Source organism: Pseudomonas sp. MWU16-30317, assembly GCF_020515695.1.
Classification (GTDB): domain Bacteria; phylum Pseudomonadota; class Gammaproteobacteria; order Pseudomonadales; family Pseudomonadaceae; genus Aquipseudomonas.
Window position 1 is genome coordinate 1 of record NZ_JAIWJA010000011.1, and the last position, 55,577, is coordinate 55,577.

General features: G+C 61.8%; 54 protein-coding genes, 2 tRNA genes, 1 rRNA gene and 3 pseudogenes (1 of these 60 running past the window's edge). 25 read left to right on the forward strand and 35 right to left on the reverse strand.

Features of this window, described 5'->3' with window-relative positions; all coding sequences use genetic code 11:
- The first annotated feature begins 9 nt into the window (after positions 1-9).
- Positions 10-125: ribosomal RNA gene (gene rrf / locus LIX93_RS24755) — 5S ribosomal RNA — on the forward strand.
- 286 nt (positions 126-411) lie between these two features.
- Positions 412-1,020, forward strand: coding sequence for a hypothetical protein (locus LIX93_RS24760; RefSeq protein WP_226506711.1), 609 nt, complete (start codon positions 412-414; stop codon positions 1,018-1,020).
- 253 nt (positions 1,021-1,273) lie between these two features.
- Here the strand turns inward: LIX93_RS24760 and mksF are convergent, their stop codons facing one another.
- From mksF to mksB, 3 genes are read right to left on the reverse strand one after another with little or no spacing between them, the layout of a single operon-like run.
- Positions 1,274-4,099 (reverse strand): Mks condensin complex protein MksF, encoded by a 2,826-nt coding sequence (gene mksF, locus LIX93_RS24765; protein WP_226506712.1) that lies wholly within the window; start codon positions 4,097-4,099, stop codon positions 1,274-1,276.
- Positions 4,096-4,809: an Mks condensin complex protein MksE gene (gene mksE, locus LIX93_RS24770; RefSeq protein ID WP_226506713.1), complete on the reverse strand. Its 714-nt coding sequence runs from the start codon at positions 4,807-4,809 to the stop codon at positions 4,096-4,098. The genes mksF and mksE overlap by 4 nt, the downstream gene beginning before the upstream one ends.
- Entirely contained in the window at positions 4,799-6,103 is a 1,305-nt protein-coding gene (gene mksB / locus LIX93_RS24775) for an Mks condensin complex protein MksB (RefSeq protein ID WP_226506714.1), read from the reverse strand. Before mksB ends, mksE begins: the two co-directional genes overlap by 11 nt.
- Before the next feature lie 178 nt (positions 6,104-6,281).
- Here mksB and LIX93_RS24780 point away from each other — a divergent pair, with 178 nt between their 5' ends.
- Both LIX93_RS24780 and rimI read left to right on the forward strand, forming a co-directional pair.
- Entirely contained in the window at positions 6,282-7,067 is a 786-nt protein-coding gene (locus LIX93_RS24780; protein WP_226506715.1) for an energy transducer TonB, read from the forward strand.
- Positions 7,060-7,512, forward strand: coding sequence for a ribosomal protein S18-alanine N-acetyltransferase (gene rimI / locus LIX93_RS24785; protein WP_226506716.1), 453 nt, complete (start codon positions 7,060-7,062; stop codon positions 7,510-7,512). Before LIX93_RS24780 ends, rimI begins: the two co-directional genes overlap by 8 nt.
- A gap of 111 nt (positions 7,513-7,623) precedes the next feature.
- Here the strand turns inward: rimI and LIX93_RS24790 are convergent, their stop codons facing one another.
- Positions 7,624-8,028: a serine kinase/phosphatase gene (locus tag LIX93_RS24790; protein WP_226506717.1), complete on the reverse strand. Its 405-nt coding sequence runs from the start codon at positions 8,026-8,028 to the stop codon at positions 7,624-7,626.
- 141 nt (positions 8,029-8,169) lie between these two features.
- On the opposite strand from LIX93_RS24790, the gene can reads away from it, so the two are divergent.
- On the forward strand, positions 8,170-8,808 hold the full coding sequence (gene can, locus LIX93_RS24795; protein ID WP_226506718.1) for a carbonate dehydratase: 639 nt from the start codon (positions 8,170-8,172) through the stop codon (positions 8,806-8,808).
- A 192-nt stretch (positions 8,809-9,000) separates the two neighbouring features.
- The gene (sodC, locus tag LIX93_RS24800) at positions 9,001-9,522 is read left to right on the forward strand and encodes a superoxide dismutase family protein (protein WP_226506719.1); all 522 of its coding nucleotides are present in this window, start codon (positions 9,001-9,003) and stop codon (positions 9,520-9,522) included.
- 62 nt (positions 9,523-9,584) lie between these two features.
- Here the strand turns inward: sodC and LIX93_RS24805 are convergent, their stop codons facing one another.
- Positions 9,585-10,523, reverse strand: a complete 939-nt coding sequence (locus LIX93_RS24805; protein ID WP_226506720.1) for a 2-hydroxyacid dehydrogenase — start codon at positions 10,521-10,523, stop codon at positions 9,585-9,587.
- A 163-nt stretch (positions 10,524-10,686) separates the two neighbouring features.
- Between LIX93_RS24805 and LIX93_RS24810 the strand changes: the two genes are divergently transcribed.
- Positions 10,687-11,388 carry a TerC family protein gene (locus tag LIX93_RS24810; RefSeq protein ID WP_226506721.1) on the forward strand — a complete coding sequence of 234 codons (702 nt, stop codon included), beginning with the start codon at positions 10,687-10,689 and terminating at the stop codon, positions 11,386-11,388.
- Between the two features lie 206 nt (positions 11,389-11,594).
- Here the strand turns inward: LIX93_RS24810 and acpA are convergent, their stop codons facing one another.
- Both acpA and LIX93_RS24820 read right to left on the reverse strand, forming a co-directional pair.
- Positions 11,595-13,304 (reverse strand): acid phosphatase, encoded by a 1,710-nt coding sequence (gene acpA, locus LIX93_RS24815; protein WP_226506722.1) that lies wholly within the window; start codon positions 13,302-13,304, stop codon positions 11,595-11,597.
- Between the two features lie 102 nt (positions 13,305-13,406).
- On the reverse strand, positions 13,407-13,736 hold the full coding sequence (locus tag LIX93_RS24820) for a helix-turn-helix transcriptional regulator (protein WP_226506723.1): 330 nt from the start codon (positions 13,734-13,736) through the stop codon (positions 13,407-13,409).
- 37 nt (positions 13,737-13,773) lie between these two features.
- On the opposite strand from LIX93_RS24820, the gene LIX93_RS24825 reads away from it, so the two are divergent.
- From LIX93_RS24825 to LIX93_RS24835, 3 genes and pseudogenes are all read left to right on the forward strand, one after another.
- A complete protein-coding gene (locus LIX93_RS24825; protein WP_260524910.1) occupies positions 13,774-13,992 on the forward strand; it encodes a hypothetical protein in 219 nt (72 codons plus the stop codon).
- Positions 13,993-13,998: 6 nt separating this feature from the next.
- Positions 13,999-14,102 (forward strand): annotated as a pseudogene (locus LIX93_RS24830) (type II toxin-antitoxin system RelE/ParE family toxin); the annotation flags it as partial.
- Positions 14,103-14,327 (forward strand): annotated as a pseudogene (locus tag LIX93_RS24835) (addiction module antidote protein); the annotation flags it as partial.
- Between the two features lie 86 nt (positions 14,328-14,413).
- On the opposite strand, the gene LIX93_RS24840 reads toward LIX93_RS24835, so the two are convergent.
- Positions 14,414-14,490 (reverse strand) — tRNA-Met (locus tag LIX93_RS24840).
- A gap of 112 nt (positions 14,491-14,602) precedes the next feature.
- Complete coding sequence (locus LIX93_RS24845; RefSeq protein WP_226506724.1) at positions 14,603-15,898, reverse strand: NCS2 family permease; 1,296 nt, start codon at positions 15,896-15,898, stop codon at positions 14,603-14,605.
- A gap of 349 nt (positions 15,899-16,247) precedes the next feature.
- Here LIX93_RS24845 and LIX93_RS24850 point away from each other — a divergent pair, with 349 nt between their 5' ends.
- The 5 genes and pseudogenes from LIX93_RS24850 to LIX93_RS24870 all read left to right on the forward strand — a co-directional run.
- Positions 16,248-16,424: a hypothetical protein gene (locus tag LIX93_RS24850; protein WP_226506725.1), complete on the forward strand. Its 177-nt coding sequence runs from the start codon at positions 16,248-16,250 to the stop codon at positions 16,422-16,424.
- A 167-nt stretch (positions 16,425-16,591) separates the two neighbouring features.
- Positions 16,592-18,649 carry a methyl-accepting chemotaxis protein gene (locus LIX93_RS24855; RefSeq protein WP_226506726.1) on the forward strand — a complete coding sequence of 686 codons (2,058 nt, stop codon included), beginning with the start codon at positions 16,592-16,594 and terminating at the stop codon, positions 18,647-18,649.
- 217 nt (positions 18,650-18,866) lie between these two features.
- Positions 18,867-20,084 (forward strand): MFS transporter, encoded by a 1,218-nt coding sequence (locus LIX93_RS24860; protein WP_275948759.1) that lies wholly within the window; start codon positions 18,867-18,869, stop codon positions 20,082-20,084.
- Positions 20,085-20,088: 4 nt separating this feature from the next.
- The gene (locus LIX93_RS24865) at positions 20,089-20,433 is read left to right on the forward strand and encodes a DUF2845 domain-containing protein (protein ID WP_226506727.1); all 345 of its coding nucleotides are present in this window, start codon (positions 20,089-20,091) and stop codon (positions 20,431-20,433) included.
- 51 nt (positions 20,434-20,484) lie between these two features.
- A pseudogene (locus LIX93_RS24870) lies at positions 20,485-20,593 on the forward strand (Fic family protein); the annotation flags it as partial.
- A 28-nt stretch (positions 20,594-20,621) separates the two neighbouring features.
- Here LIX93_RS24870 and LIX93_RS24875 read toward each other — a convergent pair.
- From LIX93_RS24875 to LIX93_RS24900, 6 genes are all read right to left on the reverse strand, one after another.
- Positions 20,622-21,044 carry an NUDIX hydrolase gene (locus tag LIX93_RS24875; RefSeq protein ID WP_226506728.1) on the reverse strand — a complete coding sequence of 141 codons (423 nt, stop codon included), beginning with the start codon at positions 21,042-21,044 and terminating at the stop codon, positions 20,622-20,624.
- 91 nt (positions 21,045-21,135) lie between these two features.
- Complete coding sequence (locus tag LIX93_RS24880) at positions 21,136-23,598, reverse strand: TonB-dependent siderophore receptor (protein WP_226506729.1); 2,463 nt, start codon at positions 23,596-23,598, stop codon at positions 21,136-21,138.
- A 98-nt stretch (positions 23,599-23,696) separates the two neighbouring features.
- A complete protein-coding gene (locus tag LIX93_RS24885) occupies positions 23,697-24,677 on the reverse strand; it encodes a FecR domain-containing protein (RefSeq protein ID WP_226506730.1) in 981 nt (326 codons plus the stop codon).
- Positions 24,658-25,188 carry a sigma-70 family RNA polymerase sigma factor gene (locus LIX93_RS24890; RefSeq protein WP_226506731.1) on the reverse strand — a complete coding sequence of 177 codons (531 nt, stop codon included), beginning with the start codon at positions 25,186-25,188 and terminating at the stop codon, positions 24,658-24,660. Before LIX93_RS24890 ends, LIX93_RS24885 begins: the two co-directional genes overlap by 20 nt.
- 369 nt (positions 25,189-25,557) lie before the next feature.
- Entirely contained in the window at positions 25,558-25,920 is a 363-nt protein-coding gene (locus LIX93_RS24895; RefSeq protein WP_346015242.1) for an acyl carrier protein, read from the reverse strand.
- Entirely contained in the window at positions 25,895-26,476 is a 582-nt protein-coding gene (locus tag LIX93_RS24900) for a hypothetical protein (RefSeq protein ID WP_226506732.1), read from the reverse strand. Before LIX93_RS24900 ends, LIX93_RS24895 begins: the two co-directional genes overlap by 26 nt.
- 195 nt (positions 26,477-26,671) lie before the next feature.
- Here LIX93_RS24900 and LIX93_RS24905 point away from each other — a divergent pair, with 195 nt between their 5' ends.
- On the forward strand, positions 26,672-28,300 hold the full coding sequence (locus LIX93_RS24905) for a 5-guanidino-2-oxopentanoate decarboxylase (protein WP_226506733.1): 1,629 nt from the start codon (positions 26,672-26,674) through the stop codon (positions 28,298-28,300).
- Between the two features lie 66 nt (positions 28,301-28,366).
- Here LIX93_RS24905 and LIX93_RS24910 read toward each other — a convergent pair whose 3' ends face one another.
- The 9 genes from LIX93_RS24910 to LIX93_RS24950 all read right to left on the reverse strand — a co-directional run bounded on the left by LIX93_RS24910 (position 28,367) and on the right by LIX93_RS24950 (position 37,005).
- Positions 28,367-29,749 carry a sodium:solute symporter gene (locus LIX93_RS24910; protein ID WP_226506734.1) on the reverse strand — a complete coding sequence of 461 codons (1,383 nt, stop codon included), beginning with the start codon at positions 29,747-29,749 and terminating at the stop codon, positions 28,367-28,369.
- 330 nt (positions 29,750-30,079) lie between these two features.
- Complete coding sequence (ychF, locus tag LIX93_RS24915) at positions 30,080-31,180, reverse strand: redox-regulated ATPase YchF (protein WP_226506735.1); 1,101 nt, start codon at positions 31,178-31,180, stop codon at positions 30,080-30,082.
- A 21-nt stretch (positions 31,181-31,201) separates the two neighbouring features.
- A complete protein-coding gene (gene pth / locus LIX93_RS24920; RefSeq protein ID WP_226506736.1) occupies positions 31,202-31,786 on the reverse strand; it encodes an aminoacyl-tRNA hydrolase in 585 nt (194 codons plus the stop codon).
- A gap of 160 nt (positions 31,787-31,946) precedes the next feature.
- Entirely contained in the window at positions 31,947-32,552 is a 606-nt protein-coding gene (locus LIX93_RS24925) for a 50S ribosomal protein L25/general stress protein Ctc (RefSeq protein WP_226506737.1), read from the reverse strand.
- 139 nt (positions 32,553-32,691) lie between these two features.
- Positions 32,692-33,633 carry a ribose-phosphate pyrophosphokinase gene (locus LIX93_RS24930; RefSeq protein WP_226506738.1) on the reverse strand — a complete coding sequence of 314 codons (942 nt, stop codon included), beginning with the start codon at positions 33,631-33,633 and terminating at the stop codon, positions 32,692-32,694.
- 47 nt (positions 33,634-33,680) lie between these two features.
- Positions 33,681-33,755: transfer RNA gene (locus tag LIX93_RS24935), tRNA-Gln, on the reverse strand.
- Between the two features lie 36 nt (positions 33,756-33,791).
- Positions 33,792-34,643 carry a 4-(cytidine 5'-diphospho)-2-C-methyl-D-erythritol kinase gene (gene ispE, locus LIX93_RS24940; RefSeq protein ID WP_226506739.1) on the reverse strand — a complete coding sequence of 284 codons (852 nt, stop codon included), beginning with the start codon at positions 34,641-34,643 and terminating at the stop codon, positions 33,792-33,794.
- Between the two features lie 3 nt (positions 34,644-34,646).
- The gene (lolB, locus tag LIX93_RS24945) at positions 34,647-35,267 is read right to left on the reverse strand and encodes a lipoprotein insertase outer membrane protein LolB (RefSeq protein WP_226506740.1); all 621 of its coding nucleotides are present in this window, start codon (positions 35,265-35,267) and stop codon (positions 34,647-34,649) included.
- Positions 35,268-35,271: 4 nt separating this feature from the next.
- The gene (locus LIX93_RS24950; protein ID WP_226506741.1) at positions 35,272-37,005 is read right to left on the reverse strand and encodes a tetratricopeptide repeat protein; all 1,734 of its coding nucleotides are present in this window, start codon (positions 37,003-37,005) and stop codon (positions 35,272-35,274) included.
- A 188-nt stretch (positions 37,006-37,193) separates the two neighbouring features.
- Here LIX93_RS24950 and hemA point away from each other — a divergent pair, with 188 nt between their 5' ends.
- From hemA to murI, 5 genes are read left to right on the forward strand one after another with little or no spacing between them, the layout of a single operon-like run.
- Complete coding sequence (gene hemA, locus LIX93_RS24955) at positions 37,194-38,471, forward strand: glutamyl-tRNA reductase (protein WP_226506742.1); 1,278 nt, start codon at positions 37,194-37,196, stop codon at positions 38,469-38,471.
- Entirely contained in the window at positions 38,468-39,550 is a 1,083-nt protein-coding gene (prfA, locus tag LIX93_RS24960) for a peptide chain release factor 1 (protein WP_226506743.1), read from the forward strand. The genes hemA and prfA overlap by 4 nt, the downstream gene beginning before the upstream one ends.
- On the forward strand, positions 39,551-40,384 hold the full coding sequence (gene prmC, locus LIX93_RS24965) for a peptide chain release factor N(5)-glutamine methyltransferase (protein WP_226506744.1): 834 nt from the start codon (positions 39,551-39,553) through the stop codon (positions 40,382-40,384). It abuts the gene before it with no gap.
- Positions 40,374-41,129 (forward strand): molybdopterin-synthase adenylyltransferase MoeB, encoded by a 756-nt coding sequence (locus tag LIX93_RS24970; RefSeq protein WP_226506886.1) that lies wholly within the window; start codon positions 40,374-40,376, stop codon positions 41,127-41,129. The genes prmC and LIX93_RS24970 overlap by 11 nt, the downstream gene beginning before the upstream one ends.
- Positions 41,122-41,925: a glutamate racemase gene (murI, locus tag LIX93_RS24975; protein WP_226506745.1), complete on the forward strand. Its 804-nt coding sequence runs from the start codon at positions 41,122-41,124 to the stop codon at positions 41,923-41,925. Before LIX93_RS24970 ends, murI begins: the two co-directional genes overlap by 8 nt.
- 613 nt (positions 41,926-42,538) lie before the next feature.
- Here murI and LIX93_RS24980 read toward each other — a convergent pair.
- From LIX93_RS24980 to LIX93_RS25030, 11 genes are all read right to left on the reverse strand, one after another.
- Positions 42,539-43,021 carry a DUF2878 domain-containing protein gene (locus LIX93_RS24980; RefSeq protein WP_226506746.1) on the reverse strand — a complete coding sequence of 161 codons (483 nt, stop codon included), beginning with the start codon at positions 43,019-43,021 and terminating at the stop codon, positions 42,539-42,541.
- Between the two features lie 2 nt (positions 43,022-43,023).
- The gene (locus LIX93_RS24985) at positions 43,024-44,286 is read right to left on the reverse strand and encodes a cyclopropane-fatty-acyl-phospholipid synthase family protein (RefSeq protein WP_226506747.1); all 1,263 of its coding nucleotides are present in this window, start codon (positions 44,284-44,286) and stop codon (positions 43,024-43,026) included.
- Entirely contained in the window at positions 44,279-45,097 is an 819-nt protein-coding gene (locus LIX93_RS24990) for a DUF1365 domain-containing protein (protein WP_226506748.1), read from the reverse strand. Before LIX93_RS24990 ends, LIX93_RS24985 begins: the two co-directional genes overlap by 8 nt.
- The gene (locus LIX93_RS24995) at positions 45,094-46,335 is read right to left on the reverse strand and encodes an FAD-dependent oxidoreductase (protein ID WP_226506749.1); all 1,242 of its coding nucleotides are present in this window, start codon (positions 46,333-46,335) and stop codon (positions 45,094-45,096) included. The genes LIX93_RS24990 and LIX93_RS24995 overlap by 4 nt, the downstream gene beginning before the upstream one ends.
- Positions 46,332-47,108: an SDR family NAD(P)-dependent oxidoreductase gene (locus LIX93_RS25000; protein WP_226506750.1), complete on the reverse strand. Its 777-nt coding sequence runs from the start codon at positions 47,106-47,108 to the stop codon at positions 46,332-46,334. Before LIX93_RS25000 ends, LIX93_RS24995 begins: the two co-directional genes overlap by 4 nt.
- A complete protein-coding gene (locus LIX93_RS25005; RefSeq protein WP_226506751.1) occupies positions 47,105-47,542 on the reverse strand; it encodes a nuclear transport factor 2 family protein in 438 nt (145 codons plus the stop codon). Before LIX93_RS25005 ends, LIX93_RS25000 begins: the two co-directional genes overlap by 4 nt.
- Positions 47,535-48,983, reverse strand: coding sequence for a deoxyribodipyrimidine photo-lyase (gene phrB / locus LIX93_RS25010; RefSeq protein ID WP_226506887.1), 1,449 nt, complete (start codon positions 48,981-48,983; stop codon positions 47,535-47,537). The genes LIX93_RS25005 and phrB overlap by 8 nt, the downstream gene beginning before the upstream one ends.
- Positions 48,984-49,006: 23 nt before the next feature.
- Positions 49,007-49,966 (reverse strand): MerR family transcriptional regulator, encoded by a 960-nt coding sequence (locus LIX93_RS25015; protein WP_226506752.1) that lies wholly within the window; start codon positions 49,964-49,966, stop codon positions 49,007-49,009.
- 3 nt (positions 49,967-49,969) lie between these two features.
- Entirely contained in the window at positions 49,970-50,932 is a 963-nt protein-coding gene (locus LIX93_RS25020) for a DUF523 and DUF1722 domain-containing protein (protein WP_226506753.1), read from the reverse strand.
- A gap of 240 nt (positions 50,933-51,172) precedes the next feature.
- Positions 51,173-51,412 carry a TIGR02450 family Trp-rich protein gene (locus LIX93_RS25025; RefSeq protein ID WP_226506754.1) on the reverse strand — a complete coding sequence of 80 codons (240 nt, stop codon included), beginning with the start codon at positions 51,410-51,412 and terminating at the stop codon, positions 51,173-51,175.
- Positions 51,405-52,394 (reverse strand): NAD(P)/FAD-dependent oxidoreductase, encoded by a 990-nt coding sequence (locus tag LIX93_RS25030; protein WP_226506755.1) that lies wholly within the window; start codon positions 52,392-52,394, stop codon positions 51,405-51,407. The genes LIX93_RS25025 and LIX93_RS25030 overlap by 8 nt, the downstream gene beginning before the upstream one ends.
- Positions 52,395-52,594: 200 nt before the next feature.
- On the opposite strand from LIX93_RS25030, the gene LIX93_RS25035 reads away from it, so the two are divergent.
- The 4 genes from LIX93_RS25035 to LIX93_RS25050 all read left to right on the forward strand — a co-directional run.
- The gene (locus LIX93_RS25035; protein WP_226506756.1) at positions 52,595-53,497 is read left to right on the forward strand and encodes a TIGR01777 family oxidoreductase; all 903 of its coding nucleotides are present in this window, start codon (positions 52,595-52,597) and stop codon (positions 53,495-53,497) included.
- Between the two features lie 13 nt (positions 53,498-53,510).
- Positions 53,511-54,530, forward strand: a complete 1,020-nt coding sequence (gene hemH / locus LIX93_RS25040) for a ferrochelatase (protein WP_226506757.1) — start codon at positions 53,511-53,513, stop codon at positions 54,528-54,530.
- A 577-nt stretch (positions 54,531-55,107) separates the two neighbouring features.
- Positions 55,108-55,473 (forward strand): hypothetical protein, encoded by a 366-nt coding sequence (locus tag LIX93_RS25045; protein ID WP_226506758.1) that lies wholly within the window; start codon positions 55,108-55,110, stop codon positions 55,471-55,473.
- Between the two features lie 64 nt (positions 55,474-55,537).
- Positions 55,538-55,577: the 5' end (the start) of a hypothetical protein gene (locus tag LIX93_RS25050; RefSeq protein WP_226506759.1), read on the forward strand. The gene runs 221 nt beyond the window's last position; the window shows 40 of its 261 coding nt (coding positions 1-40); it begins with the start codon at positions 55,538-55,540; its stop codon lies off the right edge, out of view.

The window sequence follows — 55,577 nt, forward strand, 5'->3', positions numbered from 1 at the left end:
ACAGAATTTCTTGACGACCATAGAGCATTGGAACCACCTGATCCCATCCCGAACTCAGTAGTGAAACGATGCATCGCCGATGGTAGTGTGGGGTTTCCCCATGTGAGAGTAGGTCATCGTCAAGATTGAATTCCGAAACCCCCATCTGCGAAGGCAGGTGGGGGTTTTGTCTTTCTGGGGCTTGGCAAAGTCAAAGTCAAAGTCAAAGTCAAGATCAACAGCTTCGCGGGCAAGCCTTGCTCCCACCGTATGCACAGCACCTGCGTCATAACCCCTGTTGGAGTAAGGCTTGTCCACGAAGGAGCCAGGCCTGCTAAACATCTCAGTGCAGGGTGAAGCATTTCTGGCTGTGTTGGATCTCTCATTAATATTAATCTCTCTGGCTCAAATAGAACGAACAGGGAGAGTTCAATGTTCATCGCCTACAAACCCGAATTGAGTTTCCATGGGACACTGCATTGGGAAATGCAGGATGGGAAACCCGCCGTTCATGGGCTAAGTGCTACGTATATCGAGAAAGCACCCACCGCCATAGACGATGGGTGGATATATGCGAGCGTCGGGGATACCTATTCAGGGCCAAAGCCTGTCGGCCTTGGGGTGGATATGGTGTCCGGCCGCCTGATAGGGCTGAGGTTCTGGTTCGCATGCTATTACTGCGAAGGTCATGACAGTTACCGCTACCGCTACAAGCTCACCGTGTTCGACGATCTACAGGTCGATAATCCCTTCCAGTTCTATACGCTGGACACGAGCCGCAACGGTTATCTGGCGGTCTACAAAGACAGTGCCCCACAATTGGCCAATGCAGATGGGCCTCTCTGGGAACTGAAGAATGTGGATCCTTGGGATGATATCAAGCACGGGGCTTCCCTCTCGAACGTCACGCTTATCAGCCCCGCTGGAAAGCCTGTACGCAGGAAAATGGAAGAGTACTTCCCTTACCTGAATGATCAGGCAGGTCATGACACCCGGTTCACGATCAATATCACGGACGATGCCGGCCTGTGTCCTTGGTGATCTCGTTTGCCGGCTGAACGCCCGGTGACGACAGCGTCTCGCTCATCTGGATGGGGGCTTGCATGCGGGGCCCGACACCTGCACCAATAGAAAACGTTATCTGGCGGATGTCTTTACGGAAATGTCGCTGTGGGGAGGCGAGACCTCGCATAGCGGCAAGGGATCGACGACCCCGACTAATCTACTTCGGTTATCACATCCTGCCGATAGCCACCCATTGCGAGTGGCTATCGGCGTCGCTATCTCAGTGACGTCAGACTGGCTCTTCGTCTCGCACAGGCTTCCTGGCGACTTCGTCATGACGACGAATGTACTTCCAGTCCGACTCGTCGATATAGATGCCGTTCGGCCCGCTACCGCCCTCGAGATCGATCGCCACCCGCGCCGACACCTGTGGCTTCACCGATGCGAGGATAGGGACGAAGCCCAGCTGCAAGCTGGTCTCCAGCAGCGCGGCCTGGTTGCGCTCATCGATATCCGCCGCTTCATCCAGGTAATACGGCAGGCGAATCTTGCCGGCCTGTTCGCGGTCCATCAGGTGCAGCAACAGATACATGTTGGTCAGCGCCTTGATGGTCATGGTCGTGCCGTTGGAGGCTGCACCGTCGATATCGGTATGAATCACCGGCTGGCCGTTGACCTTGGTGATCTCGAACGCCAGCTCGAACAGATCTTTCAGGCCCAGCTGGTTGTGGTTCGCCGCTACCAGGCGGGCCAGATACTCCTTGGCCTCTTCGTTCTTGTTGTCCTGCTCGGCACTCTGGCTCAGATCGAACACCGACAGGGTTTCGCCTTCCTCGTACTGACCGGCGCTGTGGATAATCTGATCGATATGTTTAAGCGCCTCTTTGTTCGGCGCGAGCACGATGCGGAAACTCTGCAGGTTGGAGACCTGACGCTTGTTGATCTCGCGGTTGAACAGCGCCAGTTGATGTTCGAGGCTGTCATAGTCGCTACGGATATTGCGCAAGGTGCGTGCGATGTCGGTGACCGCCGCGCGACGCGCCTTGCCCAGCGTCAAGGCTTCTTCAGTGCGATGACCATAGGCGTTGATGAGCAATTGCAGGCGCCGCTCCATGTCGTCTTCGCTGTCGAACTTGGCGACACCCTTGAGCCGTACCTGAGCGTACAACGCCTCGATCTGACCATCGACCCGCAGCAAGCCTTGCCAGCTGTCCTGATAGTCGTTGAGCAGCGGCAGCAGGTTGTCCATGGAGTCGTCGACCGGATCCATGAATGGTGTGCCGAACGGCAGATCCGCCGGTAGCAGCTGACGGCGTCGCAGTGCATCGTCGAGGGTGCGCTGTTTGGCTTCCATATCGGCGATCTGCCGGCCGATCAGTTGCAGCTTGGCGGAGAGTTGCTGGACGCGCTCGGTGAATGCGTCGCTGGAGCGTTTGAGCTCATCCTGCGCTGCCTCCATCTGTGCCAGCTGTTCGAGCTTGTCGTCTTCCTCGGCGCTCAAGGTCTGCGAGCGGCGGTAGTCTTCAAGGGCCTTTTGCGCATCCAGCACTTGTTGATACAGGGCTTCGGTCTGGGTTTTGCTCGCGGCACGGTCGGCGGCCACGGCCTGCTGGGTCTTGAGCTGTTTGAGCTCCTTGTCCAAGCGCTCCTTCTGGTCGCGCAGTGCGGCGCGGTCGGCCAGCGCCTGCAGGGCCGGAGGCTCGATGTGCGACAGGTCGATGGAGATCCCCGGCACCTCGAAGCGCTCACCCTTGAAGCCATCGAGGATGGCCTCCAGCGATTTGACCCAGGCGTCGTTGTCGTCCAGCGCAATGCCTTGCTCGCCCAACGGCAAGCTGAACAGCGCGCTGTTGAACAGGCGCATCAGGCGCTCGACATCCGGCTGCGAGAACTCTTCGCGCAGGCGCGCATAGCTGTTGTTGTCGGCATGATCGAGCTGCTGCTTCACCGACTTCAGGCGTTTCTCCAGATCACGCAGACGCTCTTCGAGGTCTTCGGCGCTGAACTGGCGAGACTGCGCCAAGGCGCCGGCGAGTTCGTCGTGGGCGTCCTTGGCGGCGAGCAATTGCTGCTCCAGCACTTTCACGTCGGTGACCAAGGCGAAGCGATGCTTGAGCACCGACAGTTCGCCCAGCCAGCGTTGCACGCCAGTGATTTCGCGTTCGAGGCGCATCAGCTCCTGAGTGCCGCTGCGTTGATCGTTTTGCAGCGAATCCTGTTCGCTGCGGTAATGCTCGGCCTGGATGACCAGCTCCTCCTTGCGCACGCCGGCGTAGTCCTGCCAGGTGCCGAGGAGATTGTCGAGCAGCGGCGACAAGCGATGCAGCTTACCGCGCAACAGATCGCGCTGATTCACGCCATTGGCCAGCGCCTCGACCAGCGGGCCGGCCGCGACCAGGGAGTTGTAGTCCTGCTCCATGCGGCGCACATCGCGGAAGGCTTCTTCGCAGGCCGCGATGTAATCGACGCTGCCCGAGCGCAGGCTGTGCTCGAAGGCATCGAGGAACAGCTGCTTGAGTTTGGCGGCAGTGATCTCGCGCATGTGCAGCAGGTTGATGAACAGCGCGCGGAAGGTCTTCAGACTCTGCTCGCTGGTGGAGCGCAGCGGGATCAGGGTCAAGTCCAGCGGAATCGACGTATGCCCGCCTACCAGCAGCCGGCGCAGTTCATCGGGCTTGAGCTCATAAGCCTTGAGGCCCTGCTGCTCAAGATTGGTGAACAGTTCTTTCTGCCGCAGGCAGGTGTCGTTCTTCTGGTAGTGGGCCAGATCGAGCTCGCCGGCATAGGCGAAAAACTGGTGACCGAAGCCGCCGCCGGGGCCACGCCCGACCACGCCGATCACATGCGGGCCGTGGGGCAGCGAGACTTCGCAGAGGATGTAGCTGGTATCGGTGGCGAAATAAAAGCGTCGCGATTGTTCGAGGCTGTATTTGCCGAAACTCATGTCCGACATGCGCGCCAGGATCGGAAACTGCAGCGCATTGATTGAGGCACTCTTGCCCAGGTTGTTGGCACCGTACACCGACAGCGGGTGTTCCAGCGGGAACAGGCCGAGGCTGTAGCCGGCGGTGTTGAGCAGTGCGAAGCGGCGAATGCCGTAGCGTTCCTGGCTCATGCGTCCATCTCCTTTTGCTCTTGAGCAATGGCACGGGCGAGTGCCGCTTCCTCGGATTCTTCTTCATCTTCGACGAAGGGGGCGAGGTCCAGTGGATCGTCGGTCTGCAGCAGCTTCTCGTCGCTGTCTTCGTCGATCAGCACCGGCGTCGGCAAGGGCAGATGACTGTGCAGGCTGGCCGCCAGATCGCGGTCTTGCTGCACCGACAGGCAGACGTCGAGGAAGCGATGCATCGGCGGCAGGAAGCGGTAGATACCGTTGTCTTCACTGGCGAAGCCGAGCTGTGTCATGCGGCGCATGATCTTTTCTTCAAGCTCGTCCTGGGTCTGCACCTCGGCCTGGATGAACAGGTCGCGGTACTTGTCCAGCAAGGACGGCAGTTCGTCGCGGCCAAGGCTGCCTCCGTCGAGCACGGCGATCGGATCGCGGCCCTGATCGGCCAGGTGCTCGACCAGGATGAAGGTAAACAACGACAGGCGCTGGGCGGTCTTGTTGACCTGCGCCGCGGCCTGATCGGGGACAAAGTAATAGAAGCCGCGGGTGTCGCATACCAGTTCGAAACCCAGCGCCTTGAACAGAGCGCGGTAAGCGTCCTGGTGGTTGGACAGTTGGGTATACAGCTCCGGGTCGCGGCGGCTGATGTGGAAGCCTTTGAACAGCTCGCGAAAAATCGGCGCCAGCTGGGACAGTTCAGAGAGATCAAGATGCATGTGGGGTACTCGCAGAGGGTTGCTCTGAGGGTTCGGATACGGTGCCAGGTGTCGCATCGGCACTGTTCAGCAAAGCGAAGGATTGCAGGCTGACCCGATGCTCGCGGGTCGAGTAGTCCTGGCGCTCGAGGCGCTGACGGGAAAAGCGCTTGTCACGCGACAGACGCGAGAACCAGTAGAGCAATTCGTCGGTGGCGCCGGTGGGCTCCTGCTCCAGCAGCCAGACCATCAGGTCGGGCAAGGGCAGGGCGTCTTCGCAGCGATCGAGCATCTCCTTGACCGTGCGCGGTGCCCGCGTTGGCTCGCCGCTTTTGGCCACCTTGTGCGCCCGGGGGAATTGCGCCGGCTTGGGCTCGAAGCGGGCCAACGCGTACACATAGGCCTCGACCTGACTGGCACTGCCCAGAAAGGTGCTTTGCGGGCGAGTGAACATCGGCATGGCGGCCTGCGGCACGGCGTCGATGCCTTTACGGCGGATCGCGGCCAACGCCAGCGCGGCGCCACGAGTCACGGCATTGTGCCGGCGAGCTTCTTCGCGCAACGGCAGGAGCAGCTCGCGCGCGTGGCGCAGGGTCAACTGGGCGCTGGTCTGCATCTCGAGAATGCGCGCGTGGGTACGCAGGAGCATGTCGTCGTCGACCAGATGGCCGAGGCGCTGCTGCTCGCCGAGCAAGCGCAGGAGGACGTTCTCGACCTTGCGCACGCCTTGCTCGAAGGCGCCATCAGCGTTGACCAGATTGATCATCGGCTCGACATATTCGTCCCAGGTCGCCAGTACTTCGGCGTAGCGCTGGCGCAGGGGGATCTGGCGGTCGCTGGTCTTGGCGCGTTCGGCCACCGATACCAGTGCCTGTTCGTCGTTGGCGAGTTTTTTCAGGACGTCGCGCACGCGCATGTCGAGCAGCCGCAGCTGGCGGGCCAGGTCGTTGCCGTCGCGGATATCGAAGGCCTGCTGGATATGCTCGGCCAGGCGCTCGAGGTGGCGCAGGTAGGCTTCGATTTCGAGGCACAGCCCCAGCCGGTGCTCGCGGCGCAGGTAGGCGAGAAAGTCATGGATCTGGGCATTCAGTTCGAAGCGATTGGGGCTCTTGGCCACCGGCACCAGAATATCCAGGCGGATCCATACGTCCAGCAGGGCGGTAATGTCCTGCGCGGTGCTGTCGATTTGCTGGGCGCCGAGCTGCTGGCGCAGTTCGCTCAGGCTCAGGGTGCCTTGGTCGAAGTGTTCGCACAGCGGCTCGAGCAAGGCCCAGTGTTCGGCGAGGGCGCGCAGGACGCGCTTGGGTTCGATCATGGGATGGCCGACTCGTTGCCAGATAAAAAGGGGGGGATTGTACTGCATCGAGAGGACCGCGTTTGAGCCCCTGATCGAGCAACATGGGCATATGTCGGGTTTTTCTCGCTCGACTGCGGCAGTGATCAGCGAACAGCGGTAGAATTGCCGCCTTTAACCCTTCACTGATGGTCGGCCCTTGCTAAACGAGTCCCGTCGCCGCGCTTATCTGGACGCCATGCAGGTGGTGCACTGGCTGCCGCGCACCGAATTGCCGTTCGCCGCGCCCTCCAGGCTGGAGCTGCTCGAGGTGCCGGCTGCGCTCATCGAGGCGCCCGTGGCGGTAATCGCCAGGCCAGTGGCCGCACCTGCCGTCGAGCAGCCCCGAGTCGTCGAACGGCCGAAAATCGAGGTGCCACGACCCTCGCCGACTCCGCGCCCAGGCAGCAAGCCCTTGGACGAGCCGGCTGAGGCCCCCGTGTTGGCCAAGTCCATCGCCGTGCCGCCGCCGCGCTTTGCCCTGCAGTTGCTGCGTTCCGGCCCTTGCCTGTTGCTGGTCGAACTGCCCACTGGCGAGCCGTTGCAGAGCCGCGATCCGGCCTATCTGCTGCTCAAGGACATGCTCCGCGCGGCCGGTCTGTCAGACAGCCCGCAGATTCTCGGCGAGCCAGTGCGCTGGCCGTTGCTGGCCAGAGGCAACCTGGATCAGGGCCCGGATGCCGCGCGGGATTTCGTGCAAGGGGTGGTCGCCATGCAGATGGAGCAGCAGCCGTGTGTGTGCCTGTGGCTGATCGGCCTGCCAGCGGTACGTTTTGCTGGCGAGGCCAATGCCGAAAGTTACGATCGCGAGCTGCAGGTTGAAGGCCTCGGCGTCGCCTGGGCCCTGCCGGGTCTCGAATTATTGATGGAAGAGCCCGCGCGCAAGGCTGGCGTCTGGCAAGCCATGCGCCGGCTGATGGTGCGCTGGAAGAACCGTGATGAGTGATGCCGTGAGTTTTCGCCGGATGACCGAGGCGGATATGGATGCTGTACTGAAGATCGAATTTGCCGCCTACAGTCACCCCTGGACCCGCGGCATCTTCACCGATGGGCTCAAGTCCTACGAGATCTGGCTGATGTTCGAGGGCGCGCAGCAAGTGGGGCATGGCGTCATCAATGTGATCATCGATGAGGCCCACCTGCTCAATATCACCGTCAAGCCTGAAAGTCAGGGGCGTGGTCTGGGCTTGCGCCTGCTCGAGCACTTGATGGCCCGGGCCTATGAAACCAATGGCCGAGAGTGCTTTCTGGAAGTGCGCTCCAGCAATCAGTCGGCCTATCGCCTGTACGAGCGCTTTGGCTTCAACGAGATCGGTCGCCGGCGCGATTACTACCCTGCTGTAGGCGGCCGCGAGGACGCCTTGGTCATGGCCTGCACGCTGTTCGAATAACCCTTTGGCCGTCGTGGGAGCGGGCTTGCGCGTCCGGCGCCGAAGCGCTTTAGACGGTCCTCGGCTGGCCCCTTCGCGAGCAGAGCTCGCTCCCACATAAAGCTTCGCGACTCAGCGATTGCCGTCCACTGGATCGCGCTCCGCCAGCTCTGCTTCATCCAGGCCGTTGCCGCCACCGATCTCGTCTTCGTCAACGATACTAAGGTCCTCGTCGTCCGGGCCGCCCACGCCGATCTCGTTGGGCGAACGCGCGCCGTCCTCGTGGATCAGGGTCTCGGGGCTCATATCATCATCGGTCGGCTCGTGGTCGTCTGTAGACGCCCCGGTCAAGCCAGCATCCCGTTCACGCGACAGCGGCAGCTCCTGGCGTAGCTCACGTTCCGCAATGGTGTCACCGATCTTGCCGGTGGGTTCGTCCGCGTTGAAATCCAGCTCCTCCATGGAGCCCATGCGGTCTTCATTGTCATCAATAGGTTCCGGCTGTGTAGCGCCGAAAGGGCGTTGTGATTCAGTCATGGTATTTCCTCCAGTTCGGGGCCTTAATAAGGTTGACCCAAGGGCGCGGTGAGGATTCAAAATCATTCACCGATGACATTTGGCGTGACCTCGTGGCACTGGGCCGAGTCAAAGGCTGTGCACCGTACTTGAGGCTTGAACATGAACGATCTACAAGAACTGATTGATAACAACGCGCGCTGGGCCGAGGCGATCAAGCAGGAAGATCCCGAATTCTTCGCCAAACTGGCACGTCAGCAAACCCCCGAGTACCTGTGGATCGGCTGCAGCGACGCGCGCGTGCCTGCCAACGAAATCGTCGGCATGCTGCCCGGCGATCTGTTCGTGCACCGCAATGTCGCCAACGTCGTGCTGCACACCGACCTCAACTGCCTGTCGGTCATCCAGTACGCGGTCGACGTGCTCAAGGTCAAACACATCCTGGTCACCGGCCACTACGGCTGCGGCGGTGTGCGCGCGTCCATGCAGGATCGCCAGTTGGGCCTGATCGACGGCTGGCTGCGCTCGATCCGCGATCTGTACTACGAAAAACGCAACGAGCTGGCACAGCTGGCGACTGAAGAAGAGCAGGTCGACCGCCTGTGCGAGTTGAACGTCATCCAGCAGGTCGCCAACGTCGGTCACACCAGCATCGTCCAGAATGCCTGGCATCGTGGTCAGAGCCTGTCGATCCATGGCTGCATCTATGGCATCAAGGACGGCCGCTGGAAGAGCCTGAACGCCACCATCAGCGGCTTCGAGCAGTTGCCGCCGCAGTATCGTCTGCGGGCGCTGGACTGATCGCTCGCAAGACAGCTCGTAAAAATTGCTCGGCAAAATAGCTCGGCAAAATAGCTCCGTAAAAAAGTCTTGTAACAGTCTGAAGGGTTATTTCATTCAACTATGCAAGCCTTCATGCGTTGATAGACAGGGTAGCCATGCACGTGCATTGAGCTACCCTTTCTTTTCGAACAATACGTACATGGAGGCAGGATGAAACCCTATGGCTGGTTAGCGCTCATGGCAGCGCTGTCGATTGGCAGCGTCCAAGCGGCAAGCAAGGAAGTCGAGATCAATCTGGTCAGCGCCGAGGGTGCGCCGCAGCCGATTGGCCTGGTGAAGATCGAGGAAACCCAGTACGGCCTGTTGTTCACGCCGCAGCTCAAGTCTCTGCCGCCTGGCATCCATGGTTTCCACGTGCACCAGAACGGCAGCTGCGCTTCGGCCACCACCGACGGCAAAGTCGTCGCGGCAGGGGCCGCGGGCGGGCACTTCGATCCGGACAAGACCGGCAAGCACTTGGGCCCTTACGGTGCGGGCCACTTGGGCGACTTGCCGGCGATCTACGTCAACGCTGATGGCACGGCCAGCTATCCGGTATTGGCGCCACGCCTGAAGACACTCTCTGAAGTGACCGGCCATGCCCTGATGGTGCACGCCGGTGGTGATAACCACGCCGATATGCCGGCGCCACTGGGTGGTGGCGGTGCGCGCATGGCCTGTGGGGTGATTTGAGGCTCTGAAACAAGGCATATGGCCTGCGAATGGGTCATATGCCGCGCCACAAATCTGCCGCCTCACGCACCGACAGGCGTCAGCACCGGCAACCCGGCAAAGTACGCCCGCAGATTCTCGATCACCATGACCACCGTTGCCTCCACCGCATCGGGCGACAGCCCGGCCACGTGCGGGGTGAGCACCACGTTGTCCAGCGTCTTGAACGCATCCGGAACGCGCGGTTCATCATCGAACACGTCGAGGCCGGCACCGGCGATCTGGCCGCTCTGCAAGGCCTGCAATAATGCTGCGGTATCAATCACGCTGGCCCGCGCGATGTTGACGATAAAGCCGTCGCGGCCCAGGGCTTGCAGCTCGGCACTGCCGACCAGATGCTCGGTGCCACTGCCACCGGGGGTGGCGACCACGAGAAAATCACAGTGCGCCGCGAGCTCCAGCACCGTGGCGCAGTACTGATAGCCAACATCCAGACGCGGGCGTCGATTGTGGTAGCTGACCTGCATGTCGAAACCCAAAGCGCAGCGCTTGGCGATGGCCATACCCACCGCCCCCAGACCCAACACGCCCAAGCGTTTACCCGCGAGGGACGGCCGCATTTCACGGGTCCAGCCACTGCGGCGTACCAGCGCATCGAGCTGCGGCACGTTGCGTACGCTGGCCAGCAGCAGCGCCAGGGCGTGGTCAGCCACCGACGAAGCATTCACGCCGGCACCGTTGGTCACGACAATGCCGCGACGCTGTGCTGCCGCCAGATCGACCTGCTCGTAGCCGGCGCCGATCACGGTGATGATTTCCAGCTTGTGCAGGGCGTCGATCTCGTCGGCGCGCAACCCCAGGGGCCCGCGGGTCAGCACCGCAGTGATCTGCTCGGCATGTTCACGCACCGCGTCGGCGCGGGTTTGCGGGGTCGGCGCGACGATCAGGCGAAAACCGGCGGCCTCCAGCAGAGGCAGATAGTCGCCGATGGTCTCAACCAGCACCAGAACCGTTGCACTCATATCACCGCTCTCTTGTATGAAAAACGCTGATCATAGCAACTTAACCATTGGGCAGGATTGCTTCCACCGGCGCGATATCGAGTGGCGTAATCCGGTAACCTTGTCGGTCGTATTCAATCTGCACCTTGCAGCGATCCATAGACCGTCAGTAAAAGGCAATCACATGACATGGCTTACCGACCCGGGCATCTGGACAGCCCTCCTACAGATCCTCGCGATCGACATTCTGCTGGGCGGTGACAACGCCGTGGTGATCGCCATGGCCTGCCGCAAGCTGCCCCTTCATCAACGTCGCAAGGCGATCTGGGGCGGTATGGCGGGCGCCATCGTGTTGCGCGTGGTGCTGCTGTTTTTCGCGATGGAATTGCTGGCGCTACCGTACTTGAAGGTAGTCGGCGCGCTGATGCTGCTGTGGGTAGGGATCAAGTTGCTGTCGTCCCATGATGACGATCCCGAGATCGACGGCGGCGTGCGGCTGATCACCGCGATCAAGACCATTATCGTCGCCGATGCGGTGATGTCGCTGGACAACGTGTTGGCCGTGGCAGGCGCGGGGCAAGGTAATATCTGGCTGGTTTCGGCCGGGGTGCTGATCAGTATTCCGCTGATCGTGCTGGGCAGCCGCCTGGTGCTGACGCTGATGGAGCGCTTCCCGTCGGTGATCCAGTTCGGTGGCGGACTGATCGGCTGGATCGCTGGCGGCATGCTGGTGGCAGACACCGCCGTGGCGCCCTGGTTGCCGTGGCCGGCAGTGTGGGTGCATTACATTGCGAGCGTGCTGGGTGCTGCGCTGGTGCTGGCGGTGGGTGCCTGGCTGAGCAAGCGCCATGCGGCCAGGCAAGAGGCCGAGCCAGGCACGCTGTAAGCGCCAAGAGCGGGCTTTTGCTTCAGGCAGCGAACCTGACAGTGCTCCCGCAGACGTATACCGCACCATTGTGGGAGCAAGGCTTGCCTGCGAAGGGGCCGGTACTAATCGCCCAAAACCATAGACTCTCCCACAGTCGGCAGACACGCCGCGTGCCTGTGGGAGCGAGCTCTGCCCGCGCAGCGTTCAGCGCCCGCTCGCTGCCGTTACGCCTGGCCCTTGAAGCGCAACGCGTTGGTCAGGTCGCCCATCGGCGCCTGGCCGCGGGCGGTCATGGCCTCGTCCCGCTGCTTGAGGCCATCGAGTTTCTCCAGGCGGAACACCCGGGTAATCAAACGCAGAATCGACGCCGTGTCGTACACGGTGTGATCCACCGTGCCCTTGCGCGCGAAGGGCGATACCACCACGGCCGGAATCCGCGTGCCCGGGCCCCAGCGGTCGCCCTTGGGCGGCGCCACATGGTCATGCCAGCCGCCGTTCTCGTCCACGGTGATCACCACCACCATGTTCGACCATTGCGGGCTGGCCTGCAGGGTCCGCACGATATGGTTGATATGGCGGTCGCCCGAGGTGATGTCGGCATACCCTGCATGCATGTTGAGGTTGCCCTGGGGCTTGTAGAACGTCACCGCAGGCAGCTTGCCGGCAGCGGCGTCGGCGAGGAAGCGGTTGGTGCTCTGGTCATCGCCCAGGCCGCCATCGCGCAGGCGCCGGGCGCGCTCTTCAGCGTGTTGCGGGCCGAGTTTCTCGAAGTAGTTGAACGGCTGGTGGTGGTACTGGAAGTTAGGAATCTTGGGGATGCCGTCCGAATCCTTGAACTGGTCCAGGGTGACCTGCCAGGCGCCGGCGTACCAGGCCCAGTCGATGTGTTTTTTGTTCAGCTTGTCGCCGATGTGCTCGTGGGTCTGGGGCACCATGACGTTTGCCTGGCCCGGCTTGGCCTGTTCAGGATGCTCCGCATCGCGGACCTGAGTCGGCCAGTACGGCGGGCTCATGGTATTGACGCCGTAGCCATCCGGGGTCAGGGCGCTAGGGCCGAAGAGTGGAGCACCTTCCAGCGCGCTGGCGGGTGACTTGTCCGTGGGCTTGAGGCGCGGGTCGGCCGGGTCGTCGCTCATCAAGGTGGCGATCTGGCTTTTGGCCGGGGAGTTCTTCACGTCGGGGTAGAACGGCGGCCGCGCGGCGATCAGGTACTGATGGTTGAGGAACGAGCCACCGAAGGCGCCCTGGAAGAAGTTGTCGCACAGCACGAACTCCTGCGCCAGGTTCCACAGGTAGAGGGCATACGCGCTCTGGGAGTAGTAGCCCATGGTCAGGCCGCCGGAATCGGCCCAGGCGGCGAACATGTCGTTCTTGCCACCGTTGATCTGCATCTGGTTCTGGTAGAACACATGCCAGAGGTCGCGGGTCACCAGGCTCATCGGCAAGGGCTCACCGTTCGGCCCCTTGAGCGCGTAGGGCACGTTGGGCAGGTTTTCCTGATACTGGGTGCCGGCGGCGTAAGTGATGCCTTCGATGGTCTGCGGGCCCAATTGCAGCACACCGCCCCAGCTCGGTGGCAGATGGGGCAGGGCGCTGCCGTCGCGGTCCTTCTGCTGCAGGTGGTCGGGCCTGGCCTTGGCGAGCGGTTGGTGCAAGCCGGGGAAATCGGCGAAGAGGTTGTTGAAACTGCGGTTCTCGGCGTAAATCACCACCACCGTCTTGACGTGCTCTTGCAGCGCCTTGTCCAGTTCGGTAGCGCTCAGAGCATGGCCTGGGCCATCCGGGTGGGCCTTGTCGGCGGCCTGGGCGGTAGCGCTGAGGGCGGCGCCTGCGCCGAGCACGGCTACGCCACCGAGGAAGCGACGGCGGCTGCTGTCGGGCAGGGCATCGGTGGCGTTGGATTTGTCTTTGTTGTCGTCTTGATCGTTGCTCATTGGCGGGCGTCCCGGCTGAGGTAACAAAAAATGTTTCGCCGGGACGCTAACAACGGAATGTGACAATCAGGCGACAATGCTGCCGTTGACTGGAGAAACTCACTACCGCCCCCCCAGGACAGCCTTCTGCTGCAGAGCCTTGCTCTTCAACAGCAGCCGGTACTGGCCTGGCGTCATGCCAAACCAATGATGGCACGCGCGATAAAAACTGCTCAGCTCGCGAAAGCCAACGTGGTACGCGGCTTCCTGCAATGTGCACTGGCTATTGCCCAAATGGAATTCTGTCTGGCTGCGGCGTGTTTCATTGACCAGATCTTTATAAGGTTGGCCGTCCTTGTGCAGTAGTCGTTGCAACGTGCGTTTGCTCACGCACAGTTTTTTCGCCAGGTCTTCGAGGCTTGGAATTCCTTCGCTCAACGACTCGAGAATCATTTTTCTCACCCTCTATGGCGAAGCCTTTGCACGCTGGGTGCATGACAATGTCGACCCTAACACCTTGCTGTTCAGAATCGCCGACGAAACGGGCATTGTGATGCTGCCCGCCAGTGGCTTTGGCACCAAGAAACCGGGTGGGCGTATCTCGCTGGCCAACCTCAATGAATATGACTACGCCAATATCGGCAAGGCGTTGCGCCAGCTTGCCGACAGTGCCTACGCGCAATACACGGCGAGTCGAGGTAAGGGCTGAGGGTGCAAGCCGGTAGGGGAAGGTGTATCCGAATTGCGGATTGATTACGGCCCAGGCTATCGGATTTATTTCGTCCAGCGAGGTATGAACTGATCATCCTTCTGACTGGTGCCTGCCTCGAAGAAAACGATCCTGCATTGCTGACTGCTGCTTTGGGCGACATTGCCCGGGCCCGTGGAGTGGCGCAACTGGCACGCGATAAAGGCCTTCCCCGCGAGGGGCTTTACAAGGCACTCTCTGTAGATGGAAACCCTGGTCTGGCGACGATCATGAAAGTCATGGCGGCGCTTGGCGTAAGACTTCACGCTGAGCTCGTGCCCATTCAGGTGGGATAGGACGATTGCCTACAAGTGGGTAGGATTCACCTTTTATCGAGGACGAAAAAAAAGGGCCTACCTTGCGGTAAGCCCTTTTTAGTACTTGGTGGCTACACAGGGACTTGAACCCCGGACCCCAGCATTATGAATGCTATGCTCTAACCAACTGAGCTATGTAGCCAAGTGGCGCGCATTATTCCCCTGGATGGAGAAGGTGTCAAGCGTCAGTGCAAAATTATTTTCAGTCCCGCCCAAACCTAACCCCTTGATTGCTATGCCAATGGCCTCCAGTCTTACGCATTGAACCAGCCCAACTTGATCACGAACAGGATCGACAGAATCACCAGCGCCGCATTGAGCTCGCGGCCACGGCCGGAGATGAGCTTGATAGCGGTCCAGGCGATGAAGCCGAAGGCGATGCCGTTGGCGATCGAGTAGGTGAACGGCATCGCCAGCGCGGTGACCACGACGGGTGCGGCTTCGGTAATGTCATCCCAATTGATCTCGGCCAGGCCGGAGCACATCAGCACCGCCACGAACAACAGCGCCGGCGCGGTGGCGTAAGCCGGAACGCTGCCCGCCAGCGGGGCGAAGAACAGTGCCAGCAGGAACAGGATCGCTACCACCACCGCGGTCAGCCCGGTACGGCCACCGGCGCTCACGCCTGCTGCCGATTCGATATAGCTGGTGGTGGTCGATGTGCCCAGCAGCGAGCCGGCCATGGCCGCGGTGCTGTCGGCGATCAGGGCGCGGCCCATCTTCGGCATATGGCCGTTCTTGTCCATCAGGCCGGCGCGCTTGGCCACGCCGATGAGGGTGCCGGAGTTGTCGAACAGGTCGACGAACAGGAAGGCGAAGATCACGCTCACCAGACCGATATTCAGCGCGCCCTTGATATCCAGTTGCAGGAAGGTAGGCAGCAGTGACGGTGGTGCGGAAATGATGCCGCCGAATGGGCTGAAGCCCCCGACGATCGAGACGATGGTCACCGCCAGAATGCCGATCAGCACCGCGCCACGGACCTTGAGTGCCTCAAGACCGACGATCAGGAAGAAACCCAGAATCGCCAGCACCGGCCCAGGCGCCCTGAGGTCACCGATCCCGACCATGGTCGCCGGGTTGCCGACCACGATCCCGGCCTCATGCATGCCGATCAATGCCAGAAACAAACCAATGCCGGCGGCAATCCCCGAGCGCAGCGGCAGCGGGATGCTGTTGACGATCCACTCGCGGATACGAAAGATCGACAGCAAGAAGAAGCACACCGCCGAGATGAACACCGCCCCCAGCGCCACCTGCCAGGTATGGCCCATGTGCAGGACCACGGTGTAGGTAAAGAAGGCGTTGAGGCCCATGCCCGGCGCCAAAGCGATCGGGTAGTTGGCAATGATGCCCATGATTGCCGAGCCGATAGCAGCGGCCAGGCAGGTGGCGACGAACACCGCACCCTTGTCCATGCCGGTCTCGCCAAGGATGCTCGGGTTGACGAAGAGGATGTAGGCCATGGCCAGGAACGTGGTCACGCCCGCCAGGATTTCTGTGCGCACCGTGGTGTCATGCGCCTTGAGTTTGAACAGCGTATCCAGCATGGGGCTCCCCGGGGGTGCTCTGAGGCACCGAAGTTAGGCTGATAAAAGTTGACCGGGTGGTTAACTTAAAGGTCGCCGTGCTAAAGCAGGAAGCGGGCCAGTGCGGGCGATTTATGGATGAAAGTGTATTGCCCGCTGGCCCGGCAAGCCTGCGTTCGGCCAACTATCTGACCGTGAGGTCAAAAAAAATTGATAGTCAGCACGGTGTCCAAAACAAAGCCCTTGGGCAAGCACCCATTCTCCGCCCCCTAAAGGGGCATAACGTGCGCCAACCTGTTCATTGAGGTGCGCTGGAGACTCGCTCCCTATCAGATCCGAGAGGTCACCGGGTCGCCGTTTTGGGCAGATGATGATCATTCCCCTCTCTTACAAGGGTGTTGATGAGAACAACCATCTGGTGCGTCTGGATGTTCCGAATCGAGCTGTTGGCGAAGCGCTCACCTTCCATCCTGACCATTCGGTTTGGTCTGGGCAGTTCAGCTTCGACGCGTTCAGAGGGTTTTTCACGATTCATCCTGATGCCTGACTTACCGGGCCACGCCCGACGTGCTGGCTGGATAAGGTGCCGCGCTCAATTCGTGGCGGCACCTGCCGATAGATGGGTAGTGCTGCGGAGTGAATCTTGCAGTGCGTTGATGGCACTTTGCTAGATCAGTGAGTGCGATCGCTTTTGGTCCAGTGGAGAATTCGGACATGCACACCCTTCTATCCCCCGGCATTCGCCTGCTCGGGCGGTTCCAGTTCGCGCGCAAGTTCCAGCTGCTGTTTCTGCTGTTCATGCTGCCTTTGGCTGGTAGTTTGTGGTTGCTGGGGCAGGACTATCGCTCGCGGCTCGGCGTCATTGCCAGTGAACGAACAGGGGCCGGACAACTGCTGGCGCTCGAATCCCTGGACGATCAACTGATCGCCCAGCGCAATCGTGCGGCACGCTGGAAGGCTGTGGACATTCTCCATAACCCCACCGCCCAGGCGCAGCAGGCGATGAACGCACTCAGCGCCGCCAGCCCGGCGCTGCAGGCTGCAGTAACCGAGTTGGGCCAAGCCCTGAAGAACAGCGGCGCGACTGGCGACGCACTCGGTCGTTTCGAGAAACTCAAAGCCGCTACCGCCGGCCTCGACCTCGACAGCCTGCGCAGCATCGGTTGGTGGCCAGACGGTTACGAACGCTTTACCAACGCCTCGGCGGCCTTGCAGAGCGTACGCGACCAGGTGGGCATGGACAGCGGCCTGATTCTCGACCCGTGGATGGAAACGTATCTGTTGATGCAGCTGTCGACGCAACAGATCCCGGACTTGATCGAACGTGTCGGGCGTACTGCCAGTGTTGGCGAAGCGTCAGTGGTGGCCGGGCAGTTCAGCCTGCAGAGCCGTTTGCAGATGCGCGACCTGCGCAACCGTATCGGCGATTCTCGCGAGGCGATGGTCAAGGCCGGTACCTCGCTGCAAGGTCGCCTGCCGCCGGGTTTTGCCGCGTGGGCCAACCAGTACGACAAGACGCTGCAGCGCCTTGATGCCGAGCTCAAGCGCCTGGACGATGGCTTGTTCTCTGGCGAATTGAAGCTGGGGGCCGGGGAGTTCGAGCAGAGCATGGACGGCCTGTTGGCTGATCTGTCGGCACTGCGCCGCCAATCGCTGGTCTCGCTGGACAGTCGCCTGGGCTTCTATCACGACCAGACGGTCAATCAATTCCTGCCCATCGCAGCAAGCTTCGCGGTGATGCTGTTGCTGGCGTTGTACCTGTTTGCTTGCCTGCAGGCGTCGATTCGCCTGAGCGCGCGGGGCATTACCACCCTGGCCGAGTCGTTGCGTGACGGCAATCTGTGCGTGCAAGTGGCCGTGAGCGGTCGCGATGAACTGGCCGCCATCAGCACCGCCCTCAACGTCGCCGTGGTGCAACTGCGCACCAGCTTGCGCGGGGTCGATCATGAGACCTCGCAGCTCAGCGGTGCGGTGCGAACCTTGGGCGATCACTCCAGCGGTACCTTGGTGGACGTCGAGGCGCAGCAGTTGCAGATCAGTCAGATCGCTACCGCCGCCACACAGCTGGCGGCCACCTCCCAAGGCGTGGCCAGGAGTTGCGAGCAGGCTTCGGGCAGCGCCCAGCATACCCGCCAGATTGCCGAGGACAGCAGCCGCGACAGCCAGCGCACCACGGCCAGTATTCAACAACTCAACCTGCGTCTGGGCGAGACCGCCTCGGCGCTGGGCCGGGTGAGTGAGCAAGGCCAGCAGATCCAGTCGGTGGTCGATACCATCCGCGGCATCGCCGAGCAGACCAACCTGCTGGCGCTCAACGCCGCGATCGAGGCTGCCCGTGCCGGTGAGCAAGGACGTGGTTTCGCCGTCGTTGCCGACGAAGTGCGCAGTCTGTCGCAGCGTACCCAGGCCTCTACCGCGCAGATCGCCGGCACCGTGGACAGCTTGCGCAACACCGTCCAGCAGGCTGTGGACTTGATGGAGAGTGCCTGCGGCCAGGCGCAGTCCGATGCCGCGGCAGTGACCGGCCTGGGCGAAAGTCTGGGGGCGATCGCCAGCGCTGTGCAGAGCGTGACCGATACCCTGGCGCAGATCGCCACGGCGGTGGAGGAGCAAGCCAACGTCGCCGACGAGGTCAGCAGCAACATCCAGCAGGTCGATCAGGCCGCTGTTCGCCTGCTTGAAGGCGCGCGTGCGGTGAACACTGCGGCCGATCAACTGAGCAGCGGTAGTCGTGCCTTGAGCAGCAATACGGCGCGTTTCAATCTGGTGTAACGGCTAGAAGTCGTGTTGCCTGACCGGGCCCCTTCGCCGCCGAACGCGACCCTTGCGTCCACATGCGTACGACGCCAGCCGTGGGAGCAAAGCGTGCTCGCGAAGGCGCCCTCGAGCCCACCGCATGGCCTCCATGAAACTTGGCACCCACCGCCACAAAATGGCACATTGTCGCACCCGCGCAGTGCGTGCCCCTTTTGTGTTCGGATGCCCCGTCATGTCCAGCAGCCCCATCACCCCAGCCTCGGCCACCGCCTCGGTGGCCAGCCAAGCCAGCCCGCTGGTCATGCGCGTGATCGGCGCTTGCGCCCTCGCGCACTTGATCAACGACCTGATCCAGGCGGTATTGCCGTCGATCTATCCGATGCTCAAGGCCAACTACGGCTTGAGCTTCACTCAGGTCGGCCTGATCACCCTGGCGTTTCAGCTTACCGCCTCGCTGTTGCAGCCGTGGGTCGGCTACTACACCGATCGCCACCCCAAGCCGTGGCTGTTGCCGCTGGGCAGTATCTGCACCTTGATCGGCATTCTCATGCTGGCGTTCGTCGGCACCTTCCCGGCGATCCTGCTGGCTTCAGCGCTGGTGGGTATCGGCTCGTCAACTTTTCACCCGGAGACTTCGCGTATCGCGCGGCTGGCCTCGGGCGGCCGATTCGGCCTGGCGCAATCGACCTTCCAGGTCGGCGGTAACGCCGGCACTGCGTTCGGCCCATTGCTGGCGGCGGCCATCGTCATCCCCTACGGCCAAGGGCATGTCGCCTGGTTCGGGCTGTTCGCCGTGTTCGCCATCGGCGTGCTCTACGGCCTGAGCCGCTGGTACCGTCACCACCTGAGCCTGTTCAAGCTCAAGGCCGGCGGCAAGGCGACCCACGGTCTGTCGAAAGAGCGCGTGACCTTCGCCCTGGTGGTGCTGGCGCTGCTGGTGTTCTCCAAGTATTTCTACATGGCCAGCTTCACCAGCTACTTCACCTTCTACCTGATCGAGAAGTTCGACCTGAGCGTCGCCAGTTCACAGCTGCACTTGTTTCTGTTCCTCGGGGCGGTGGCGGCCGGGACCTTCTTCGGCGGGCCCATCGGCGACAAGATCGGCCGCAAGGCGGTAATCTGGTTCTCGATCCTGGGCGTTGCGCCGTTCACCCTGGCGCTGCCCTATGTCGACCTGTTCTGGACCGGCATCCTCAGCATGATCATCGGCTTTATCCTCGCCTCGGCGTTCTCGGCCATCGTCGTGTTCGCCCAGGAGCTGGTGCCCGGCAATGTCGGCATGATCGCCGGGGTGTTCTTCGGTCTGATGTTCGGCTTTGGCGGTATCGGTGCCGCGCTGCTCGGGCACTTTGCGGATATTCACGGCATCGAGTACGTGTACAAGCTGTGCTCGTTCCTGCCACTGTTCGGGATCTTGACCATCCTGTTGCCGTCGACCAAAGGAGTGTGATCGGTTGCAACAAGCCAAGGATGTGCTGAGCATACTGGCCGCGGCTATGCTGCTCACCACCCAGCAGGCCGATGCCGGCTCGATGCGCTGCGGCACGGCGCTGGTCAGCGAGGATACGCCCATGGCCGAGGTCCTGGAAAAGTGCGGCCCACCCGCGCGCCAGGACAGCCAGGGGCCCGTCGCCAGACCAAAAACCAATAACGGCTATTGGAACTCGGCGAAGATCAGCATCTGGGTCTACGGCCCGGATGGCGGCGCGTACCAGTACCTGCGCTTCGTCGATGAGCGCTTGGTGAGCATCGAGATGAGCCGCAAGGCGCCGGGGCAAAATCTGTTTACGCAGGAGTGAGGTGACGCGCTCGTGCGGCGCTGGTTGCTTTACAGTGACGTTCGCCACGCTATCGCCCAGCTGCGTGTTCCACTACGCGTTAGAGTTCATCCATCCCTTCGAGGATGGCATTGGTCGCATGGGGCGTCAGTGGCAAACGCTGATCCTTGGCCACTGGCGGATCATCCAGCCAAAGCGTGGAGGCTGATCTAGCGGTCCTGCAAATACTCGCGCAACCGCTCCTGCAAGTGCACCACAGCCCCCTCCATTGCCAGGAACGTGCCCAGCGGCATCACCTCCCAGCGCTGCCCCTCATCACCAAATACGATCTGCTCGAACGTGCCAGCGGGCACCTGTGCCACCAGAAACCAGGTATCCAGCCCGTTCATCCCCTGGCCCGGATAGACCCGCGTGCTGACCACCCACGCGGGATCCAGTGTCAGGGTGAACTCCTCCATGGTTTCGCGGGTTGCGGTCTGCAGCGGGGTTTCATCCCCCTCGCGGCCGCCGCCCGGCAGGTCCCACATGCCGGGCCAGGGGATGCTCGGTTTGTCGTCACGCAGATAGGTCAGCAACTGGCCGTCGCAGAGCAGGGCGATCTTGGCACCGGAGAAGTTCGCTTGAATCGGCATGGCGGTGGCTCCCTGAAAGTTGAGGTTCAGGGTAGCAAACGGATGTTCTCGGCGGCGGTTGGCAGGCCGTGGACCCGCCACTGACGCACCCCTACCAGCGGTAACGTACGCTCCCCAGCACCGTACGGGTTTCGCCCGGGTAGCAGCTGTTGATGTCGTCACAGGTCCCGACATAGTGCTTGTTGGCGAGGTTTTCGACGTTGAGCGCGACCGTCACCTTTTTGGTCAGCGGGTAGCTGGCGCCGGCATCGAACAGGGTGTAGCTGTCAACCTTGTAGACATGGGTATTGTCGCCGTACAGCTCGCCCACATAGCGCACGCCGCCGCCCAGGCTGAGGCCGTTGAGCGGGCCTTCCTTGAAGGTGTAGTTGAGCCAGCCCGAAGCCATGTGGCGCGGCACGTTGGCTGGCGAGTTGCCCTTGTCGCCGTTGTTGCTGCGGGTGATTTCGGCGTCGGTGTAGGTGTACGAGCCCAGCAGGTCCCAGTGCTCGCCGAGGCGCGCTTTGGCTTCGGCCTCGATACCCCGCGAGCGAACTTCGCCGGTGGCCTGGTTGAACCCGGTGATCACGCCGTTGACCAGCTCCTGAGTCAGCACGTTGGTCTTGGTGATGTCGAAGGCGGCCAGGGTCAACAAGACCGCGTCGTTAGGTTGGTACTTGAGCCCGGTTTCCCACTGATGCGCTTGGCTGGCCTCGAAGGTCGAGCCGTTGCTGGCGGTGCCGCTGTTGGGGATGAACGACTCGGCGTAGCTGACGTACGGCGCCAGGCCGAAGTCAGTCACGTAGGTCAGCCCCAGGCGGCCGGTGAACGCGTGGTCCTTGCCGGTGGTATCAGTGCTGCTCAGGTGGTTGTCGGTCATCGAGCGCACGTCGTCGTAACGCCCGCCGGCGGTGACGATCCAGTGGTCGCCGACTTTGATCTGGTCTTGCAGGTAGTAGCCGACCTGATCCTGGGTCTGATGGTAATCAGCGGCCAGCGCGGTGGGGCGGGCGACGTTCAGACCGTAGACCGGCTTGTCAGGGTTGAGCAAAAACGGCAGGGTCGCACTCAGGGTCAAGGCGCCCTGATAGCGTTTGACGTTTGAGTCGAAGTGGGCGTAATCGATGCCCGTGACCAGGGTATGGCCGATGCCCACCGTGTCGAAATCGAACTGCACCTGGTTGTCGACGGTAAAGGTATCGAGGTGTTCGTCGAAGCGCCGTGGCGTTCGCAGCCAGTAGCCGGCCTGCGGGCTGCTGGCCAGGGCCGGGGCGATACTGCCCAGGGTGCCGAGCGGCAAGAGGTTGTTGAGGATGAAATCGACCTGACCGTAACGCAGGTTCTGACGCAACTCGACGTTGTCGTTGAGCCGGTGACGGAATTGATAGCCCAGGCTGAACTGCTGTTGGTCAGAATGATTGAAAGAGTGATCGCCCAACAGGGTCGAGCTGGTGTGGCCGTAGTTCGGCGTATCCACAGCGACGGTACCGCCACTGGTGTCACGCAGGAAATCGCTCAGGAAGGTCAGGCTGGTGTCGTCGTCCGGTGCCCAAGTCAGCGACGGTGCGATGTACAGGCGATCGTCTTTGATTTCATGGCCGTCGTCGTATTCGAACTGCGTGTTGCTCTTGCGGGCCACGCCCACGACGCGATACGCCAGGGTGCCGGCGTCGTCGATGCGGTCGCCCAGGTCAAAGCGGGTCTGGGTGCGGTCGTGGCTGCCGAAGCCTATTTCCACTTCGTGCACACCGTCGGGGGTGGGCATTTTGCTCACGCGGTTGATGATGCCGCCGGCATCGCCCTGGCCGAACAGGCTCGACGAGGGGCCGCGTACCACTTCGATGCGCTCCAGGTCGTACGGCTCGCTACGGAACAGGGTGTAGCTGTTGCTGAGCTGGCGCAGGCCGTCGCGGTAATCGCTACTGGTTTGCGCATTGAAACCGCGGATGTACAGCCAGTCGTAACCCTTGGGGTCGACGCCGTAGGTTTCGGTTTTCACGCCGGGTACGTAGCGCAGCGCCTGGCTCACGCTCTGGACGTTCTGGGTGTCCATCTGCTGGCGGGTGATGACCGAGAGCGACTGCGGGATTTCGATCAGTGGGGTGTCGGTTTTGCTGCCAGCGGAGCTGCGATGGGCGACGAAACCTACGTCATTGTCGGCATTGGCGGCGCCAGTGTTGGCGCGCCCCTCGATGTTGGTTTCGTCGAGGTCGATGACGCCGGCATTGCGCGGGCGCGGCTGCAGTTCGTAGTGCCCATCGCCCTTGGCCACGGCCCAGATCCCCGAGCCTTCGAGCAGGATCGCCAGGCCTTGCTGCGGCGTGTAGTTACCCTGCAGGGCCGGGCTGTTCTTGCCGCTGGTCAGTGCGCCGTTGCCGGCCAGGTAGATGCCCGCCTGGGCGGCGAACTGGTTCAACTGAGTGCTCAGGGGGCCGGCCGGGATGTTATAGCTGGCAGCGCCCTGGGCTGCGTTAGCCAAAGGGCTGAGGACCGCGCAACTGGCACCCGTGAGGCCCAGGGCGATGGCCAGCGCGACAGGGCGCATAGAGAACAGCGAAAGGGGAACCGGCGGCATTTTTGCTTTCCTGCAGAAGAGTGGAGGCGGCTGTTTAGCCGCAGTCACTTATCAATTCGAACGAGCGCGCCAAAGCGGAAATTTTTTTTGAAAAAATTTCAGACCGGCTGGCGCGGCTCCAGGCTCACCCACCACGGCAAGGTGCGCTGAATGCGGATCGGCAAGGCGCTGGCGAGCATTTCCAGGGCAAGATCCGGTTTGTCCAGCGGGTAGGCACCGACGACCTTGATGTCGGCAATTTGCGGTGCGACGCCCAGGTAGCCGTGGCGATAGCGGCGCAGCTCGGCGACGAAATCCCCGAGCCGCAGGTTGTCCGCCAGCAGCACGCCGCGAGACCAGCTCTCGCGTCCAGGGCTGGCCGCCGTCAGCGCGCCCCACGCTCGATGATCGAAGTGGATCTGTTGACCGGACTGGAAGACCCGGGGCGCGGCGAAGTCGGTGCTGGCCTGGACCGCGCCTTCGAACACGCTGAGCTCGGTCTGCCCCTCGGCCGCACACACGCTGAAGCGCGTGCCCAGCGCACGCAGCCGGCCCTCGCCAGTGCTGACGATAAAGGGTCGGGTGTCGGCGGCGGTCTGGATGAGGATTTCGCCCTGCAGCAGCCGCAACAGGCGCAGGTCGGCGCGGTAATCGACGTTCAGCGCCGTGGCACTGTTGAGCCATACCTGGCTGCCGTCGGCCAGCGCCAGCGCGCGTACCTCGCCGACGTGGGTGCGTTGCCCGGCGCGCCACACCGCCAGCGTCTCCTGCAGCGGTGTGCGCCATACCGTGGCGCCCAGCAGCAATAGCGCCGAGCCCATGCCCAACGCCCCCAAGGCCTTGCGCCGGCCGAGATTGCCCCGAGCCAGCAGCAGGGCTTGCGCGCTACTGTCGGCCTCGGCCTGCAACGGTTGCATCCGTTGGCTGATGCGTTCGACCGCGGCCCAGGCCTGACGGTGCGCGGCATCGGCCGTGTACCACTGTTGCCAGGCATGCTGGGTGCTGCCATCGGCCTCGATCGCCCCCAGGCGTGCATACCAGTGGGCGGCCTGTTGCAGCACTTGATGGCTGGGCGTGCCGTCAGACGAGCGACTGGTCAAGTTCTGCCTCCAGCAGCAAGCATTGGAACATTGCCTTGGCCATGTACGAGGTCACCGAGCGCTCGGTCACGCCCAGCACCTGCGCCGCCTCCCGGTAGTTCATGCCCTGTACCTGAACCAACACGAAACAGCGCGCGACCTTTTCCGGCAGGGCCGCGAGCATCGCGTACACCTGCTGCAGGGTTTCGAGAATGATCGCCTGATGTTCTTCCGATGGCGCCCAACCTTCGGGCCGGCTCGCCAGCACCTCCTGCCAGGCCCGCTCCAGCTCCCTGCGCCGCCAGAAGTCGATGCACACATGGCGAGACATGGCGTGCAGATAGGCACGGGCGTGATGGTCGCTGTCAAACCGCCGAGGCTTGACCAGCAGTCGCACGAACACGTCCTGCGCCAGGTCGGCAGCGTCATGTGTATTACCCAGGCGCCGCTTGAGCCATGCATGCACCCAGCCGTGGTGGGCGCTGTAGTACTGCTGAAGCTGTTGGGAATCCACAGGATTGGAAGATGACATCGCGCCCAGCCGGATAAATGCATTTGAGAATTAATCGCATGTTATCCGTTTGCTTGCTGGGGCGCTAGGTGGTGGTCAAGCGACACTTGGCCAGGCGGTATATTGCCAGCCCACTGCAAAGGCAGAGCTGAGGAGGTCGCAGCACTCGTTGCAGTGGGGCGCGCCGAGATTTCATCGCCTGCCCGCCTGTGTTTGGAGAGTGGCTTGATGAGCGAGGCGTCACCGATGACTCCATCGCTCAGCGTGAGCAGCCTACGGACGTTCGATCGAGTGCCGTATGGGGGCGCTCCCAGGCCTTTCCCATAGGGCAGCGGTAGGTTCGACTAGTCCCGCATAATTCGTCCACCGGCTTTAGGGCCAAGCGCCCGACTATTCGGGCTTGTTGTTTTTCGTCGAACTTAGACCGAGCTTGCGGGTCAGCCATGCCAGACCCGTCACCCGTCTCCCGGGCGATCTTGGTGGGTAGTCCGCGGGGTGCGCCCGGCACCAGATGATCAAGTCCACTATCTGTCCGATGGTGTTGATGGGCTGCCAGTCTTTCTGGGTAGAGTTCAATTCGAACGTCTTGTCGATCTCCAGCATAAAAACAGTCAAATCATCATCGATGATCTTGAAGTCACTCACAAAGTTGGACCGCTCACTGACCTCGTCCCGAGGTATGAAACCTATGGTGCTGACGAATACGTCAATCACCGCATTACAGAGGTCATCGCGTTTGGACTTGCTTTGCATTTTCTGCCTCATAGGCGCACAGGCCGATGCTGACTATATCGAATACTGCCAGGCCGGCAGCCACGACAGGAAGGCCGCGGCCAATGACGCCAAATACCCGGACGGTGCCAAAAGTCGCTTTGGCGGCCCTGGCCAATGTTGGTTGGCGAATAAGGGTTCTTGGGAAAAACTTCCAGCCAATGATGCTGGAGAGATTGGTAGTTGCGCTGGAGCCGTTGTGAACCCAGGCACCCACCATGATCTTGGGAATGGGAATACTCGCCGCACCGGCGATAGCGGTGGCAGTGGTCAGCCCATAGTGCTGTTTGGTACAGGCCCATAAGTGCTCGAACGTCGTATCTGGTATGCCTCCCGGCTTGCTCTTCGCTTTGATTACTTGATAGTCATCACAGTTACTTATTATCGTTGGCGGCAGGATGATTGCGCCTTGATGGGACTCCAAGGCAGCGTGGAGGTCGGAGGTGATCTGGACGGAGGTCGAGAGATTTACTCCATAGCGTTGCAACTCACTGATGCCATTCAATACGGATGTATACAAGCTCTTTTCCGGAAGCATTCAATGTCCTTTTAATGCCCGCGCACTCACTGCGACAGGCGTCATATTAGCCAGACCTTGATATGGGTGGAAATGAGACCTGTCTGAAAACCGAGGCATGCATCAAGCGCATGCCTGGCATGACTATTTTTGAATTGTCACCGCTACAGCGCCCCGGTCCAATGCCGCCATCCTTGCGATCCGAGAGACAGCGAAATGGCAACCTGTGGCGAAGTACTGGTCAAACTGCTGGAAGGCTACGGCGTCGAGCACGTGTTCGGCATTCCCGGCGTACATACCATAGAGCTCTACCGTGGGGTGGCGAGCTCCAGCATCACTCACATCACGCCGCGCCACGAACAGGGTGCCGGCTTCATGGCGGACGGTTACGCCCGCGCGCGGCAGAAGCCGGGCGTGTGTTTCATCATCACCGGCCCCGGCATGACCAACATCGCCACGGCCATGGGACAGGCGTACGCCGACTCGATTCCCATGCTGGTGATTTCCAGCGTGCAGTCACGCCAGCAGTTGGGCGGCGGGCGCGGCAAGCTGCACGAACTGCCCAACCAGAGCGCGATGATGGCCGGTGTCTCGGCGTTTTCTCATACGCTGATGACGGCCGACGATCTGCCTGCCGTGCTGGCGCGCGCTTTTGCGGTCTTCGAGGCCGGGCGGCCACGCCCCGTGCACATTGAAATCCCGTTGGACGTTTTGGTGCAGCCCGCCGACCATTTGCTGGCCAGCCCGCCTGTGCATGTTGCCCGCGCCGGCGCCGCACCGCAGACCGTGACGCTCATGGCGCAGCGCCTGGCCAGTGCCCGACGTCCGTTGATTCTCGCGGGGGGAGGGGCTCTTGATGCGGCGCCCGCCTTGATCGCTCTGGCGGAGCGGCTGCAGGCGCCCGTCGCCTTGACCATCAATGCCAAAGGCCTGTTGCCCGCCGCGCATCCGCTGCTGATCGGTTCGACCCAGACGCTGGTGCCGACCCGGGCCTTGGTGGCCGAAGCCGATGTGGTACTGGCGATCGGCACCGAGTTGGCTGAAACCGACTACGACACCACCTTTGCTGGCGGTTTCGAGATACCCGGCGCCTTGCTGCGGATCGACATCGATCCAGATCAGTGCGTGCGCAATTACCCGCCGCAGTTGGCGCTGGTGGCCGATGCCGATAACGCCGCGCGGGCGCTGCTGGCGGCTATCGAGCAAACCACCGCGGGTAATGCTGATGCGCAGTGGGGCGCCGCCCGTTGTGCCGCCTTGCGCGCAGCGAACGCGGCAAGCTGGGACCACGTCACCGAGGCGCAGACTTCGTTCCTGAACACTGTGCTGAGCGTGCTGCCCGACGCCACGCTGGTAGGCGATTCGACCCAGCCGGTCTACACCGGCAACCTGACCCTGGACATGGACCACCCGCGGCGCTGGTTCAATGCCTCCACGGGCTACGGCACTCTGGGCTACGCCTTGCCAGCCTCCATCGGCGCCTGGCTGGGGCGCCGCGATGAGCACAGCCCGGTGGTCTGCCTGATCGGCGACGGCGGCCTGCAGTTCACCTTCGCGGAACTGGCCAGCGCCGTCGAGGCGCGAGTGCCGGTGGTGGTATTGCTGTGGAATAACCAAGGCTATGAAGAGATCAAGCGCTACATGGTCAACCGCGCCATCGAACCCATTGGCGTCGACCTGCACACCCCGGACTTTGTCGCCGTGGCCAAGGGCCTGGGTTGCGCTGCCGAGGCTATCTCGACGCCCGAGCAGTTGCGCAACGCCTTGCGGGCCACCGCGTCGCGCGATGTACCGACGCTGATAGAAATCGACCAGCAGCAATGGATGAGTGCGTGGCAGGAATGAGTGCGGACGGGAAATCCCCTTTTATGCAGGTCCCGTTACCTCACCCGATCCTATCAATTCGCGCTGTCACCACGCCTTGAGCGTCCCTGCCACTCGACGCGCAGACAGCAGGCTCACCAGCACAAACGCCACCAGCGCAACGGACAGGCTGTAGTAGATCGGCGTGTTGGCATCCAGGCCATCCTTGAGCATGAACACCACCGCAGTGCCGAACCCCAGCGCCATGCTGGCGATCGCCCCTGCTGTGGTCGCGCGCTTCCAGAAAATCGCGCCTATCAGCGGCACCAGCATGCCGCCCACCAGCAGGTTGTAAGCCAGGGTCAGCGCGCTGATCACGTCGTTCACCACCAGCGCGATACCCAGCACCACCAGTCCGGTGAGGCAGGTTGCCAGCCGAGTCAGGCCCAGGCTTGATTGTTTGCCGCCACGCAGCCGGGGCAGCAGGTCTTCGCCAATGGTGGTGGCCGCTGCGAGCAGTCCAGCGCTGGCGGTAGACATCATGGCCGCCAATGCCGCGGCAATCACCAGCCCGCGAATGCCATCGGGCAACGATACTTTGACGATGGCGGCGAACGCCGTGTTGACGTTCTGCAGGTCCGGCAGCAGCACGTGGGCGGCCATGCCGATCAAGGCGCAACCCAAGCCATAAAAAATACAGTAGATGCCCGCCGCAGTGCCGGCGTATTGCGCGACTTTGGCGGTACGCACCGTGAACACCCGTTGCCAGATATCCTGGCCGATGAGGATGCCGAAGAAGTAGATCAGGAAATAGGTCAGGATCGTGTCCCAGCCAATGGCTGTCCAACTGAAATTTGAGGCGGGGAGTTTGCTCACCAAGGTGTCCCAGCCGCCCACGCGATAAAGGCAGATCGGCAACAGCACGAACATCAGGCCCACGGTCTTGATGACAAACTGCACGATGTCTGTGAGGGTCAGCGACCACATGCCGCCAATGGCCGAATACACCACCACGACGCCCCCGCCCAACAGCACCGAGACCGCGAACGGCAGATCGAACAGGACTTGCATGACCGTGCCGATGGCCAGTATCGAGGTGACGCTGATCATCAACGCATACACCAGCATGATCACCGCGCTTGCCTGGCGAGCCATCGGGTTGTAGCGCTTCTCCAGCACTTGAGTGACGGTAAAGATACGCAGCTTGAGCAGCGGTTTGGCGAGGAACAGGTTGAGCGCGATGATACCCAGGCCCAGGGCGGCGCAGAGCCAGAATCCGGAGATCCCGTGAACATAACCCAGGCGCACCGTACCGACTGTGGAGGCGCCTCCGAGCACCGTAGCGGCCATGGTGCCCATGTACAGGGAGGGCCCCAGATTACGCCCGGCCACGAGGTAATCCTCATGGGTCTTGGCCTTGCGCATGCCATACCATCCGAGCACCAGCATGCCCAGGGCATAGATGACGACGACGAAAATATCCAAGGTCATGAAGTGTCTCCAATCGTTGTTTTTATAGTGGGGGACACTTCGGCCGACGCATACAGGGCAGTGATCGGCTCCAGGGAAGTGACCCGGGTCGATTCTGCAAAAGGTGAGGGGTGGGGCAAATAGCGTGGTTCAAATAATCAGTTCAGAGAATGCTGAACTGATGGGGGCGTTTTTTTGGAGGGGTCTGCCTTCGAGCCGGCCTTAGGGTCGCGGCCCCTGCCATTGGCCACACCCAATCTCAATTCCAACAACTACAGAAACGCAAAAGCCTCCGATAAAGGAGGCTTGCGCAGGTCACCCGGCAACCCGGAGCTACAGTCCGTTTGAACGTTAGACGTTAAAACGGAAGTGCATCACATCACCATCCTTGATGACATATTCCTTGCCTTCCAGGCGCCACTTGCCCGCTTCCTTGGTACCTGCTTCACCCTTGTATTGAATGAAATCGTTATAGGCGATCACTTCAGCGCGGATAAAACCTTTCTCGAAGTCGGTGTGGATCACGCCAGCGCCTTGAGGGGCCGTGGCGCCGATCTTCACGGTCCAGGCGCGGACTTCTTCGACGCCGGCAGTGAAGTAGGTCTGCAGGTTCAGCAGCTCGTAACCCGCGCGAATTACGCGGTTCAGGCCAGGCTCTTCCAGACCCAGGGCCTCGAGAAACATGTCCTTTTCTTCGCCGTCATCGAGCTCGGCGATTTCGGCTTCGATCTTGTTACAGACCGGCACCACGATCGCGCCTTCTTCTTCGGCGATGGCGCGAACCACGTCAAGCAGCGGGTTGTTCTCGAAGCCGTCTTCAGCGACGTTGGCGATGTACATCACCGGCTTGGTGGTCAGCAGGTGGAAGCCGCGGATTACCGCTTTTTCGTCGGTGCTCATCTTCTTCATCAGGCTTCGCGCAGGCTTGCCTTCAGTGAAGTGCGCGATCAGTTGCTCAAGCAGGCCTTTCTGCTGGACGGCATCCTTGTCGCCACCCTTGGCGTTGCGGGCGACCTTCTGCAGTTGCTTCTCGCAGCTGTCGAGGTCGGCGAAGATCAGCTCGAGGTCGATGATCTCGATGTCGCGCTTGGGGTCGACGCTGTTGGACACGTGGATCACGTTGTCGTCTTCGAAGCAGCGCACCACGTGGGCGATGGCGTCGGTCTCGCGGATGTTGGCGAGGAACTTGTTGCCCAGGCCTTCACCCTTGGAGGCACCTGCCACGAGGCCGGCGATATCGACGAACTCCATGGTGGTCGGCAGGATGCGCTTGGGCTTGACGATGGCGGCCAGGGCCTCCAGGCGCGGATCAGGCATCGGCACGATGCCGCTGTTCGGCTCGATGGTGCAGAAGGGGAAGTTCTCTGCCGCGATACCGGATTTGGTCAAGGCGTTGAACAGAGTGGATTTGCCGACGTTGGGCAGGCCGACGATGCCGCAGTTGAATCCCATGGTGCTTCCCTCTTCGAAGAGTCAGGCCTTTTGGCTGTGCAGGGTTTTCATCGCGCGATTCCACTCGCCGGCGAAGATGTCCGGCAGCACGCCGAGGGCAAAATCGATACTGGTGTCCAGCAGCTCCTGCTCGGCGCGCGGAGCGCGGCCCAGCACGAAATTGGACACCTGACTGGCAACGCCCGGGTGGCCGATGCCAAGCCGCAGACGATGAAAACCGTTGTTGTTGCCGAGCTGCGCGATGATGTCGCGCAGACCGTTATGACCGCCATGGCCGCCGCCCACCTTGAGCTTGGCGACGCCGGGAGGCAGGTCGAGTTCGTCGTGCGCCACCAGGATCGCCTCGGGAGGGATCCTGAAGAAACCCGCCAATGCTGCTACGGCCTGGCCGCTGCGATTCATGTAAGTGGTCGGGACAAGCAGACGAACGTCTTGGCCCTGATGGCTGAAACGCGCCGTCAGGCCGAAATACTTGCGATCGGGCACCAGCTGTACGTTGTACTTCTGGGCGATGCGCTCAACGAAAAAAGCCCCTGCGTTATGCCGGGTCTGTTCGTATTCGGGGCCGGGGTTACCCAGGCCAACGATCAGTTGTATGGCAGTCACGACAGGGGCTTTTCCTTTGGAGAGGTCAGTAACATCACGAAAACCGCACGTGGACGAAAAGGCGCATTTTACAACGTAATCCGCGTTATTTCGTCCGTTCGTTCGCGGGATATTTTCCTCGCGATGTTACCGGCCCAACTCCGACGTGCGGAGTAATGAATTACTCGGCAGCGCCTTCTTCAGCTTCGTCTTCAGCAACGATGCGTGGGGCGTGGACGTTGGCAACAGCCAGGTCCTTGCCGTGTGCCAGTGCAACGAACTCGACACCTTTAGGCGCTTTGAGGTCCGACAGGTGAACGATGGTGCCGATTTCAGCGGCAGCCAGGTCGACTTCGATGAACTCAGGCAGATCTTTCGGCAGGCAGGTCACTTCCAGCTCGGTCTCGGTGTGCGAGATCTCGCCGCCTTTCTTGACTGCTGCTTCCTGGTTCAGGAAGTGCAGAGGAACAATGGCGGTCAGCTTCTGGCCGGCAACGACGCGGACGAAGTCAGCGTGCAGCACGTGGCCTTTGGCTGGGTGACGTTGCAGCGCCTTGATCACGACGTTCTGCTTGGTGCCACCAACGTTCAGCTCGATGATGTGGCTGTAAGCCGCTTCGTTTTCGAGCAGTTTTGCTACTTCCTTGGCCAGCATGCTGATGGACTCAGGGGCTTTGTCGCCACCGTAGACCACTGCTGGAACCAGGGCGGCGAGGCGACGCAGGCGGCGGCTCGCACCTTTCCCCAGGTCGGAACGCGCTTCTGCATTCAGGGTAAAATCGTTCATGTGAATCTCCAAAATAACCACATTCGCCCTGCGCTTGCGACCGGCGCTAAAGGCGATATGGGCAAAAAAGCCCCGCCCGGACGGGATTCGTCTGGGCGGGGCGCTTTACGTCAGCTCGATGTAGAGGAGGGCAGGGCCCTCAGCGGAACATCGCGCTGATCGATTCTTCATTGCTGATGCGGCGGACCGCCTCAGCGACGACCGGGCCGATATCCAGTTGACGAATACGGGCACAGGCTTGTGCGGCGGCGGACAGCGGGATGGTGTTGGTCACCACCAGCTCGTCCAGCACGGAATTCTCGATGTTCTCGATTGCCCGACCCGACAGTACCGGGTGGGTGCAATAGGCGAACACCTTGGCTGCGCCATGCTCTTTCAGGGCCTTGGCCGCGTGGCACAGGGTGCCTGCGGTATCGACCATGTCGTCGACCAGAATACAGGTACGCCCTTCGACGTCGCCGATGATATGCATCACTTCGGAGTGATTGGCTTTTTCACGGCGCTTGTCGATGATCCCGAGATCGACGCCCAGCGACTTGGCCACGGCACGTGCACGCACGACGCCGCCAATATCAGGCGATACGATCATCAGGTTTTCGAAGCGTTGATCTTCGATGTCGTCGACCAGTACGGGCGAGCCGTAGATGTTATCGACAGGAATATCGAAGAAGCCCTGGATCTGATCCGCATGCAGATCGACCGTGAGAACACGATCGATACCCACCACAGTCAGCATGTCGGCGACGACCTTGGCGCTTATTGCCACACGGGCAGAGCGCGGACGGCGATCCTGACGAGCGTAACCGAAGTACGGGATAACAGCGGTGATTCGGGAAGCCGAGGAGCGGCGGAAGGCGTCAGCCATCACTACCAGTTCCATCAGGTTATCGTTGGTTGGCGCGCAAGTCGGCTGAATAATGAAGACGTCTTTACCGCGGACGTTTTCATTGATCTCGGTACTGATTTCACCGTCGGAGAATTTTCCGACAGAGACGTCACCGAGAGGGATATGCAGCTGACGTACGACACGCCGAGCCAGATCGGGGTTAGCGTTCCCCGTAAAGACCATCATCTTGGACACGCGCAGTACCTGCCGGCTGAGGGTATACCTGGATGAGTATAGGAATATGGCAGGGGCGGCTGGATTCGAACCAACGCATGGCAGGATCAAAACCTGCTGCCTTACCGCTTGGCGACGCCCCTGTAGCTGAATCAATTCGAGTGCCGAGCACCCGGTTCTTAGAACAGACTTTGCAGCTTGCGATGCAACATCGAAATGTTGCTTCCCTTTGCTACGAACCCTGGAAGGGACTCTGCAAGAAGGTGCGAAACTCTATCAGCTTCCGCTTTGTTTGGGAAGGCCCCAAACACACAACTTCCAGTTCCTGTGAGCTTTGCTTCAGTGAATTTGCCAAGCAGATTCAAAGCGTTACGAACCTCTATGTAACGACGCTCAACCACTGGTTGACAGTCATTTCGACTGTTTCCCTCGAGAACGGGGCGCACTTTAATGGGCGCGGAGTCACGTGTCAACAGCGGATCGGTAAAAATTTCTGCTGTACTTACAGATACTTGCGGAACGAGCACCAGATACCAAGGTTCCGGTGGTTCCACGGGGGTCAGGATCTCGCCGACGCCTTCAGCGAAAGCGGCGTGGCCACGAACGAAAACCGGCACGTCGGCGCCGAGCTTGAGCCCCAGCGCGGCCAGCTGATCTTCGCTGCAGCCCAGCTGCCACAGGTGGTTGAGGGCCAGCAAGGTAGTCGCGGCATCGGAACTGCCGCCGCCGATACCGCCGCCCATGGGCAGCACTTTGCGCAGCCAGATGTCGGCGCCCAATGAGCTGCCGGTCATGGCCTGCAGCTGGCGTGCGGCCTTGACGATCAGGTTGCTGTCGTGGGGAACATCGTGCAGATCGCTGTGCAACTGGATGACGCCATCGTCACGAACGGCAAAGTCGAGTTCGTCGCCGTAGTCGAGAAACTGAAACAGCGTCTGCAGTTCGTGGTAACCGTCAGCGCGGCGACCGAGGATGTGCAGCATCAGGTTGAGCTTGGCCGGGGCGGGGAGGGTCAGGCGTACTTGTGTCATCGATCAGTGCCCCAGCTGGCGAGGTTGCCAGTCCTTGATCACCAGGGTGACGTCGAGATCCTGGCCATGCAGCTTGATGCGCTCGGGCAGCGAGTAGCCGTTCTGCTCGGTATAGCTCAGGTATTCCAGGCTCCAGCCGTCCTGCTGCAGGCTCGCCAGGCGGCCCATGTTGTCGACATTGAGCGTGCTTTTGCTGTCCGGCGCGGGCAGGCCGCGGACCCACCACACCAGATGCGACACCGGTAGTTTCCAGCCCAGCTGTTCTTCCAGCAAAGCCTCAGGCGTCGGCGCTTCGAAGTGGCCCTGATTGGCGACTTCCAGCACGACGTTGCTGCCCGGGCGCCCGGTCAGCCGGGCCGCGCCGCGGCCCAGCGGGCCGGACAGGCGAATGTCGTAGTAGTCCTGGCGCTGCAGCCAGAACAAGGTGCCGCTCCCGGAATCCTTCGGCGCGCGGATACCGACCTTGCCGTTGATCTGCCAGCCGTCGATCTGGCTGAGCTGGGCTTTGTGCTGGCTCCATTGCTGAGGAGTCCCCTGGCCTTGCAGGGCTTCGCGCGAACCGAATGAGGAGCAACCTGCGAGCAGGGCAATCAGGATAAAGGTGCTGCAGTGGCGCAAAAACATAAAATTAAAGGGTCTCGGATCCGGTCAGGCGCAGCACGGTGGCGCGCAGAATAGGGCTGTCGGGCTGGTCGTTGAGCGCTTTGATCCAGACCTGACGGGCTTCGCGTTGCTTGCCGGCGGCCCACAGGACCTCGCCAAGGTGAGCGGCCACTTCGTGATCTGGAAACGCCGCAAACGCTTGGCGCAACAGGCGCTCGGCCTCGGGCAGGTTGCCCAGGCGATAGTTGACCCAGCCCAGGCTGTCGAGCACGGCGGGGTCGTCAGGGTTGATTTGATGGGCTTTCTCGATCAGCGCCTTGGCCTCCGCATAGCGGGTAGTACGATCGGACAGCGTGTAGCCCAGTGCATTGAGGGCCATGGCGTTGTCCGGTTCGCGGGCAATGATAGTGCGCAGGTCTTTTTCCAGTTGCCCCAGGTCGCCGCGTTTTTCCGCCAGCATGGCGCGGGTATACAGCAGGTTGGCGTCGTCGGGATACGCCTTGAGGCCTTTTTGCAACACTTGCCAGGCCTGGTCGTTCTTGTCGCTGTTGGTCAGGGCCTCGGCCTCGATCAGGTACAGCTGCACGGCGTAGTCAGGTTCGGCGGTGCGCTCGGTGGCCAGGCGTTTGGAAGCTTCGGCGGCGCGACCGTTGGCCACGAGGATATCGGCCATGCGCAATTGCGCCGGCAGATAGTCGTTGCCTGGAGTCACCAGCGAGTACTGGGTCAGGGCGCCGTCCACGTCGTTGCGCTCCTCAGCGATACGGCCCAGGTTCAGGTGCGCGGAGTCGACGTGGCTACCGTGCTCGATCAATTCCTGCAACAAGCCGGCGGCTTCGTCCCAGGCCTTGCCCTCGAGGCACACCAGCGCCAACGAATAACGCAGCTCGTCGTCGTCCGGGTATTGCTTGACCAGTTCGGCGAACTGCACCTTGGCATCGGCGAGGCGGTTCTGCTCGACCAGCGTGCGCGCATAGCTGAGGCGCAGGCGTTTGTCGTCGGGGTTCTGCTTGATGGCCTTTTCGAGCACGGGCACTGCTTCGTCGCCGCGATCGAGCACTTGCAACAGGCGCGCGCGCAGCAGGATCGGTGCGACTTCCCCCGGTTGCGGCGGGTTGTTTTCCAGCAGCGTCAGGGCGCCCTTGGCGTCGCCGTCCTGCTGCATGAGCAGGGCCTTGCCGAAAATCAGCTGGCTGTTTTTGGGGTACTTGACCAGCAAACGCTCGAAGCTTTTCAGCAAGCCGTCGCGGGTATTCTGGTCGGTGTCGGCCGCCGACAGCGCGAGGAAGTCGAAATGCGTGTCACCCTGGCCCTGCAGGACTTTCTCCATGTAGACCATGGATTCGTCGTAGCGCCCGCCGCGGGCCAATTGGATGGCCGCCGCCCGTTGCGCATCGAGGTTGGTAGGGTCGTTTTTCGCCCAGATCAGCGAGGTCTGCAGCGCGACCTGGTCCGCGCCCAGGTACTCGGCGATGCGGAAGGCGCGTTCGGCCACGCCCGGATCCTGGGTCTTGACGGCCTGCACGGCGTAGTTGTCCAGGGCAATGTCGAAACGATTGCGCTGGCCCGCGAGTTCAGCCGTCAGCAGGCTGTAGACAGTGTCCTCGCTCAACGATGAATAGACCTGCGGGGCAGCCTTCGGGGCTGGCGCGGGTGGCGTGTCCTGAGCGGCGGGTGCCGTTTGCTGTTGCTTCGCAGACCAGGTCTGGCAGCCAGCGAGCAGGACAAAAGCGAAGAGCAGAGCGGGAGATCTATTCATATAGGAGATTTGAGCGACTTACCTACGGTTGGGGCATCATGACACAAGCCACAGGGCAAACCCATAAGTCATGGCTCATCCGGTGCATGGATATGCACCTCTCTATAGGGACAATAGAGAGCGGGAGTTGTTCTCTGCCGGGTGAAGTAGGACAATTGCCGGCTTCTCGTCATGATCAGCGACCTTGAATGGCCTTTCTTGCCCTCGGTATCAACCATAAGACTGCTTCGGTAGACGTGCGCGAGCGCGTGGCATTTACCCCTGAGCAGCTGGTAGAGGCCCTTCAGCAGCTGTGTCGGGTGACCCACAGTCGTGAAGCCGCGATTCTGTCGACCTGCAATCGCAGCGAGCTGTACATCGAGCACGACCAGCTATCTGCCGAGGCAATCCTCCAGTGGCTGGCCGAATATCACAAGTTGAGCCTCGATGAGCTGCGTTCCAGCGCTTATATCCACGAAGAAGATGCGGCAGTTCGTCACATGATGCGCGTCGCCTCCGGGCTCGATTCGCTGGTGCTGGGCGAGCCACAGATTCTCGGCCAGATGAAATCCGCTTACGCCGTGGCGCGCGAGGCCGGCACCATCGGCCCGCTGCTGGGGCGCTTGTTCCAGGCCACCTTCAGCGCGGCCAAGCAGGTGCGTACCGATACCGCCATCGGCGAAAACCCGGTGTCGGTGGCGTTTGCCGCTGTGAGCCTGGCCAAGCAGATCTTTAGCGACCTGCAGCGCAGTCAGGCGTTGTTGATCGGCGCGGGCGAAACCATCACCCTGGTCGCGCGCCACTTGCACGAGCAAGGCGTCAAGCGCATCGTCGTCGCCAACCGCACGTTGGAACGCGCCAGCACCTTGGCCGCACAGTTCGGTGCCCATGCGGTGCTGCTCTCGGATATCCCGGCCGAGCTGGTCAACAGCGACATCGTCATCAGCTCGACTGCCAGCCAGTTGCCGATCCTCGGCAAGGGTGCGGTAGAGAGTGCGCTGAAGCTGCGCAAGCACAAGCCGATTTTCATGGTCGACATTGCCGTGCCGCGGGATATCGAGCCGGAAGTCGGCGAGTTGGACGACGTTTACCTGTATTCGGTCGACGACCTGCACGAAGTCGTCGCTGAAAACCTCAAGAGCCGCCAAGGTGCTGCCCAGGCCGCCGAAGGGCTGGTGACGACCGGCGCCGACGAGTTCATGCTGCGCCTGCGCGAACTGGCGGCCGTCGATGTGCTGCGAGCCTACCGTCAGCAAGGCGAGCGCCTGCGTGACGAAGAACTGCAAAAGGCCCAGCGCCTGCTGGCCAACGGCGCCAACGCCGAAGACGTACTGGTGCAACTGGCCCGCGGCCTGACCAACAAGTTGCTGCATGCTCCGAGCGTGCAGCTCAAGAAGCTTTCCGCCGAGGGCCGCGTCGATGCGCTGGCCATGGCTCAAGAACTTTTTGCCCTCAATGAGGGCTTCACGGATAAACCCCTGCAATGAAAGCGTCGCTGCTGAACAAACTGGACATCCTCCAGGACCGATTCGAGGAATTGACCGCCTTGCTGGGTGATGGCGAAGTCATCGCCGATCAGGGGCGGTTCCGCGCCTATTCCAAGGAATACGCCGAAGTCGAGCCGGTGGCGGCGACGTATGGCCAGTGGCTCAAGGTCCAGGCCGACCTCGAGGGCGCCCAGGCGCTGCTCAAGGACAGCGATCCGGACATGCGCGAGATGGCGGTCGAGGAAGTGCGCGATGCCAAGGAGGCGATCGCCGCCATCGAGGGCCAGCTGCAGCGCATGCTGCTGCCCAAGGACCCTAACGATGGGCGCAACGTGTTCCTTGAAATCCGCGCGGGCACCGGTGGCGACGAGGCGGCGATCTTCTCCGGCGATCTGTTTCGCATGTACTCGCGCTATGCCGAGCGCAAGGGCTGGCGGGTGGAGATCCTGTCCGAGAACGAGGGTGAGCACGGCGGCTATAAAGAAGTCATCGCTCGGGTCGAAGGCGACAACGTCTACGGCAAGCTCAAGTTCGAATCCGGCGCCCACCGCGTGCAGCGCGTACCCGAGACCGAATCGCAAGGCCGTATCCACACCTCGGCCTGTACCGTAGCGGTGTTGCCCGAACCCGATGAGCACGTGGCCATCGAGATCAACCCGGCCGATCTGCGCATCGACACCTACCGGGCGTCCGGCGCTGGCGGGCAGCACATCAACAAGACCGACTCGGCGGTGCGTATCACCCACTTGCCGACCGGCATGGTCGCGGAGTGCCAGGAAGAACGCTCCCAGCACAAGAACAAAGCCCGTGCGATGTCGTGGCTGGCGGCCAAGCTCAACGATGTGCAGACCAGCGCCGCAGCCAATGCCATCGCCAGCGAGCGTAAACTGCTGGTGGGCTCGGGCGATCGCTCCGAGCGCATTCGTACCTACAACTTCGCACAAGGGCGGGTGACCGATCACCGCGTCAACCTGACCCTGTATGCGCTGGATGAAATACTCGCTGGCGGCGTCGATGCCGTCATCGAGCCGCTACTGACGGAATACCAGGCCGATCAACTGGCCGCCTTGGGTGAATAAATGACCATTATTGCCAGCCTGCTCCGGGAGGCTTTGCTCCCTGACTCGCCTACCGCTCGCCTAGATGCCGAGTTGCTGCTCGCCGCTGCCTTGGGCAAGTCGCGCAGCTTTTTGCATACCTGGCCGGAGCGCATCGTGCCCACCGAGGCAGCCAAGGCCTTCGTCGCCAACCTGCAGCGCCGCCGGGAAGGCGAGCCGGTGGCGTACATTCTGGGTTCTCAGGGTTTCTGGAGCCTGGACCTGGAAGTTGCACCGCACACGCTGATCCCGCGTCCGGAAACCGAGATGCTGGTGGAAGCGGCCTTGGCGCTGCTGCCGCTGACTGCTTCACGCGTGCTGGATCTGGGCACCGGTTCCGGGGCGATCGCCTTGGCGCTGGCCTCCGAGCGTCGAGAATGGCAGGTGACCGGCGTCGACCGCATTGATGAGGCTGTGGCCTTGGCTGAGCGCAATCGCCAGCGCCTGCGTGTGGATAACGCGCGGATTCTGGCCAGCCACTGGTTCAGCGCCGTGGCCGGTGAGCGCTTCGATCTGATCGTCAGCAATCCGCCCTACATCGCCGATGCCGACCCGCATCTGAGCGCCGGCGATGTGCGTTTCGAGCCCAGCAGTGCGCTGGTGGCCGGGCGCGACGGCCTCGATGACCTGAAACTGATCATCGCCCAGGCCCCCGAGTACCTTAATCCACGCGGCTGGTTGCTGCTGGAGCACGGCTACGATCAAGCGGCGGCTGTGCGCGAGCTGCTGGCCAAGCACGATTTCGAACAGATCGAGAGCCGTGAAGACCTCGGTGGCCACGAGCGCATCACCCTTGGCCGTCTTTGTGCTGAGTGACGATGACCTGCTGCGCTACAGCCGGCAGATTCTGTTACCGCAGATCGATGTCGACGGGCAGTTGCGCCTGGGCGCCAGCCGCGCGCTGATCGTCGGTTTGGGCGGGCTGGGCTCGCCGGTGGCGTTGTACCTGGCCGCTGCGGGCGTGGGCGAGTTGCACCTGGCCGATTTCGATACCGTCGACCTGACCAACCTGCAACGCCAGGTGCTGCATGACACCGCCAGTGTCGGCCTGAGCAAGGTCGACTCGGCCCTGCAACGCCTGGGCGCGATCAATCCGCAGATTCGCCTGGTGGCCCATCGCGCGGCGCTGGATGAAGACTCCTTGGCGGCAGCGGTTGCGGCGGTGGATCTGGTACTCGATTGCTCGGACAATTTCGCCACGCGCGAGGCGGTCAACGCCGCGTGTGTGGCCGCCGGCAAACCGCTGGTCAGCGGCGCGGCGATTCGCCTCGAAGGGCAGCTGTCGGTATTCGACCCGCGCGATGCCGGGAGCCCTTGCTACCACTGCTTGTACGGGCACGGCAGCGAGGCCGAACTGACCTGCAGCGAGGCCGGCGTGGTGGGCCCGCTGGTAGGTTTGGTGGGCAGCCTGCAGGCGCTGGAAGCCTTGAAGCTGCTGGCCGGTTTCGGCGAGCCACTGGTGGGACGGTTGCTGTTGATCGATGCACTGGGCTCGCGGTTTCGTGAGTTGCGGGTCAAGCGTGATCCCGCCTGTGCCGTCTGCGCAGGGCGCCATGGCTGAGGCCGCGCAGGCGCCTGTTGGCGTGTTCGACTCCGGTGTCGGCGGCCTGTCGGTACTGGCTGAAATTCGCCAATTGCTACCGGCCGAATCGCTGCTGTATGTGGCCGATGGCGGCCATATTCCCTATGGTGAGAAGAGCCCGGAATTCATCCGCGAACGCTGCCATCAGGTGGCCGAGTTTTTCCACAGTCAGGGTGCCAAGGCGCTGGTGATCGCGTGCAATACCGCTACGGTGGCGGCGATGGCCGATCTGCGCCGCACTTATCCACAGTGGCCCTTGGTGGGCATGGAGCCGGCAGTCAAACCGGCGGCGGCTGCGACTCGCAGTGGTGTGGTCGGCGTGCTGGCTACCACCGGCACCTTGCAGAGCGCCAAGTTCGCGGCCTTGCTCGATCGTTTCGCCAATGACGTGCGGGTGATCACCCAACCCTGCCCGGGGCTGGTGGAATTGATCGAGACCGGCGATTTGCACAGCCCGGTATTGCGCCAGCTGTTGCAGGGATACGTGGCGCCGTTGCTGGAGGCGGGTTGCGATACGGTGATTCTGGGCTGTACCCACTATCCGTTCTTGCGGCCGCTGCTGAGCGAGATGGTGCCGGCAGATGTGAGTTTGATCGATACCGGTGCTGCGGTGGCGCGGCAGCTGCAGCGGTTGTTGGTTCAGGATGATTTGTTGGCCTCAGGTCCGGCGCGGGCGACGAGATTCTGGACCAGCGGCGATCCGAAGCAGTTCGAGTCGATCCTGCCGGTGTTGTGGCAGGGGGGCAGTACGGTCGCGCGGTGGTTTACGGCTTGAGAGGCTTATTGTCGGGCTCTTGGCATTAGGGAGGTTCCGCTTTCGAGCCGGCCTTGGGGTCGCGGCCCCCGCCATTGGCCCTTCGCTTTGGCTCAGGGTTCCCGCGTGGAGGCACGCTTGCGCAGGGCACGCCCCGATGGGCCTTCCGTGGCCCAACGGGGCTTAGCCGGCATCCATGCCGGCTATCCCTGCGCAAGCGTACCTCCACGCGGCCTGCTGGAAGGGGGCCGCGACCCCAAGGCCGACTCGAAAGCAGAACAGTGACATTTGCGGTGACTGCCAGACTTTAAAGGCCTTGGTGGTGGCGCCTCAATTTTCGGCTGGCCCTGCTTGCGCTCCAGCTTGGGCGGCGCCCCTCCAGCAGGCCGTGGTCAGGCGCCTGAAGAGGTGGCCACCCGGCAGGATGCCGGGTGAGCCGCATTGGGCCATGGATGGCCCGTGTGCGGCGTGCCACCTCTTCAGGTGCCTGACCGCGGGTACCCCGAGCGTTAGCGAGGGGCCAATGTGGGGCGCCGCCCAGGCTGGAGCGCAAGCACGGCCTGAACACACCCATCAGCCCCACCACCAAGCCCTTAGCCCCACAACAACGCCAAAAACAGACAAAAAGCACAGCTCAAATCCGCACCAGCCGATGCAGCAGCGGAAACACCACCGCCCAGATGGCCGCCAGGATCGCCAGGGTCGTGGCCAGACCAAGCGGCATCCCCACGCCCGCCAGCTTCGCCCCGGCGTAATACGACAACGGGCCCGACACCGCCCCCAGCGCCGCCGCCAGCCACAGCGGCCGCCCGGTCCATGCCAGGCAATGCCCCAGCGTCATCGCCAGCAACGGCCACAACAACCCCATCCACACCGGCGCCAGAAACCCTGGTTCGGCAAAGGTCAGTACGCCCATCACCCGCAACTGCCCATCCACCAGCGCACCAAGCACGAAGGCCAGCAGCATCAGCCGCCCCTCACTCTTCCACGCGCGGTACCAGGTCAGATGCCCCAGCAGTATGGCCAAGGCCCCGAGCAACCATAGACTGTTGCCCCCCAGCACGCAGAGGAACCAGCCCGCCTGAAACAGCAGCGCATTGGCCAGCTTGCTGAACACCTTCAGGCGCCAAGACGCCCGAGCAACGGCTGCGGTTGCGCCTGTGGTTTGGCGAACAGTAACTGCGCCGTACCGATGGTGCGCTCCAGAAAACCGCCCTCGCAGTAGCACAGGTAAAACTCCCACAAACGCAGGAAATACTCGTCATAACCCAACTCGCGCAGGCGCCCGTGGGCCAGGCGGAAGTTGTCGTGCCACAGGCGCAAGGTCCGCGCATAGTGCAGGCCGAAATCCTCCATATGCAGCAGGTTCATGTCGGTGTCTTTGCCGACGATATGCAGCATTTTCTGCACTGACGGCAGGGCGCCGCCGGGGAATATGTAGCGCTGGATAAAGTCGACATTGCGCTTGGCCTGCTCGTAGCGCTGGTCGCGGATGGTGATGGCCTGGATCAACATCACCCCGTCGTCAGTCAGCAATTCGGCGCATTTGCGAAAGTAGGTCGGCAAGAAGCGATGGCCCACCGCCTCGATCATCTCGATCGATACTAGCTTGTTGTAACGTCCTTCAAGGTCGCGATAATCCTGCAGCAACAAGGTCACGCGATCGCTCAGGCCCGCCTCATCGATGCGCTGGCGAGTGTAGGCGAACTGTTCGTTGGACAGCGTCGTGGTGGTCACTCGGCAGCCGTAATGCTGCGCCGCGTACAACGCCATGCTGCCCCAGCCGGTACCGATTTCCAGCAGGTGGTCGTCGGCAGTCAGGGCGAGTTTCTGGCAGATGCGCTGTAACTTGTTCAACTGCGCCTGTTCCAGAGTGTCGTCGGGTCTGCTGAACTGCGCGGCCGAATACATCATGGTCGGGTCGAGAAACTGCTCGAACAGATCGTTGCCGAGATCGTAATGGGCCTCGATATTCTTCTTCGAGCCCTTGCGGGTGTTGCGGTTGAGCCAATGCAGGCCCTTGACCAGTGGCCGGCTGATGCGTGCCAGGCCCTGCTCCATGGCATCGAGCACGTCGAGATTGCTGACAAATACGCGAATCACCGCAGTCAGGTCCGGCGTGGTCCAGTAACCGTGGATGAATGCCTCCCCGGCGCCAATCGAGCCGTTGCTCGCTACCAGGCCCCAGATCGCGCTGTCGTGAATGTGAATTTCCCCCAGCAACGCTTGGCCAGGTGTGCCGAACAGCAGGCGCTCGCCACCCTCGAAAACGATCAGCTGCCCGTGCTTGAGCGCCTGCAACTGGCGCATCACGCCGCGGCGCAGCAACGAGCTGCTCAGGCCATGGGTGCTGATACCGGCTTTGGCCGAAAAACTATTCATGGCGTGGCTCCTTTCGGGGGCTGGGCGAGGTAGGTGGCGCGCTGGCCTTGGCAGTACGGATTTGGCCCTCGGCGGGCTCATGGGCAAAGATCGGCGTGCCTTTGAGCGCCAGGCGCAAGGCTTGCCAGTAGATCGACACGCAGGTTTTGGCAGTCATCCACGGGAACAGCAGCAAATGACGGTGCAGGGTTTTACGGCTGAGCGCCTGTTGGTGCAGGTTGAGGGTGGCGTCAAAAACCTTTTCGTCACCTTGCCAGTCGGCCATGTGCACGCCGAGACGCTCATCCGGCTGGCTGAAACTCATGCGGTATTCGAGATTGCGCGGCAGAAACGGCGACACATGGAAAGCCTTGGCCACCCCCACATGTTGATGACCCTCGCCGCTGGCCGGCAGCACGTAGTGATAACGCTCGCGCCAGGGTGTGTTGGTCACTTCGCAAACGATCGCCACCAAGTTATCGCGGTCGTTGAAGCAATAAAAAAAACTCACCGGGTTGAACGCCAGTCCCCAGCTGCGTGGCTGGGTCAGCAGGCAGATCTTGCCATTGGGTGCCAAACCCAGGGATTCGGCGACCACGTGGCGCACGGCATCGCTGAGGCGCCAGCCATCGCGGGTGTACTGGCGCAGGTAGTCGGTCTCGCGAAAGCCGAAGGCTGCAAAGCGTCCGCAGCCGGCCAGCGGCGACAGGCCCAGCACCGCTGCTTGTTCATCCAGATCCAGGTACAGCAAGCCGATGCGATAACGAAACGCATGGCCCTTGGGCACGAAGCGTCGATGGGCGATCCAGCCACTGTACAAGGCGCTGTTCACAAGGTTTCTCCAAAGGCCTGAGCGACCCGCAGGCCGCTGACCACGCCATCTTCATGAAACCCGTTGGCCCAGTAGGCGCCACAGAACCAGCTGCGTTGCTCACCGTGCAGTTCTCGCCAGCGCTGCTGCGCGGTCACGCCGGCCAGGCTGTATTGCGGGTGCGCGTAGCGGTAACGCGCCAGCACCTTGCTGGGGTCGATACGTTCGCTCTGGTTAAGGCTCACGCAAAACGTGGTGGGGCTGTCGATGCCCTGGAGGATGTTCATGTTGTAGGTCACCGCCGCCAGGCGCTGGCCCGGCTCGCCCAGCCGATAATTCCAGCTGGCCCAGGCCAGTGGGCGCTCGGGCAGGCGGCTGGTGTCGGTATGCAGCACCACGTCGTTATCGGCATAGGGCAGGGCGCCGAGGATTTCCCGCTCTGCGACGCTGGGCTGGGCCAGCAGATGCAGGGCCTGATCGCTGTGGCAGGCGAAAATCACCTGGTCGAAACGCTCGCTGCCCCGCGGGCTGTGCACGGTCACGCCGCTGTCATCGCGTTCGACACGGGACACCGGGCAATCGGTATGAATACGCTCGACGAAGCTGGCGGTAAGCGGCTTGATGTAGGCACTGGAGCCGCCTTCGATCACTCGCCATTGCGGGCGATGGGTCACCGACAGTAGCCCGTGGTTGTTGAAGAATCGCACGAAAAACGCCAACGGAAACCCGAGCATCTCGGTCAGCGACATTGACCAGATGGCCGCGCCCATGGGCACGATGTAGTGATCGATAAAACGCGTGCCATAGCCTTGGGTCTGCAGATAACTGCCCAATGTGGTGTCGGCGGCGATGCGCTGCGCCTTAAGGTCCTCCACGGCCTGCTTGTTGAAGCGCAGGATGTCGCGCAGCATGCCCCAGAACCCCGGCGACAACAGATTGCTGCGCTGGGCGAACAGGCTGTTGAGGGTATTGCCGTTGTATTCCAGGCCGGGTGCACGCACCGAAAAACTCATCTGCGTAGGCTTGGAGGTGACACCCAGGCGATCCATCAGCTTGATGAACTGCGGGTAGGTCCAGTCGTTGAAGACGATGAAGCCGGTGTCGATGGCGTAGGCACGGCCATCCACGTTGATGTCCACCGTGTGCGTATGCCCACCGATCCAGCTGGAGGCTTCGAACACTTGGATGTCGTGCTGGCGATTGAGCAGGTAAGCGCAGGTCAGGCCCGAGATGCCACTGCCGATGATTGCGATCTTCATGCCTGTCCCGATTCCTTGGAGTTGTCGCGGACCATCCGCTTGGTCAAATGCAATGACAGCCTTCTTGGCAGGCAGGCGAGCGTTCGGAGAAAAGTGATGAAGGGCCAGGGAAAAGCGATTTCCATGGGGCGTTTATGCAGGCGTGCGGCGATGTGGTCGGCGGCCTTTTGCGCCGTCCACATCATCGGCATGGCGAAGTCGTTGCGGTCGGTCAGCGGCGTCTTGACGAAGCCGGGGCTGATGACCGTGACGTCGATCCCTTCCGCCGCCAGATCCACCCGCAACGATTCATAAAGATAGCGCACGCCGGCCTTGGATGCGCCGTACGCCTCGGAGCGCGTCAGCGGCAGGAAGGTCACGGCGCTGGCGACACCGACCAGATGGGGCTGATCGCCTTTGCGCAACAGCGGCAGCGCGGCCTCGACACAGTAGGCGCTGGCGAACAGGTTGGCCTTGACCACACGCTCGATCATGGCGGCTTCGAACTGGCGCACGTCGATGTATTCGCAGGTGCCGGCGTTGAGGATGACCTGATCGACGGCGCCCCAGGCCTGCTCGATACGCATGCCGATATCGCGCACTTGCTGGGCATCGGCCAGGTCGCCGGGTACCAGCAGCACCTGGCCAGGGAAACGCAATTCCAGTGCTTGCAAGGGTTCCAGGGTGCGCGCGCTGACAGCCAGACGATGGCCCTGGCTCAGCAACTGCAGTGCCAGTTCATAGCCCAGGCCGCTGCTGGCGCCGGTCAGCCAGATCCGCCGTGGCCCACTCATGCCATGCGCCTTTTCAACCAGGCCACCGCGGGGCCCATCAGGGGCAAGTGTTCATAGAGCATGGCGCCGGCATCGAAATAATCGTGATGCCGACTCACGCGGTCATCGCGCCATTGCAAGTGCGAGCAGCCCTGTACGGCGATGGGCTGGCCCTTTTGCAGACGCGGATGACGATAGGTCATGACCCAGCGCAGATAGCCTTCGCCACCGTCGTCGCTGTGCTTGACGTCATCGAAGCCGTGGAACTCGAACTGCAACTGCTCGACGTTGGCGTATAGCTGGGCGAAATAGCGCTGCAGCTCAGCCAGACCGTGCACGTCGTGCAGGGGATCGGTGAAATGGATGTCGACGCTGTACAGCTCGCCGAGGCGCTGCAGGTTGTCCTTGTTCAAGGCACTGAAGCCTTCGGCGAAGCGGTGCAGGAAGTCAGCCATAGAGAGCCTCGGATGCGCGACGGTGGGGCAGGTTCTTGAACGCTGCCAGGGCGCGATCGCGGCTGCTGCCGAGATCGACGATCGGCGCCGGATAATCCAGCGCATCGAACAGGCCGCGACGCTGGGCGCCAGGGTGGTGAATCTCTTTCCTGTCCAGTGCATCGAGGGCGGGCAGCCACTGCCTGATGAACACGCCCTGCTCGTCGAAGCGGCTGGACTGCGTGACCGGATTGAAGATGCGGAAGTACGGCACCGAATCGGTCCCCGTCGAGGCGCTCCATTGCCAGCCGCCGTTGTTGGCCGCCAGGTCGCCGTCAATCAGGTGCTGCATGAAGAACCGCTCGCCTTCGCGCCAGTCGATCAACAGATTCTTGGTCAGGAACATAGCGGTGATCATGCGCAGGCGATTGTGCATCCAGCCGGTCGTGACCAGTTGCCGCATCGCGGCATCGACGATCGGGATGCCGGTGCGGCCTTCTTTCCAGGCTTGCAGGTCTTCAGGGGCATTGCGCCAGGGCAGCGCTTCGGTATCGGCCTTGAAGGCGCGGTGGCGCGAGACCCGCGGGTAGCCCACCAGAATATGTTTATAGAATTCGCGCCACAGCAGCTCGTTGATCCAGGTGATCGCGCCCGGGCTGCCGCTTTCAAACTCGCCCATGTTGCCGTTGAGGGCAGCTTGCAGGCATTGGCGGGGTGAGATGACGCCCGCCGCCAGGTACGCGCCCAGCTGGCTGGTGCCCGGTCTGGCCGGCAGATCGCGCTCGTCCAGGTAGTGGTCGATCTGCTGATCGACGAAGGTATCCAGGCGCCGCTTGGCTTCATCTTCGCCAGCAGGCCAGAGTTGCTGCACGGCTGCGGGTGGCGTGGCAAAGCCGCGGACCTGTGTGGGGATCGGATCGCTGGCGAGGGGCAATGCCGCCTGCTTGCCGGGGCGCGGCAACACCGTTGGCAATGATGCCCGCAAGCGGTTGTAGCAGACCTTCTTGAACTGAGTGAAGACCTGGAAATAACCGCCGCTTTTGGTCAGCACGCTGCCGGGTTGCAGTAGCAGTTGATCCAGGTAGCTTTCGAAGCCGATACCCGCTTTATCCAGCGCCTGCTGTACGGCCTGATCACGGCGGGTCTCGTTGATGCCGTATTCATCGTTGCAATGCAGCGTCTCGATCTGCAGCTCCTGGCATAGGTCGAGCAGCACTTTGGGTGCCTGATCCCAATGATCGGCGTGGCGGAGCAGCAAAGGGATGTGCAACTCGCTTAGTGACGCGCTGAGTGCTTGCAGGTTGCGCAGCCAAAAGTCGACCTTGCATGGCGCATCATCGTGAGCTTGCCATTGCTGCGGGCTGATCAGATACACGGCCACCGTCGGACCCTTGCGGCAGGCATGGTGCAGGGCGGTGTTGTCGTGAATGCGCAGGTCGCTGCGCAACCAGATCAGTTGCATGGGCTTCTCGTTATGGTTGTCGTTCATGCTTCATAACCTTGAAGAAGGCCCAGTTGCTGCAGGCACTGCTGAGCGGCCAGCGGGTCATCGATCAAGTACAAGTCTGCGATCTCCTGGGCTTGTACGAGCAATTCGGCGCGGTGGATCACCACAGCCGGCCCGACAATGAGTTTTTTGCAATGACAGCCCTGCAGCAGGCGCGGCAGGGTGTTGAGGTTGAGGGCGCGGCTCGAATACATCAGTACCGCGCGAGCCCCCAGGCGTTCGATGGCCAGTGCCAGTTCGCCGGGCGGCAGCGGCCAGTCAAAGACTTCCACCGGGCAATCGGCGCTGCTGATCAGCCAGGCCGTCAGCCACAGTTGCGGCTCCATCGGCACGTCCGATTGATTGATCAACAGCAGTGGCGCGCCACTGAGCTGGCGATTGTTGTGGTAGATGCGCGCGCCGAATTTGCTGCGCAGCCACGAGCAGAAAAACGTGCGCTCCATCTGCGCGCCAAACTGGCCTTGCCAGCGTTGGTCGAGGTCCTTGAGCAGGGGGTGCAGCAGGTGCTCGTACAGGGTGCTGGGCGGATACAGGGCCATCACTCGATTGAAGGTTTCATCGACCTTGCGTTCGGCCAGTTCGCTGATGGCTTGCAGCAGGGCGCGGCGCAACGGCTGCCAGTCGTTCTCGGCCTGGGCGTCGATCAGCTGGGCCGGCGCGTCGAGCAGTTGCTTGACCTGGCTGACGGCTACGCCGCGGGCCAGCCAGGTGAGGATGGTCTGCACCCGCTGCACATGGGCCTGGGTATACAGGCGATGGCCTTTGGCGGTGCGTTGCGGCACCACCAGGCCATAGCGGCGTTCCCAGGCGCGCAGGGTCACCGCGTTGACGCCGGTCAGGCGCGCCACTTCGCGGATCGGCAACCAGCCATCGGCGAGGGCTTGTTGATAGGGGGTAGGGGATTCGGCCAAGGCGGTAACGGCGTGGGAGCGGCTCATGATTCAGATCGCATTTCGCAGGCTAAGGTTTTCCGGATGCGGCTGCAGGTAGACCTGTTGGCTCACATAGGGATCGGGGTGCAGGCGGAACAGGTGCTTGAGCAGGGTCAGCGGTACCACAAGCGGCACGATCCCTTCGCGATACTGGTCGATCAGCTGGCGCAGTTCGCGCTTGTCGGCACTGTCGATGGCACCGCGCAGGTAACCGCTCAGGTGCAGCAACACGTTGGTATGGGTGCCGCGGGTGGCGCAGCGTGTGAGGGCTGCCATCAGTGCGCTGAAGTAGCGCGGGCCGATCTCGCTGGCATCGCTGCGGCCCATGGAACCGAGCATCTTGCCGATGGCTTTGTACTGCAAGGGGTGGGTGGCCATCAGCTGATATTTATAGCGCGCGTGAAATTCCATCAGGGCGCGGCGGGTCAGGCCTTGCGCCAGCAACGCTTGCCAGTCGGCGTAGGCGTATACGCGGGTGATGAAGTTCTCGCGCAGCACCGGATCGTACAGGCGGCCGTCTTCTTCGATCGGCAAGTCCGGGTGGCGCGCGCAAAAGGCGGCGGCATAGATACCGCGTCCGCCCGCTTGCTGCGGGGCGCCGTTTTCGCGGTAGACCTTGACTCGCTCCATGCCGCAGGAGGGCGACTTGTGCATGAAGATGTAGCCACTGATGTCGTGCAGTTCGCTGGCCATCTGCTCGCCGTACTCGGCCAGTTGGCGGGTAACGTTCAGTGCGCGGTTGACCGTGCCGACCGCTTGTGGCGCGTGGCTTTCGCCGACCAGGCGGATAGGCTCGCGCGGGGTTCCCATGCCGATGGCCACTTCAGGGCATACCTGCACGAACTTGAAATGTTCGCTGAGGGTGCGGCTGCACAGCCGCGATTCCTTGTGACCGCCGTTGTAGCGCACTTCGGCGCCCATCAGGCAGGCGCTGATGGCGATGCGGGGTTTGCTGCTGAGCGGGGTGGACATGGCGAACCTCTGACAAAAATTGTACAGATCACAAGCGCTGTACAACTAGTTTCATCATAGATTCGGATATGTACAAGTCAATTTTTTTGTACAAGAGTTGGCGGCGGAGAATCTGGCGTTGCGGTGGTGCCTGCCCCGGCCCCTTCGCGAGCAAGCTTTGCTCCCACGGGGGCACGGCTCAGATGCGGCATTGCATTGCGAGCTAAGCTTGTTCGCGAACAGACAACCAGCAGCGCCGCATCATTTCCAGCCGATGCGCCATACCTCAGCATCCTGCAAAGCCTGCCAGGGCAGCTGCTGAACATTCCCGGTCATGACCGCCTGCAGTGCCACGCCGATAACCGTCTGCTCGTCGTCATCGAGCAGCAGTTCGGTCACCAGAAAGTGTTTTTCCTTGTTGCGCGGCTGCGCCGCCGTCCATTTCGACAGCAGCAGTTTGCGTGGATTCAGGCGGCGTGGCGCGCCGCCAGGCTTATGCATTGAGTGCACTGATGAGTTTGCGGGCTGCTTCCTGGCCACTCAACCACGCGCCTTCGACACGGCCGGAAAGGCACCAGTCGCCACACACATAGATGCCCAGATCGGCATCCGCCAGAGCACCCCATTCGTGGTTGCTCGATGGCCGTGCATAGAGCCAGCGATGTGCCAGGCTGAAACTCGGTGCGGGCACCGGGCAACTGAGCAGTTCGGCGAATGCACCATACAGATGCTCGATCACGGCCTCTTTGGACAGGTCGATGTGCTGACGGCTCCACTCACTGCTGGCATGCAGCACCCAGGTGTCGAGCGTCGCTTCGCGCCCCGGTTTGCTGCGATTGCAGGCCAGCCAGTCGAGGGGGCTGTCCTGCACGAAGCAGCCTTGCATCGGGGTGTCGAGCGGGTGCTCGAAACCCAGCGCCACGGCCCAGGTCGGGTCCATCTTGACCCCGGCAGCGACGGCGGCAAGCTTGGGTACCGTCGCCAGCAGCGCGGTCGCCTGAGGTGCCGGCACCGCGCAGATCACATGGCTGAACGGCCCGTGGCTGGCGCCTTCGGCGTCGAGCAGATGCCAGTACTGTTTGCCACGGAACACTTCGGTGATGCGGCAGGAAAATACCGCAGGCGTGTCGCCGAGTTCGGCGCGGCCGATGGCACCCATGCGCGGCGTGCCGACCCAGCGGGTCTGCTCGTCAGGCGAGGGGCTCAATACGCCAGCGTTGGAATTGTAGAGCTGCGGTGTCCATTCCTGAACCCAGCCCTGAGCTTGCCATTGCTGGACCTGGGACACGAAACGACGGTCGCGGGCAGTGAAATATTGGGCACCCAGATCGAGCGACCCGGCATCGCTGCGCTTGCTCGACATGCGCCCACCCGGGCCCTTGCTTTTGTCGAACAGATGCACGGCGTGCCCGGCCTGAATCAGTGCCTGGGCGGCGGAGAGTCCGGCAATACCGGTACCGATGATTGCGATAGGTACAGTCATAGTGGCCTCGTAACTTCTCTAAAGCACAGACTACGCTCAAGAACAAACCTGTACAATGGCGTTTTCCGGTACAACTTGACTGTACGCCGTTTTGTCGGTTGCTCTATTGTTTATCTGAGGGGTGGCGTAATACTTAAGTGCCTTCTCTTAATAAAAATAGACTAGCGACGTTGATCCAACGCCACACAAAGGAAGGTCACATGCATATATTGCTGACGGGCGGTACCGGTTTGATTGGCCGGGCTCTGTGCCGGCGCTGGTTGGCAGCAGGCCACCAGTTGACGGTGTGGAGCCGTGATCCCGCGACGGTGCGGCGCCTGTGTGGTGAAGGCGTGCGAGGTGTCGAGCGCCTTGAGGAGCTTGGTGCGGAACCTGTCGATGCGGTGATCAATCTGGCCGGCGCGCCGATTGCCGATCGTCCCTGGACCGGCAAGCGGCGCGCCTTTCTGTGGGCCAGTCGCATTGCCCTGACCGAAAAGCTGCTGGAGTGGTTGCAGGATCGCGGGCATCGGCCTGCGGTACTCATCAGCGGCTCGGCGGTGGGCTGGTACGGTGATGCGGGCGAGCGTGAAATCACTGAAGCCTCGACCCCTGTCAAAGAAGATTTCGCCAGCCAGCTCTGCATCGCCTGGGAAGAAACCGCCGAACGCGCCAGCAACCTTGGCCTGCGCGTGGTACTGGTGCGCACCGGCCTGGTGCTGTCCAGTGAGGGCGGTTTCCTCAAGCGCCTGGCGCTGCCGTTCAAGCTTGGCCTGGGCGGCCCTATCGGCGATGGTCGGCAGTGGATGCCTTGGGTGCACATCGACGACCAAATCGCCCTGATAGATTTTCTCCTGCATCAGGCTGATGCTCAGGGCCCCTATAATGCCTGCGCCCCCAACCCGGTGCGCAACCGCGAGTTCGCCAAGCGCCTGGGCCAGGCCCTGCACCGTCCCGCGTTCCTGCCGCTGCCGGCGCCGCTGTTGCGCATCGGCCTGGGGGAAATGGCCGGGCTGCTGCTGGGCGGGCAGCGGGCGCGGCCGACGCGGCTGCAAGAGGCCGGCTTCACCTTCAAATTCACCGATCTGCAATCGGCCCTGGACGATTTGTCCGGGCGCCTCTAACATAGGATGCTGCATGACTGATCATGCTCTGCTGTTGGTCAATCTGGGCTCTCCGGCTTCGACTTCAGTCGCCGACGTAAGAAGCTACCTCAACCAGTTCCTCATGGACCCTTACGTCATCGACCTGCCGTGGCCGATTCGTCGCCTGCTGGTGTCGCTGATCCTGATCAAGCGCCCTGAGCAGTCGGCGCATGCCTACGCCTCGATCTGGTGGGAGGAAGGCTCGCCGCTGGTCGAGCTGACCCGACGCCTGCGCACTCAGGTCGAGCCGTTGTGGGCCCATGGCCCGGTGGAGATCGCCATGCGCTATGGCCAGCCCTCGTTGCAGTCGGTGCTTGGCAAACTGGCGGCGCAAGGCGTGCGCAAGGTGACCCTGGCGCCTCTGTATCCGCAGTTCGCCGACAGCACGGTGACCACGGTGATCGAAGAGGCGCGGCGGGTGGTGGCGGATGATCGCTTGCCCATCGAATTTGTGCTGCTCAAGCCGTTCTACGATCAGCCTGAGTACCTTGACGCGCTGGCCGAGAGTGCCCGTGCCTATGTGGAGCGGGATTACGACCACCTGCTGTTCAGTTTTCACGGGCTTCCCGAGCGGCACATCAAGAAGCTGCTGCCCAAGGATGAGCCACGCCACTGTCTGGCCGATAGTGACTGCTGCATGAAGGCATCACCACAGACCCTCGCCGTCTGTTACCGCGCCCAGTGCATGCACGCCGCACACTCGGTGGCGCAGCGCCTCGGGTTACCGGCGGACAAGTGGTCGGTGGCGTTCCAGTCCCGCCTCGGGCGCGACAAGTGGATCGAGCCGTACACCGAGGCGCGCCTGGAAGCGTTGGCGAAGGACGGGGTGAAGAAGATCCTGGTGATGTGCCCGGCGTTCGTCGCCGATTGCATCGAGACGCTCGAGGAAATCGGCGACCGTGGCCGCGAGACTTTCGTCGAGGCGGGTGGAGAGGAGTTGGTGCTGGTGCCGTGCCTCAACGATGGCGCGCAGTGGGCGCAGGCGTTGACGGGGTTATGCGAGCGGGCTTGATTCTGGCGGCATCCCCGCAGGAGCGGGTTCTGCCCGCCCTTCAAGCGAATGGAATCTAAGCGGTAGAGTACCCGCCCCGCAGGTCGGAAGTGCGCGGGTACTCCGTTGGAGTCGCGGAACGTTTGGGTTTCAGTCGTTAGCCCCATGGCTATGTCTTAGCGCATCGGCAGTAGATTTGTTGCTAAAAAATTTAGATAAAGAACGGTGATTTTGAATTTTCGAAAGATTCGCGCAAAGTTCAGCATTCGCCAAAAACGCGCGGTTACATACCATTTGACGCGATGGCCTTCAGAATTTTCCTACAGTACCTTCGGAATAGGCTGATGGCGGAGGTCGTTGGACAGCAGTCACTATCGTTTCCGAGCAAGCGAGCGCTCTACGCCTTGTTTATAGCGTATTGCGTATAACTTTTTGGTTTGGAAATGTTCTATGCAAATACAGTTACCACCCCTTGTTATAACTCCAGGCGGAATTCAGACTTATTCGCCTGATGGAAATGGAGGTGGCTATTTTGACTCCATCCCTCGTCAGCAAGCAGGATTGCCTAGCGCTCTGAGAGACATTATAGGGAAAGCGGATGATCTATATACTTCCGGAAGGAAGAAGGAAGAAGGAAGAAGGAAGAAGGAAGAAGGCAGACTATGCCGAAGCGGCGAGTGCGCTGCACGTTACCTTGGATTTGGAAATCGAGTCCAAACGAGCGTTGATTGAAAGTGAAAACAATGGGGCGGTCGATCCTGCCGGTGTTGCGCTACGGGTACTGTCTTTGCTAATAGAGGAGAACGTTCAGGCCTCTCAAAATCAGACGGCGATTGCGCTTTCATACCACGGCTCCGATCCTCTTTTGAATGATTTTAAAATCCCCGAAGGGGTAGACGCATTCGGATACCACGACGCTTGGAAGGTGGAACGCTGGAGGACTACCAGCTTCGCGATGATGTAACTCTATTTTATACGAGTGACGCGATAGAGTTATATGATATTCAACTGGAAAAGGAGCATGGCATATGAGCGTTAAATCATTTTTGGACAGCTTCTCTCCCGAAG

Excerpts from the sequence above, each read along its gene's own strand:
- LIX93_RS24760 (WP_226506711.1), top strand. The coding sequence starts at position 412 with ATGTTCATCGCCTACAAACCCGAATTGAGTTTCCATGGGACACTGCAT.
- mksF (WP_226506712.1), bottom strand. The coding sequence starts at position 4,099 with ATGAGCCAGGAACGCTACGGCATTCGCCGCTTCGCACTGCTCAACACC.
- mksE (WP_226506713.1), bottom strand. The coding sequence starts at position 4,809 with ATGCATCTTGATCTCTCTGAACTGTCCCAGCTGGCGCCGATTTTTCGC.
- mksB (WP_226506714.1), bottom strand. The coding sequence starts at position 6,103 with ATGATCGAACCCAAGCGCGTCCTGCGCGCCCTCGCCGAACACTGGGCC.
- rimI (WP_226506716.1), top strand. The coding sequence starts at position 7,060 with ATGAGTGATGCCGTGAGTTTTCGCCGGATGACCGAGGCGGATATGGAT.
- LIX93_RS24790 (WP_226506717.1), bottom strand. The coding sequence starts at position 8,028 with ATGACTGAATCACAACGCCCTTTCGGCGCTACACAGCCGGAACCTATT.
- can (WP_226506718.1), top strand. The coding sequence starts at position 8,170 with ATGAACGATCTACAAGAACTGATTGATAACAACGCGCGCTGGGCCGAG.
- sodC (WP_226506719.1), top strand. The coding sequence starts at position 9,001 with ATGAAACCCTATGGCTGGTTAGCGCTCATGGCAGCGCTGTCGATTGGC.
- LIX93_RS24805 (WP_226506720.1), bottom strand. The coding sequence starts at position 10,523 with ATGAGTGCAACGGTTCTGGTGCTGGTTGAGACCATCGGCGACTATCTG.
- LIX93_RS24810 (WP_226506721.1), top strand. The coding sequence starts at position 10,687 with ATGACATGGCTTACCGACCCGGGCATCTGGACAGCCCTCCTACAGATC.
- acpA (WP_226506722.1), bottom strand. The coding sequence starts at position 13,304 with ATGAGCAACGATCAAGACGACAACAAAGACAAATCCAACGCCACCGAT.
- LIX93_RS24820 (WP_226506723.1), bottom strand. The coding sequence starts at position 13,736 with ATGATTCTCGAGTCGTTGAGCGAAGGAATTCCAAGCCTCGAAGACCTG.
- LIX93_RS24845 (WP_226506724.1), bottom strand. The coding sequence starts at position 15,898 with ATGCTGGATACGCTGTTCAAACTCAAGGCGCATGACACCACGGTGCGC.
- LIX93_RS24850 (WP_226506725.1), top strand. The coding sequence starts at position 16,248 with ATGATCATTCCCCTCTCTTACAAGGGTGTTGATGAGAACAACCATCTG.
- LIX93_RS24855 (WP_226506726.1), top strand. The coding sequence starts at position 16,592 with ATGCACACCCTTCTATCCCCCGGCATTCGCCTGCTCGGGCGGTTCCAG.
- LIX93_RS24860 (WP_275948759.1), top strand. The coding sequence starts at position 18,867 with ATGTCCAGCAGCCCCATCACCCCAGCCTCGGCCACCGCCTCGGTGGCC.
- LIX93_RS24875 (WP_226506728.1), bottom strand. The coding sequence starts at position 21,044 with ATGCCGATTCAAGCGAACTTCTCCGGTGCCAAGATCGCCCTGCTCTGC.
- LIX93_RS24880 (WP_226506729.1), bottom strand. The coding sequence starts at position 23,598 with ATGCCGCCGGTTCCCCTTTCGCTGTTCTCTATGCGCCCTGTCGCGCTG.
- LIX93_RS24890 (WP_226506731.1), bottom strand. The coding sequence starts at position 25,188 with ATGTCATCTTCCAATCCTGTGGATTCCCAACAGCTTCAGCAGTACTAC.
- LIX93_RS24895 (WP_346015242.1), bottom strand. The coding sequence starts at position 25,920 with ATGCAAAGCAAGTCCAAACGCGATGACCTCTGTAATGCGGTGATTGAC.
- LIX93_RS24900 (WP_226506732.1), bottom strand. The coding sequence starts at position 26,476 with ATGCTTCCGGAAAAGAGCTTGTATACATCCGTATTGAATGGCATCAGT.
- LIX93_RS24905 (WP_226506733.1), top strand. The coding sequence starts at position 26,672 with ATGGCAACCTGTGGCGAAGTACTGGTCAAACTGCTGGAAGGCTACGGC.
- LIX93_RS24910 (WP_226506734.1), bottom strand. The coding sequence starts at position 29,749 with ATGACCTTGGATATTTTCGTCGTCGTCATCTATGCCCTGGGCATGCTG.
- ychF (WP_226506735.1), bottom strand. The coding sequence starts at position 31,180 with ATGGGATTCAACTGCGGCATCGTCGGCCTGCCCAACGTCGGCAAATCC.
- LIX93_RS24925 (WP_226506737.1), bottom strand. The coding sequence starts at position 32,552 with ATGAACGATTTTACCCTGAATGCAGAAGCGCGTTCCGACCTGGGGAAA.
- ispE (WP_226506739.1), bottom strand. The coding sequence starts at position 34,643 with ATGACACAAGTACGCCTGACCCTCCCCGCCCCGGCCAAGCTCAACCTG.
- lolB (WP_226506740.1), bottom strand. The coding sequence starts at position 35,267 with ATGTTTTTGCGCCACTGCAGCACCTTTATCCTGATTGCCCTGCTCGCA.
- LIX93_RS24950 (WP_226506741.1), bottom strand. The coding sequence starts at position 37,005 with ATGAATAGATCTCCCGCTCTGCTCTTCGCTTTTGTCCTGCTCGCTGGC.
- hemA (WP_226506742.1), top strand. The coding sequence starts at position 37,194 with ATGGCCTTTCTTGCCCTCGGTATCAACCATAAGACTGCTTCGGTAGAC.
- prfA (WP_226506743.1), top strand. The coding sequence starts at position 38,468 with ATGAAAGCGTCGCTGCTGAACAAACTGGACATCCTCCAGGACCGATTC.
- prmC (WP_226506744.1), top strand. The coding sequence starts at position 39,551 with ATGACCATTATTGCCAGCCTGCTCCGGGAGGCTTTGCTCCCTGACTCG.
- murI (WP_226506745.1), top strand. The coding sequence starts at position 41,122 with ATGGCTGAGGCCGCGCAGGCGCCTGTTGGCGTGTTCGACTCCGGTGTC.
- LIX93_RS24985 (WP_226506747.1), bottom strand. The coding sequence starts at position 44,286 with ATGAATAGTTTTTCGGCCAAAGCCGGTATCAGCACCCATGGCCTGAGC.
- LIX93_RS24995 (WP_226506749.1), bottom strand. The coding sequence starts at position 46,335 with ATGAAGATCGCAATCATCGGCAGTGGCATCTCGGGCCTGACCTGCGCT.
- LIX93_RS25000 (WP_226506750.1), bottom strand. The coding sequence starts at position 47,108 with ATGAGTGGGCCACGGCGGATCTGGCTGACCGGCGCCAGCAGCGGCCTG.
- LIX93_RS25005 (WP_226506751.1), bottom strand. The coding sequence starts at position 47,542 with ATGGCTGACTTCCTGCACCGCTTCGCCGAAGGCTTCAGTGCCTTGAAC.
- phrB (WP_226506887.1), bottom strand. The coding sequence starts at position 48,983 with ATGCAACTGATCTGGTTGCGCAGCGACCTGCGCATTCACGACAACACC.
- LIX93_RS25015 (WP_226506752.1), bottom strand. The coding sequence starts at position 49,966 with ATGAGCCGCTCCCACGCCGTTACCGCCTTGGCCGAATCCCCTACCCCC.
- LIX93_RS25020 (WP_226506753.1), bottom strand. The coding sequence starts at position 50,932 with ATGTCCACCCCGCTCAGCAGCAAACCCCGCATCGCCATCAGCGCCTGC.
- LIX93_RS25025 (WP_226506754.1), bottom strand. The coding sequence starts at position 51,412 with ATGCATAAGCCTGGCGGCGCGCCACGCCGCCTGAATCCACGCAAACTG.
- LIX93_RS25030 (WP_226506755.1), bottom strand. The coding sequence starts at position 52,394 with ATGACTGTACCTATCGCAATCATCGGTACCGGTATTGCCGGACTCTCC.
- LIX93_RS25035 (WP_226506756.1), top strand. The coding sequence starts at position 52,595 with ATGCATATATTGCTGACGGGCGGTACCGGTTTGATTGGCCGGGCTCTG.
- hemH (WP_226506757.1), top strand. The coding sequence starts at position 53,511 with ATGACTGATCATGCTCTGCTGTTGGTCAATCTGGGCTCTCCGGCTTCG.
- LIX93_RS25045 (WP_226506758.1), top strand. The coding sequence starts at position 55,108 with ATGATCTATATACTTCCGGAAGGAAGAAGGAAGAAGGAAGAAGGAAGA.